The organism is Pseudomonas serbiensis, assembly GCF_030580745.1.
GTDB classification, from domain to species: Bacteria; Pseudomonadota; Gammaproteobacteria; order Pseudomonadales; family Pseudomonadaceae; genus Aquipseudomonas; species Aquipseudomonas serbiensis.
The window spans coordinates 1-57,671 of sequence record NZ_JAUQOO010000003.1 but is presented as its reverse complement, the minus strand read 5'-3'; the positions used below and the strand labels follow the sequence as shown (position 1 = coordinate 57,671).

The window sequence follows — 57,671 nt, the reverse complement described above, 5'->3', positions numbered from 1 at the left end:
CGCTTGGCGTAGTGGTGATGATAGTCGTGTTATCGGTCATGAACGGCTTCGATCACGAAATGCGTACCCGCGTGCTGGGCATGGTGCCTCACGCCACCATCGAATCGGGTGAGCCGATCGGCAACTGGCAAGGCCTGGCTGCCAGGGTCCAGGAAAACCCGCAGGTGCTGGCGGTTGCGCCATTCACCCAGATGCAGGGTTTGCTGACCAATGACGGCAAGGTCCAGAAAGTGCTGCTCAACGGTATTGACCCGGCTCAGGAGCGCAAGGTTTCGATCATCGACAACTTTGTGAAACAGGGGAAGCTCGACAGTCTGGCACCCGGCAGTTTCGGCATTGTGATCGGCGACAAGGCGGCGACCAAACTGGGTGTCGGCATCGGTGACAAGCTGACCTTCGTGGCCCCGGAAGTCACGGTCACGCCTGCCGGCATGTTCCCGCGCATGAAGCGTTTTGAAGTGGTCGGCATCTTCCATGTCGGCGCCGGAGAGCTGGACGGCTACCTGGGCCTGACCAACCTTGAGGATCTGGGGCGTCTGCATCGCTGGAAGCCTGAGCAGGTCCAGGGCTTGCGCCTGAAGTTCGATGACCTGTTTGCCGCGCCGCGCACTTCCTGGGAAATCGCCCAGAAGCTGGGCGAGAACAATTTCTACTCCCGTGACTGGACCCGCACCCACGGCAATCTGTATCAGGCGATCCGTATGGAAAAAGCCATGATCGGCCTGCTGTTGCTGCTGATCGTTGCGGTGGCGGCGTTCAACATCATTTCCACGCTGGTCATGGTGGTCAACGACAAGAAAGGCGATATCGCCATCCTGCGCACATTGGGCGCCACGCCACGGCAGATCATGGCCATCTTCATGGTGCAGGGTTCTGTGATCGGCGTGGTCGGTACCTTGATCGGCGCGGCGGTGGGTATTCTGGCGGCGCTCAATGTCAGTTCGGCGATCTCGGCGCTTGAAGGCCTGATCGGCCACAAGTTTCTCAACGCCGACGTGTACTTCATCGATTACCTGCCTTCGCAACTGATGGCCCAGGATGTGTTCCAGGTCTGCGGTGCCGCGTTGGCCCTGAGTTTCCTCGCCACCCTGTATCCAGCCTGGCGTGCGGCGCGCACCCAGCCTGCGGAGGCGTTACGTTATGAGTGAGTCGGGCATGTTAGATAAAGCTGTATTGAGTTGCCGTAACCTGGGTAAGTCCTACGAGGAAGGTCCGGAGTCTGTTGTGGTGCTGTCCGGCCTGCAGCTTGAGCTGCATCCGGGTGAGCGCGTGGCGATTGTCGGCAGCTCGGGCTCGGGGAAAAGTACCTTGCTCAACCTGCTTGGTGGCCTGGACACGCCTACCGAGGGCAGCGTCTGGCTGGCCGGGGAAGAGCTGTCGGCACTGAATGAAAAGGCCCGCGGCCTGTTGCGTAACCGGGCTCTGGGTTTCGTCTACCAGTTCCACCACCTGTTGCCCGAGTTCACCGCGCTGGAGAACGTGTGCATGCCGTTGTTGATTGGCAGCACACCGATTCCCGAAGCCCGTCAGCGAGCTACGGCACTTTTGGAGCGCGTAGGCCTGGGGCATCGGCTGGCGCACAAGCCATCGGAGTTGTCCGGTGGTGAGCGTCAGCGTGTGGCGATTGCCCGTGCGCTGGTCAACCAGCCAGGGCTGGTGATGCTCGATGAGCCGACCGGCAACCTCGACCATCACACGGCTCAGGGTATTCAGGACCTGATGCGCGAACTGAGCACTTCGTCGCGTACGGCGTTTCTGGTGGTGACCCACGACATGAACCTGGCCCGGCAGATGGATCGTGTCCTGCGCCTGGAAGACGGTCGTCTCGTCGCTGGCTGATTCACCCACCCCGACGCAAGTCATCGCGTCGGGGCCTTCACTTTTTTCTACGGTGCTCCGCGAATGTTCAGACCGTTATCCATCTTCATCGGCGCGCGCTATACCCGCGCAAAACGCCGTAAAAGCTTTATCTCGTTTATCTCGATGACCTCGATGATCGGTCTGGCGCTGGGCGTGCTGGCAATGATCGTGGTGCTGTCGGTCATGAACGGTTTCCAGCGTGAAATGAGTTCACGGATTCTCGGCATGGTGCCCCATGCGATGATCGCTGGCGTCAAGCCGGTGGACAACTGGAAGCCGCTGGCCGACGCGGCCCTGAAGAACCCTGAAGTCACGGCCGCCGTGCCGCTGACCGAGATGGAAGGCATGCTGTCCTACAAGGGCTCCATGCAGCCGATCCAGGTCAGCGGTATCGACCCTGCGCTTGAGCATCAGGTTTCCATCGTCACCAAGCACATTACTCGCGGCAACCTGCAGGACCTGAAACCCGGCGAGTTCGGCGTAGTGCTGGGCGATATCACCGCTCGCCGCTTTCGCTTGAGCGTGGGCGACAAGCTGACCCTGATCGTGCCTGAAGTCAGCAGCGCGCCGGGCGGCATCACGCCGCGCCTGCAGCGCCTGACCGTGGTGGGCGTGTTCAAGGTCGGGGCCGAGCTGGATGGCTCCATGGCGCTGATCAACATTGCCGACGCCGCCCAGATGCAACGCTGGCAGCCCGGTCAGGTGCAGGGCGTGCGTCTGGCGTTGAAGGACCTGTACAAGGCGCCGCAGGTTTCAACCGCCATCGCCTCCGGCCTGGGTGCCGATTATCGTGCCGATGACTGGACCCACACCCAGGGCAGCCTGTTCAGTGCCATGAAAATGGAAAAGACCATGATCGGCCTGTTGCTGCTGATGATCGTTGCCGTAGCGGCGTTCAATATCATCGCGACCCTGATCATGGTGGTGAACGACAAGGGTGCGGATATCGCAATCCTGCGCACCATTGGCGCTACACCACGGCAGATCATGGCGATCTTCATGGTTCAGGGCACGGTGATCGGTATCGTCGGCACCCTGATCGGCGGCGTGCTGGGTGTGATTGCCGCGCTGAACGTCAGCAGTCTGGTGGGCTGGTTCGAGCGGGTCAGCGGCCAGCACGTCTTCAGTTCCGACGTGTATTTCATCAGCAACCTGCCTTCGGAGTTGCAGGGCGGCGATGTGGTGCTGATCTGCAGCGCCGGCTTCATCCTGAGCTTTCTGGCCACCATCTACCCGGCCTGGCGTGCTGCACAGGTGCAGCCAGCGCATGCGCTACGCTACGAATAATCAATCCCCGTAGGAGCGAATTCATTCGCGAATAGCCATTTTCGCGAATGAATTCGCTCCTACAGTGTGAGAGTTAAACTCCACCCGAAAGCGTGTTATTCCCTCTGCGGATTCACACTTGATCGACCCTCCATGCGCCCGGATGATCGATTGGCTAATCGCCAACCCCAGCCCGACATGTTCGCTGCTTTCCTGACGTGCCGGGTCAGCTCGATAGAAACGGTCGAAAAGCCGGGGCAGGGCGTCGGGTTCTATACAGATGCCATTGTTTTCCACGCTCAGCGCAATGCCGGTTGGCGATTCGTGCAGGTCGATCCTGATGTAGCCGCCTGAATGAGTGAAGCGCAAGGCGTTATCCAGCAGGTTGGAAAGCACACGACGCAGCATTGTCCGATCACCGGTCACGTTCGCATGGCCTTGCCTGGACAGGTTGATGTTCTTGTCTTCCGCCAGCGCTGCAAAAAACTCCAGCACGGCATCGACCTCATCCTCCAGAGCCAGCCTCTCGCGAGCAGGAATGAGCAGGCCGTGTTCGGCCTTGGCCAGAAACAGCATGTCATTGACCATTTGCGCCATGCCTTGCAGCTCTTCGAGGTTGCCCGCCAGCGCGTCGCGATAATCTTCCAGCGAGCGCGTTCGGGTCAGGGTGACCTGAGTGTGGGTCAACAGGTTTGACAGAGGTGTGCGCAGCTCATGGGCAATATCGGCGGAAAAGGCCGACAGACGCTGAAAGCCATCGTCCAGACGGGCCAGCATCGCATTGAACGCACGAGTCAGCTCTGCCAGTTCGCGGGGCATGTTTGCTTCGGGCAGGCGAGTGGTCAATGAGCTGGCCGACACACCAGCGGCAACGGCGCTCATCCTGTGCAGCGGCTTCAGCCCGCTGCGTGTGGCCCAGGCACCCAGCAGGGCCGTGGCCAGTGCCGAAAGCCCGACGGTCAGCCAGATCAAATGCTGCATGCGTTGCAAAAAGTGCTGATGGTGAGTGATATCCAGCAGCAGCGTAACCTGTGGCGAGTGTGTCGAGCCGGGTTGTAGCTTCGCCGTAAAGCTGCGATAGGACGCCTGATCGCTGTGCAGCGTGTGCAGGCCTGAGCTCTGGGGCGGGGCCTGTGATGACGGCGGCGTATTGTCAAACCATGTCTGGCCGTCGGAGCCGCTGATGCGAACTGTCAGGTCCGGTTGATGGTTCAGGTCGGCGAGCAGGTGTTCTTTACGCTGTGTGAATGCTTCGAGGGTTTCAGCTCCGTGCAGCGTGCCGCGCAGGTTGGCCAGCCGGGCATCCAGCAACTGTTGATCCAGTTCGACAAAGTGTGTGGCGCTGGCATGGTTGAACACGATCCCGGCGGTCAGTGAAACAACTGCGGTGCAGGCGGCGAACAGCAGCGCCAGACGGCTGCGCAATGACAGTCGGTCAAAGGACAGGCGCATTGTCATGATTCGCGTTCTTCAAGCACGTAGCCCATGCCGCGTACGGTATGGATCAGCTTGTCGGGGAAATCATCATCGATTTTCAGGCGCAGTCGGCGTATGGCGACTTCGATCACATTGGTATCGCTGTCGAAGTGCATGTCCCAGACCTGTGAGGCCAGCAGCGACTTGGGCAGAATCTCGCCCTGGCGCCGCAGCAATAATTCCAGCAGGGTGAATTCCTTGGCGGTCAGGTCGATACGCTTGCCACTGCGCTCCACCTGGCGTCGCATCAGGTCCAGGCGCAGATCGGCCACTTGCAGGTGGGTTTGCGCCGGGCTGCTGGTGCCTCTGCGCAACAGGCTGCGAACCCTGGCGAGCAATTCGGAAAACGCGAAGGGCTTGACCAGATAATCATCGGCACCCAGCTCCAAACCATGAACCCGGTCTTCAATCGCATCGCGTGCGCTCAAGAACAACACGGGCGTCTCCAGCCCGGCAGCGCGTACGGCTTCAAGAATCTGCCAGCCATCGCGCCCCGGCAGCATCACGTCGAGAATCAGCAGTGCGTAGTCACCGCTCAGGGCCAATTGCTGGCCGAGGGTGCCGTCGCTTGCCAGCTCCGCCTCGAATCCGGCTTCGCTCAAACCCTGATGCAGATAGTGGCCGGTCCTGGCTTGATCTTCGACGATCAGTAATTTCATGGGGATCTCATGTGCATTGCAATGCGTGCTTTATAGCCCGTCGGCCTGTGCAGGTGTTGAAGCTGACAGCCTTGTAATCCAGCCAGCGGCGGATATTGTCGCTGAAAGCCCGGTGCAAACCCTATAAACTCGCCGGGTTAATTCATGAGATTCCAGGTATCGCCATGCATCCCGCAGCCGAACACTCACCGCTGGGCAAGTCCAGTGAGTACATCGCCACTTATACGCCATCCCTGTTGTTCCCGATTCCGCGCACTGCGAAGTGGGCCGAGCTGGGGCTGACGGCTCAGACGTTGCCTTATCAGGGTGTCGATTTCTGGAATTGCTATGAGTTGTCCTGGCTGTTGCCTTCGGGGAAACCGGTCGTGGCCATTGCCGAGTTCAGTATTCCGGCCGACTCGCCCAATATCATCGAGTCCAAGTCTTTCAAGCTCTACCTCAATTCGCTGAACCAGACCTCGTTCGAGAGTCGTGACCAGTTGCGGGCGACGCTTGAAAAGGATCTGTCGGCAGCCGCAGGCAAACCAGTGGGTGTGCGCATCAGCAGTCTGGCGGAAATCGAGAGCGAAGGTGTGGCGATGTTACCGGGTGCCTGCATCGACGATCTGGATGTGAGCATCGCCAGTTATGACCACCCGCAACCCGAGTTGCTGCGCTGCGACGATTCCCGTGTCATCGAGGAAAGCCTGCACAGCCATTTGCTCAAGTCCAACTGCCCTGTGACCAGTCAGCCGGACTGGGGCAGTGTGGTGGTGGAATATCGTGGCGCGGCGCTGGATCATGCGAGCCTGCTGGCTTACATCGTCAGTTTCCGCCAGCACTCGGACTTCCACGAGCAGTGCGTGGAGCGAATCTTTCTCGACCTGCAGCGTTTGCTCAAGCCGGAAAAACTGACGGTCTATGCGCGTTATGTGCGCCGTGGCGGGCTGGATATCAACCCCTATCGCAGCACTGAAGCATTGCAGGTCGACAACCGCCGACTGGCCCGGCAATAACCTGTACAAACCGCTGTGGGAGAGAATTCATTCGCGAACGGGCATTTTCGCGAATGAATTTACAGATCAGATCCCGATATTGCCCAGGGTCTGCACGATATTGCGCAGGGTTCCTGCAATGGCCGGGTGCTCCAGCTCGAAGCGCTCCACTGCGAGATTGACGCCATCTGCCAGGCTTGCGTCCTGAGTGACGCTTTCCAGCTGGATTTTTGTTTCAATCTGTTCCATCAGCTCATGCAGATTGACACGCTCGGCTTCGGACAGCGGCGGATTATGCTCCAGTTGCTCGCGCAGGGTATTGAGTTGTTCTTGCAGTTCGCGGGCAGGCATGGCGTGCTCCTTCGTTGATAAGTCTGTTTCATGGACTGTTATAGCGACTGAAAGGTCCATGACAGCTTAAGACTAATCCACTCCAGAGCTGCCTGCATGATGTGTATCAGGGCTTTTCGCCTTTGCTGCGGCGCAAGGCGATATCCGCAAGGCAGGACTCCAGTTCGCCCAGATGATCAATGACCGAATGCACGCCTTGGGCATAGAGCTTGAGTGTCGCGTGGGCGCGGCGTTGTTCACGTTCGATATCGCTCAAGGCCTGCCATTGCGTGGGAGACAGGCCGCACAATGGGCCGCAGGATGCCAGGCCTATGGTCCAGAGCCCGGCATTGAGGCCTGATTGCAACAGGCGCGGGTCGCCGCTTATCAAGACGCAACCGTCCAGTTGGTCCACTTTCAGTGCCATCAGGGCCAGCCAGCAGGCGTCGGGGGCAGGCCACTTGGTGGTGGGTCGGGGGGCGGGAATGATCCACTCGCTGACGGTCTCGGCCAGCGCATGGCTCAGGTTTTCGGGTAACTCATCGATCCAGGCGCAAGGCATGCCCTGGCTGCTCAGTATTTGCAGAATCTCCAGTGCGCCGGGAGTGGCGAGAGCCAGGTCCGGCTCCTGGGCTCTGATTCCTGCCTGCGCACCAAAGTCCACCAGGCAGCCGCTAAGGCCGAAAAGCAGGGCAGGGAAGGCTGGCAGGGAGTTGGCGACCGGCGCGAGCATGGTGATCTCTCTGAAATACTCATGCACGCTACTGAGGTTTTATGACATTGAGATGACTATGTGGTGACTGCGTTTAAACTGTCAGCGCACTGACAGATCTGACTTATTTGTAACGGAACGCTTTATACTGCCCGTCCTTGCGTGTGGGCTCGCAGTAGCGCGTCATAATCTTGATCAGGAGTTTCAGCTATGCCCGTGATTGGTGCAGGCTTTGCCGAGCGTCTGGCTCGGTTGTGTGTATGTGTGGGTTTGGCCACGCTTCCGGTGGTGGCACAAGCTGCCGAGGACGATCCGTGGGAGGGCGTCAACCGCGTCATTTTCCGCTTCAACGACACTGTCGACACCTACACTCTCAAGCCTATTGCGCAGGGCTATCAATACATAGCACCGCAGTTCGTCGAGGATGGCGTACACAACTTCTTCAACAACATCGGTGACGTGAGCAACCTGGCCAACAACATCCTGCAGGCCAAGCCAGCGGCTGCCGGTGTCGATACTGCGCGTCTTATCGTCAACACCACGTTCGGTCTGCTGGGCGTCATTGACGTCGGTACCCACATGGGCTTGCAGCGCAATGATGAAGATTTCGGCCAGACCTTGGGGTATTGGGGTGTAAGCAGTGGTCCTTACGTTGTGTTGCCGTTCTTCGGCCCAAGCACTGTGCGTGATGCCATCGCTAAATATCCGGATACCTACACCGAACCGTACCGTTACATCGACCATGTGCCAACCCGCAATACTCTGCGAGCAGCGGACCTGATCGATATGCGCGCCAGCCTGCTGTCGGCAGAGCGCATGGTCAGCGGTGACAAATACACCTTCATCCGCAACGCCTATTTGCAGAACCGCGAATTCAAGGTCAAGGATGGACAGGTCGAAGACGATTTTTAATCGTTACCGAATGTTGATCCCATAAATGAAGGCGACCTTGGTCGCCTTTGTCTTTTCTGGAAACGTTTTTGCAATCAATTCATCGAAATGATGGAAAGCCCCAGCTTTTGCCCGCCGCCTTCGATATCCGTCAGCCAGACAACCTCTGTCTGGGCCGACAGCCCCTTGAGTGCCGGATGATCCGAATCGATGCTGACGCTGAGCTTGTCTCCTATCTTGAAGGAGCGTGGCGCCTCGACCTGCATTCCGCTGCTGGACAGGTCGATGCACACAGCCGGAATCACCTGACCAGCGTGAAGCAGGTTGATATCTGCATCGATACGCATGCGAATGTAGTCTCGTTTCTCCTCGTAGCTGCGATCATTTTGACCCATGTCTAGCCCTTCGTTTTGGTTGCTGATTTGTAGGTTCTTATAACTCCCGGCGATTTGCGATGTAAAGACGCAAAGTGAGCAGGGTAGTACGCTTGAAACGCCCGTCGGATGGGAGTACCGTCTGCGCCTTGAAGGGCACCTCTGAAACTTGATCGCCGGTCCGACTGCGGACCTGCCGTTGCAGAGAGGCTAGAAGCGAATCCAGTAAGCAGGTTCCGGCACGGCCGGGCCGCCTACACAACCTGATCTGGCGCCGTTTGCCCACATGCCAAAAACCAGTGCCACGCTGCTGATTATCGATGACGACGACGTAGTGCGTGCGAGTCTTGCCGCCTATCTTGAAGATAGTGGCTTCAGCGTCCTCCAGGCGAGTAATGGCCTGCAGGGAATACAGATATTCGAGCAGCAAAAGCCTGATCTGGTCATTTGCGATCTACGCATGCCCCAGATGGGAGGGCTTGAGCTGATTCGTCAGGTGACAGGCCTTTCTCCTCAGACGCCGGTCATTGTCGTTTCTGGCGCGGGTGTCATGAGCGATGCCGTCGAGGCCTTGCGCCTTGGCGCTGCCGATTATCTGATCAAGCCGCTGGAAGACCTGGCCGTTCTCGAACATTCCGTGCATCGCGCACTGGATCGTGCCCGCCTGCTCCAGGAAAACCAGAACTATCGCGAAAAGCTCGAAACGGCCAATCGCGAGCTGGAAGCGAGCCTTCATCTGTTGCAGGAAGACCAGGATGCCGGTCGTCAGGTGCAGATGAACATGCTGCCGATCAGCCCTTGGGCGATTGATGAGTTCCAGTTCGCCCACCAGATCATCCCGTCACTGTATCTGTCCGGCGACTTTGTGGACTACTTCCGTGTCGATGAGCGGCGCGTGGCGTTCTATCTGGCCGATGTATCGGGCCATGGCGCGTCTTCTGCATTCATTACGGTGTTGTTGAAGTTCATGACCACCCGTTTGCTGTTCGAGTCCAAGCGCGGCGGCACATTGCCTGAATTCAAGCCGTCGGATGTGCTGGGGCATATCAACCGTGGCCTGATCAGTTGCAAGCTGGGCAAGCATGTGACCATGGTCGGTGGGGTCATCGACGAAGACACGGGCATCCTGACCTATGCAGTCGGTGGCCATTTACCGCTGCCTGTGCTGTTTACGGACGGGGAGGCGCGCTATCTGCAAGGTCGTGGCCTTCCTGTCGGATTGTTCAATGAGGCGACCTACCAGGACCATGAACTGGAACTGCCAGCGTCCTTCAGTCTGACGATGTTGTCTGATGGCATACTGGATCTTCTGCCCGGTGATACACTCAAGGAAAAAGAAGCGGTCCTGCCTGAAATGGTGAAGACTGCTGGTGGCAGCCTGGAAGGACTGCAGGAGGTTTTTGAATTGGCTACGCTAGGGGAGATGCCGGATGATATCGCCTTGTTAGTGTTACGCAGGAATCTTGAATGAGTACCGGTAGAATCCAGTTCGCCGAGCAGGAAGGCACCTTCGTTCTGAAGTTCGTGGGCGAAGTGCGTTTGACGCTGTGTTCGGCCTTGGATGCGACGATCGAGAGAATCTTCACCGCGCTGAATTTTTCGGCCGTGGTGATCGATTTGACCGAAACCCGCAGCATCGACAGCACGACACTGGGCCTCCTGGCCAAGCTGTCGATCCTGTCGCGTCAAAAGGTAGGGTTGCTGCCAACCCTCGTGACGACCCATGAAGACATCACGCGGCTGTTGCAGTCGATGGGCTTCGATCAGGTGTTCAACATCGTCGATCGTCCCATCCCGCGCCCTGAATGCCTGACCGACCTGCCGTCGCAGGATCAGTGCGAAGAGGTGGTCAAGGCCAAGGTGCTGGAAGCGCACAAGATCCTGATGGGGTTGAACGACTCCAATCGTGAAGCTTTCCATGACCTGGTCAATGCCCTCGAAGGGCAGCGATAAGCCGAGCTGCAACCTTGCCGCGCTGAATGGCGGGCAATAAAAAGGGCGACCCCCGCGAGGAGGTCGCCCTTTAATGCATTCAGGCCTTGGCGGCGAGCAATGCTTCGAGCTTTTCCTGGTCGCGAGCAAACTGACGAATGCCTTCGGCCAGTTTTTCCGTGGCCATTGCATCTTCGTTGGAAGCCCAGCGGAATTCCTTCTCGGACAGGCTCTGACGGGCTTCGCCTGCGTTGCCCGGTGCCAGTTTCTGCTCCAGGCTGCCGTTGTCTTCTGCCAGTTGCTTGAGCAGGTCCGGGCTGATGGTCAGGCGGTCGCAGCCAGCCAGTTGCTCGATCTGGCTCAGGTTACGGAAGCTGGCACCCATGACCACGGTCTTGAAGTCATTGGCCTTGTAGTAGTTGTAGATGCGGGTCACGGACTGCACGCCCGGATCTTCTGCACCTGTGTACTCCTGGCCCGACGACTTCTTGTACCAGTCGTAGATACGGCCCACGAACGGCGAAATCAGAAACACGCCAGCTTCGGCACAGGCCACAGCCTGGGCGAAAGAGAACAGAAGGGTCAGGTTGGTCTGGATGCCGTCCTTTTCCAGCTTCTCGGCGGCCCTGATGCCTTCCCAGGTAGAAGCCAGCTTGATCAGGATCCGGTCACGACCAATGCCGGCAGCATCGTACAGACTGGCCAGACGCTCGCCGCGCTCGATCATCGCATGGGTATCGAAGGACAGACGGGCATCCACCTCGGTGGAAACACGGCCCGGCACGACATCGAGAATCTTGCGGCCAATGGCGACCGCAAAGCGATCCGAAGCCAGACCGATATCGCCCTTGCTGCCACTGAACGCCTCAGCCAGCAGCTCAGCGTTGCTTTCGCTGGAAGCTGCCTTGAGCAGAAGAGAAGGGTTGGTTGTGGCGTCCACCGGCTTGAGGCGGGCAATGGCATCGAAATCGCCGGTATCGGCAACAACAGTTGTGAATTTCTTGAGTTGATCCAGCTTGGAAGTCATGAGCGTGCTCTGTCCTGTGCGGTTGGATGACATTACCCGAGCGTTGCCTGCCACTCAAGGTCGCAGACCATGATGTCTGCGTTTGAAGGCGTGCTTTCCTCATTCGCAGGCAATAGATGACGCTCGGAGGTATGGAAGCTTGGTTCAGACTAATTACCGATCAGTTAAGGCGTACATGTCACTGTGGGAGGGGCCTTGGCCGCGACGACCTGCTTACAGGCAACACATTTTCAGCGCTTGCATTGAAGCTGTCGCGGCCAACGCCCCTCCCACGGATTGTGGCGCACCCGTTTTTCAAGATTAGCCTCTTAACTGACTGGCATTACTCGGTTCAGACTGGGTTGGAGCGTGGTTGGGGCTGGTTGTTCCCTTGGCACGCTGAACTCACATCAAGATAGCCAAGGCTGAACGTACTAGGCTGACGGTTGTGCTATCTGGAGGTATTCATGAGCGCTCTACTTTCCCCATCGTTTCCGAGTTCGAGACTCAGGAACAGGCCGACGCCTACGAGTGTTGGTTTCACGCCAAGATTGAAGCCTCACTGACCAGTCCGGGTCGCGGTGTTCCTCACAATGAGGTCATGGCGAGAATGGACGCACTTATCGATGCAGCAGAGGCCAGAAAAAGGGCTGCTAAGTGATGCTGCCAGTCGTTTGGCCGAAAAAATATTTCCAGATTTAGCCAAAAGCCTGACCTCTACCGTCGGCCTGATGGTGCGGAAATCTTTAAGCAGATTTCAGGAGAGTACGCAGTCGCACTCTCCTGGCACGTTTAGCGCGCTGGCATATCTTTCAGCAACTGATCCAGTACCGGAGCCATTTTGGTTTCCGTCCCTTGCCATTTGGCCATGGACAACCCGCCTTTCCCGCGCAAGTGATAATGCGCGGCTCCTACCCGACGTTTCTCGCGATCCCAAATCTCTAAATCGGCACTGGAGAGATACGGTACAAAATCCCATGTCCGATAAGCGACGTACGTCATCCGGTACTCGCAACTGGCCGGTACGTGCATGTACACATCAGATTTGATGCCCCGACTTGCAAGCCCGCTCTGCACCACCGATACAAAGTCCGTTACCAGTACTTTGGGGTTTTGTTCTATGCAAATATTTACCGGGCGCACGGCGAGCGGTTCTACTTGAATCGAAGTACAGCCGCTCAACACGCTGAGCCCAATCAAAACCAGACAACTTCCCGTTGCTTTCATGTAAGCCACTCCTTCCTGGACTCCTGCCGAAAGCGGTATGGAGTTATTCAGATATCAGGTTGAGAGCATTCAACCCACTTAGAGGCATAATGCCATGTATGTAGGTGGTCTGTTCTCTAATGCGAGGTAAATTAAGCCCCATGGAGACGGTGTGGTGGTTATAGGATTGATCCAGAGTTGAGCAACCTGCCAGGGTCGAAGGTCCTGAGGGCATGCTCTTGTGAGCAACGAGCAGGTAGCAGCTTCAGATACACCTCGCGACAAGCTGTCGGTTGCCGATGATGTTTGACGGTGTAACATACCCAACCATTACCCAATACCGAGGTTGCCATGGCCGGGATATCCCTGAACCTTCCGGAAGACCTTTCCAACTGCCTGACTGACCTCGCTAAAGCGAATGGTCAGAGTGCGAGCTATCTGGCCATGGACGTGCTTCGTGATTACATAGAGCACGAAAAGACGCTGATCGCGCAGATCGAGCAGGCCGTCAGGGAAGCCGACGAAGGTAAATTTGCAAGCGATGAGCAAGTTGCGGCAATGCGTGCCAAGCGCTGGAGCCGGGATGCGGGTTGAGTGGCTGGAAAAAGCCCTCAAGAATCTGGAAGATGAAGCCAACTACATTGCGCTGGAGAACCCGAAGGCCGCTGACGATTTTTCTGACGCGATCTTCGCGAGCGTCGATAACCTCGCAAAATTTCCTGCCATGGGGCGTGAGGGCCGGGTTAAAAACACACGAGAGTGGGCAGTGCCGAATTGGTCCTATCTGATCCCGTATCGAGTCCGGGGTGATCGTCTGCAAATACTCGGGATTTTTCATACAAGACAACGCCCGCGTTCTCAATGGTGACGTTAAAGTCCCAACACCTGGTTTCCCTGCGTTTGATCCAGAGTCGAACAACCTGCTTGCAGTCGAATGTCTGGCTTTCCTGATAAACTCTCCGGCCATTTTGATTGATCCGTATCCGCGCACAGAAAGCAGTTGAGTTGTCTTTATTGCGCCTGCGTGCTGTGATCGTACACATTTTGACTTGCTACATCGTACCAAGCACTTTCAAAAAATAAGCCAAAACGGGTAAAAAATCTGTATATAAAACCAGCAAAAATGACCGTCGAAAAAACCGAACCCCCCGTAAATTCTGGACAATCAGCGCCTGCGCTGTCTCGCTGCTTCTCCGTTGCGCCGATGATGGATTGGATCACCAACCCCCGTTTTCATTGATCATTCCTGTATTCGTGTTCAGTTTTTGTGCGGAGATCAGTACCGCTTTCGTAACCAGCCTGCGATTTATTGGACAGACGGATTGGACTCTACGCTGAGCGCCAGTGCCTCCAATCCTGGCACTACCGACTGACACTTTCTCACCTACCACGCACTCAGGGTCGTGGCCACCACAGTGATATGAGATAAGCTGAACCCACTAAATATCGCGGGGGGGTCTAAGCACGTGTCAGATAAGGAAATAGAAGAAAAACAACCGCTGATGGATGTAGCAACGCTGGCTGACTTTGTGCACATTGACCCGTCAGCGATCTTGGCCCTGAGCAACTCCCTGCATTTTCACACGTTACAGAGTACCTTTCAGGAAGCATCTCAGGCTGCCAAGGCAAGCGGTGATGAGGCATCCGTTCGTGCATATAACGTACTTGCAGTGATCTGCAGCTACCATTTCAACCCTGACAGAGCAGATGCCTTCACACCGCAGATGATTATGGATGGGCAGAGAACGCTGATACCGAGCGATTTCGTAGAACAACAATTCAAGATCCTCGTGCAAGTCGTCGCAAAATTCGACCATCCTCTGCTGCGGGCGAGGATTGCCGACATTTGCTGGTATATGAACAGGAAGCTGCATGAGGTCGCGATGCTTGCTGCCGAATCCTATCTCCTGGCAGTGCAGGATTTTTTCAGTAAAAAGCTACTTCATCAGTATGAGTCCGATTTCAAAGTGCCCTCAAAAATCACTGAACTTATTGAAAGGACATTTTTGATCTACGCCTCAATCGGCAAGCGCAACGACATACCTCAAATAGCCAAAGATACGCTATTGCTAGCTCATGAAACAGCAAAAGAAAACAGCAACCTTGTCGCATTCAATGATCTCTCCCTTCTGTCTCAAAACTATAAATTGGGTGACTGGAACTTAATCGCAAGTGAAGCCGAATCGCTGGCATCACAGAATAGCAACACACAGTATGCGGAAGCTGTAAAGAAAATATGGGGGCTTGCCGCTTACGCGTACACCAAGCTGGGTGATAAAGAATCAGCGAAACGTTGTAAAGTTTCGGCTGTTGATCAAACGCTTCGAATGAGAGAAAGCGTTAGCCAGTCTTCTGCGAAAGCATACTGGACTAAGCTCGCAATCGGAGAGTACAGATCTATCAAGGGCATGACTGAAGAAGTTCAACAGTTGAAGGCCGAGCTTCTGACACTTGAAGAGGAATCACTTGATGATCTCGCCGAGTTCAGCATGCCCCTTGATCTTTCAGATATACGAAGCCTGACACGAGAGGAATTTGAAGAGTTAGAAGTCCATGAAATGCTTTTTAAACTGGCGCTAATTGACAGCGTCCCGCAGAAGATAGCACTGCACAAAACATGCTTGTCTAGAAGAAATCGATATTTCTTTTCCTCAATGGCAGGAAGAGCTTTCACTGACTCTCAGGGAAAAGTCATAGCTAACTCCCCTTCAGCTCCGCAGGGATCGCTGCCATCAGAAGTATGGTTTGATCATGAAAGTTTGACAGATATTAGTATGCACTGCCATGTAGCTTCAGAAGGAAAAATTAGAGCAGCTTGCCATGCAATGGTTCGGCACCAGCAAATAGATGAGCGGCACCTGATGCCTATTGTGACCAAAAGCGCTTTCGTACCTTACGGCCACGAACATGTATTTGCCCTTGGATTCGCACGCATGATCCAAGGGGATATGGCATCAGCTGCCCACCTTCTTATACCTCAACTTGAAAACTCATTACGGTTTATATTAACCAATGACGGGGCAAACACGGCAAAGCTCAATCCCGACCTTACTCAAGAAGACCAGTCGCTAAGCCAACTCTATACCAATCAGCGGGAAGCGCTTGAGACTAGACTGGGGGCCGACATCACATACATGTTGCATTTACTTTTCAATCTTAAAGGCGGGCCAATGTTGAGGCACGAAATGGCACATGGAAAATTATCAGCAAATGATTGCTTCCATCCAACGTGTGTCTACGCGTGCTGGCTGATTTATCACATTACCTGCCTTCCACTATTGAAGTGCTGGGAAACGCATATTGCAAGCGCAGCCCTAGAGTTGGCTCTTTGATCAACTAGTGTTCCTGATGATTTTTTTGCAATCGTGAGGTTGTAAGTCTTTTCTTGAGTTCGGAGGGGCAAATAGGTAGGTAATTGAGCAAATTACTAGAGGCGGTGATCTTAGTAGAGCGTATGTATCTGCTTGCTTTCGGGAGGGCGCTTGTTAGGATGTTGCAATCACCAATAATAAATTTGATCGCTGTGTTCATGTTATGTGCTTTGGACGCTGTGAGTTGCTCATGACTTTTCGATAAAGACGACAGCGTTGTGCACGTTTCTTATCAAGAGTTTAGCGCGGTGGAGTGTGCCAGTTTTAGTCAGCTAGGTATGATTTTTTCCAGGCTGTTAGATTGGATTTCTAGTTGAGATTAAAATTTAGACTGAACCTTGGGATAGGCACATATGTGGGAGCTCCTAGGTGGTGATTCACTGACTAAGTGGAGCTCCACAGAATGAAGTGATAATCGATGGATGGTGTATTAATAAATTCGGAGTTCTTTCTCGTCCAGTTGAAACTCATCTTCGATGCCGAGTTTTTTCAGTATGGCTGGCAATACTTGATGTATAACTCGCATGCCTACCAAAAGCTCGTTCATATAAATGTCAGGGTGTATACGTGATGCGTTAAAGCCAAGGCTTTCAGCCTCGGCTGCGTGTCCAAGGCCGCCGTGGCCATTATATACAAGATCAAGAAGCTCAGCTTTTAAAGGGGTTCCGGTTTTAAATGCTCTATCTTTTACCAAGCCAATCCAATATTCGTAATCTCTTTCGGTTTTATACTTGAAATTTCTAAAGTTTTTTGCGAGTTCCGGATTTATATCGATTTTTGAGGCGGCAAGAGATATGAGGTTTGGCTCAATTTCTTCAGCGGGTGAATCAAAAAGGTCCATGTCGTCATTGATCAAATATTCTACATACGCGGTGTAGAAACCATGCACGTCAGTAAAAGCTTTAAAAATTTTGTGTATAAGAGATGAGTGTGGATTGTGGATTACTGCCTCCCAATACTCTTCATCATCTTCTTCATTGTTTTTTGCGCTGATTTCTAGCTCAGCAGGAAATACCTCGGGAATTTCAACACCCATTTCTCGGAGAGTGTGGAAGGTGTTCCAGCACAGCCGGTCATTGTCTTCAACTAATGGGGGGCAGTCGTATCCCGTCTCCTCACTCGATTGAGCCATTTCTGCAAGGTAATGAATGAGGCGCTCCCATTTCAGAGCATTCTCACGCGAGCCGCTCCAGATAATAAATTCCGGGTCTTTATCGCCAATCCCCGAAAGCCCCCTCAGCTTTTCTTCCATCTCAAAGGAAAGGTGCTCTCCTTTTTTCCATTTGCTGATCTGGGTCGCAGAAACGCCAAGCCGTGTGGCTAGCTCTTTTTGTGTGCAACCCAAAGCCTCCAGTGACAATTGAACAAGTGCTTCGCTGTGCATGGCATGCTCAAATTTAGTAAATTACCTATCATGATAAACTAGATTTTATGAAGAATTAAGTTTATTAAGTTATAAGTTTACTAAAAAATTTCTGCCGATTCGGATGTCGTGAGACACTAAGTCCGCTCTGGTAGAATTGGCCCCTTCATGCATGTGTTCAGCGGCCGCTAACACGGTCCAGAATTGGTACAAATACGTTGAAAAAAATGTTGCTCGAAACGCTCTGCAGTCCACGTGAATCAAGGCCTACGCCATCCCGCCGCTTCTCCGTCGCGCCGATGATGGACTGGACTGACCGCCATTGCCGGTATTTCCTGCGCCTCCTGTCGAAGAATGCCTTGCTGTACACCGAGATGGTCACCACCGGCGCATTGATCCACGGTGATCGTGAGCGTTTTCTGCGTTACGACGAGGCCGAGCATCCTCTGGCCTTGCAGCTTGGCGGGAGTAATCCTGCTGATCTGGCGACCTGTGCGCGGATGGCTGAGGAAGTAGGGTACGACGAGGTCAATCTGAATGTGGGCTGCCCGAGTGATCGGGTGCAGAACAATATGATTGGCGCATGTCTGATGGCGCATCCCGAGCTGGTGGCCGATTGTGTGAAGTCCATGCAGGACGCCGTTGCTATTCCGGTGACGGTCAAGCACCGGATCGGGATCAATGGCCGTGACAGTTACGCCGAGTTGTGTGATTTCGTCGGCAAGGTTCATGAGGCTGGCTGCAACAGCTTTACGGTGCATGCCCGTATTGCGATTCTGGAAGGGCTCTCGCCCAAGGAAAACCGTGATATTCCGCCGTTGCGCTATGACGTGGCTGCGCAGTTGAAGAGGGATTTTCCTGGTCTGGAGATCATTCTCAATGGCGGGATCAAGACCCTTGAGCAGTGCCAGGAGCATTTGCAGACCTTCGATGGTGTGATGCTCGGGCGTGAGGCTTATCACAACCCCTATCTGCTGGCTGAGGTGGATCGCGAACTGTTCGGTAGCACCGCGCCGGTCATCAGTCGTTCAGACGCTCTGCAAGCGCTACGGCCCTATATCGCCGCGCATATCGAGAGCGGTGGCACCATGCACCATGTCACGCGGCATATCCTGGGGATGGCCCATGGCTTCCCGGGTGCGCGACGCTTTCGTCAGTTGCTGTCGGTCGACATCCACAAGGCAGAAAACCCCTTGTTGTTGCTGGATCAGGCGGCGGAGTTTCTGGCTGGGCGTTAGAAATCTGGTTTATTCGCGAATGAATTCGCTCCCACAGGTGTAGGAGTGAATTCATTCGCGAAGGGCTGCCAAAAATAATCGCGCCTGATTTGCTCTGGATCAATCAAAGCCGCCTTTGCGGTGGTTGCTGGCCTTGGAGGGGACTATGTTGAATACATACCCATTCAAGGAGAGATGTCATGCATAAAGTTCTGATTCCTTACGACGGATCGGTTCCTTCAAAACATGCTCTGGAGTACGTCATTGGCTTTTCAGGCAGCCTTGCACGACCACTGCAAGTGCATTTGCTCAACGTGCAGGCCAGCCCGGTCGTTTATAGCGACTATCTGGCGCCGGACATGATCGAAGGCGTCAAGGCAGGGCTGTATAACGAAGCCAACCGAGTCCTTGCAGAGGCCGTGGTGTTGCTAAAAGCGGCGGATGTTGCCCATCAGACTCATGTGGATCTGGGCAATGTGGCCGAGCAGGTCGGTTCGGCTGTCAAGCAACTGGGCTGCGACACCGTAGTGATGGGCACTCGCGGATTGAGCAGCTTCGGTGGCTTTCTGCTGGGTTCGGTCGCCAATCGCGTGATTCATGAAGTGTCGGTGCCGGTCATTCTCATCAAGTAATGCCCGACACCTGTTGAGCTCAAGGCTGCGCCGGTGCCCGATACTGGCGCAGCAGTTCAATGTTTTCCGGTGGCAGCAGCTGGCGCAAGGTCTTGTACAGCGCGCGGGTTTCCAGCAGGTTCCAGATCCGCAACATGGTTTCCAGAGCATCCAGCGGCTTGCTGATGAAGTCCCTTGCGCCTAGCGCCAGAGCTCGCAGGCGGGTGTCGCGAGTGGCATCGGCGGTCAGCACCATGATGGGCAAATAATCATTGCTCGGGATGCGTCGGTTCAGTTGCTCCAGCACTGCAAAACCATCGAATTCCGGCATGTGCAGGTCGAGAATTACCAGGTCCGGCTCAAAGCTGTTGAACAGGTCGAGTGTTCGCAGCGGTTCGGTGCTGCTCAACACATTGGTCAGGCCTTCCCGGGCGAGCAATTGCTCCATCAGCTCAAGGTTGGGCCGCTGGTCATCAATAATCAGGATGCGGAAGTCGCCGCTCATTCAGGCTCCGGTAGATATTGGTCCAGATGGGCGAGAAACGCCGGGACCTGGATAGGTTTGGTCAGGATTGCCGTAGCCCCGGCTTGCCGCAGCTCGCGGTGGGTTCCGTCACTGGCGTCGGCAGTTATCATCAGTACAGGGGTGTTTGCAGTGCTGGGTGATTGTCGCAGGCGCTGTAATACATCGCGACCTGTTATGTCCGGCAGGTTTACATCCAGCAGAATCAATTGCGGCGCATGCTGCCGGGCCAGGTCCAGCCCCAGTTGCCCCTGCATGCTGGACAGCAGTTGAATGCCGGGCCTGCGTTGCAGCAGGGTTTCGATCAGGGCCATGCTCGACAGGTTGTCTTCAATACACAGCACTTTGCCGTAGTGCTCGGCACGGGCAGGGTGCGGTTCGGCAGGTATCGCACTGATCCGGCGCAGCGGTGCCTCTTCTGCTTTCTGCACCTGAATATAAGGCAGTTCCAAGGTAAACCGGCAGCCCTGTCCTGGCGTGCTGTGTACGGTCATGCTGCCATGCATGGTTTCCAGCAGGCTTTTGCTCAATGCCAGACCCAGGCCTGTGCCTTCTACACTGGCGTCGGCCTCGAGACGTTCAAAAGGCTTGAACAATTGATCGAGTCGATCCAGCGCAATCCCTTTGCCTGTGTCGATGACGCTTATGGCGACCCGATCGTCCTGCTGCTGGACCTCGATCTTCACCAGCCCTTTCGGGCGGTTGTACTTGATGGCGTTGGACAGCAGATTCAGCAGCACCTGAATCAAGCGCTGGCGGTCGGCAATGACACCGCTGTCGTTTGCCAGCGCTGGCAGTTCTGCCAACTGGATATCGCCATCCGCCGCCATGGGCCACACAAGGCTCAACGCTTCTTGCAGGACCTCGGGCAAGAGAACGGGCTCCAGATTGATCGACAGATGGCCTGCCTCGATACGGGCAATATCCAGAACCTCGTTGATCAGGGTCAGCAGGTGCTGTCCGGCCCGCAGGATATGACCCACCTGGGGTTTCTGGTGATTGGTGGAGTCCATGTCCAGCAACTGGGCGAAACCCAGAATGGAGTTCAGGGGCGTGCGCAGTTCGTGGCTCATGCGTGACAGAAACTCGCTCTTGGCACGGCTGGCGCGTTCTGCTTCTTCCCGCGCATTACCAAGGGCGATTTCGGCAGCGCGGCGGTCGGTGATGTCGCGGGTGATCTTGGAAAAACCCCGCAGGGCATTGTTGCTGTCGTACTGCGCGGTGATGACCACGCTGGCCCAGAAGCGGCTGCCGTCCTTGCGGCAGCGCCAGCCTTCTTCCATATAGCGCCCGTGAAGAGTGGCCTCGCGCAGAGCCATGTCCGGGTGTTGCGGGCATTCTTCCGGCAGATAGAACAAAGAGAAATGCTGCCCGAGTATTTCCTGCTCGGTATAGCCTTTGATACGTTCGGCACCGGCGTTCCAGGTAGTGACATAACCCTGGGCGTCGAGAGCGAAGATACCGTAGTCCTTCACGCCTTCGATGATCAGCCGCAGGCGCTCCTCGTTTTCGCGCAAGGCCCGCTCGCGTTCGGCCAGCAACTGGCCGGCTTCCACCAGACGAGTGCCCAGTTGGCCGACCTCATCGTTTTCCGGCGGCTGCGGTAGCAGCGGATGGCCCAGCGCCAGGCGCTGGGCATTGCCTTGCACTTGCTGAACTCTGGTCACGATGCCTCTGGACAGCATCAAGACCGCAAGAATGGCACCAAACAGGCCTGAGCCCGCAGCCAGCAGCGTTGCCCACAATAGACGGGCACGAGTCTCGGAGGCGGCAGCCGTGCGTTCCGCCAGCAAGGTGTCTTCACGTTCGCGCATGGTGCGGATGCGATCACGCAGCTCATCGAGAATGTACTTGTTCTCGATCAGGATGGTCGCAATCGACTCTCTGCTTTCCAGGCTCATGCTGCGCAGGGTTTCCAGGCCATCGACCTTGTCTTCGATCAGCGGTGCAATGGCCTTGAGGTGTTCGCGCATCTGCTGGTCGCGCACATTGGTGTTGAGTCGATCCAGTGCGGCGTCGATCTGCGCATGGGCGTTCAGATACCCCGGCAGAAAGTCCTCTCGCCGGGTCAGCAGGTAACCGCGTACGCTGGCTGCCGCTTCGGCGAGTTGAGTGTGAACGCTCTGTATATCGCCCTGAACCAGCAGCACTCTGCGCACATCTTCTTCGGCTTGGGTGGTCTGGCGCTCGGCAATGTAGATGAGCGTCAGGGAGAGCATCAGAATGACCATTGGCAAGGAAATGGCGACCAGCGCCTTGCCGCGTAACGGGAGGTCTTCCCAGCGCATGACGTTGAACAAGGTCACCTCCAGTCGCCGGATGTCTGATTGACCAGGCCCAGCGCCAGGCCACGAACGGCAGCCTGGGTCCGGTCGGCGGCACCGAGCTTGGCGATGACTTTCTCGACATGAGACTTGGCGGTGCCAGTGGTGATGCCGAGTTTTTCGCCGATTTCCCGGTTGCTACAACCGCTGGCCACCAGCCCGAGCACCTGGCACTCACGAGGCGTCAGGGTTTCGGTCAGGATTGTGCGGCTGTTGTTGTGTTCGGTCACACGCCGTTGCGGGGCGTTGTTGAGGACTTTTTCGTCATGGGCCACATGTTGCAGCCCCGCGATCGCTTCGTCGCGGCTGGCGTCCTTGAGCAGATGACCGACTGCACCGGCACTGATCTGCTCGGCACTGTCGTCCATGGTGAAGACCATCACTTTCATGCGTGAAAGAAACTCGTTCCTGGCAAGGCTGGCGCGTTCTACTTCTTCGCGGGCGGTGCCAAGGGCGATCTCGGCAGTGCGGCGGTCGGTGAGGTCACGGGTGATCTTGGAAAAGCCTCGCAAGGCATTGTTGCTGTCGTACTGCGCCGTGATGACCACGCTGGCCCAGAAACGGCTGCCATCCCTGCGGCAGCGCCAGCCTTCTTCCATATAGCGCCCGGTGCGTGAGGCCTCGTGCAGGGCCATGTCAGGGTGTTGCGGACATTCTTCGGGAGGGTAGAACAAAGAGAAATGCTGCCCGAGAACTTCCTGCTCGGTATAGCCTTTGATGTGCTCGGCACCAGCGTTCCAGGTAATGACATGGCCCTTGGTATCGAGGGCAAAGATGCCATAGTCCCTGGCGCCCTCGATGAGCAGTCGCAGACGTTCCTCGTTTTCGCGCAAGGCCCGCTCGCGTTCGGCGAGCAGTTGACTGGCTTCCACCAGACGAGTGCCCAACTGGCCGACTTCATCGTTTTCCGAGGGTTGTGGTAGCAGCGGATGGCCCAGCACCAGACGCTGTGCATTGCCTTGTACCCGTTGCACTCTGCTCACTATGCTTGTGGACAGCACCCATACCGCAAGGATGGCGCCAATCAGGCCTGAGCCAGCTGCCAGCAGTGTCGCCCAGAACAGGCGTTCGCGACTGTCGGCGGCGGCAGCCGTGCGTTCCGCCAGCAGGATGTCTTCGCGTTCGCGCATGGTGCGGATCTGGTCACGCAACTCGTCGAGAATGTATTTGTTCTCGATCAGGATGGTCGCAATCGTGTCTTTTCCTTCCTTGTTCAGGCTGTGCAGTGTTTCCAGGCCATCGATCTTGTTTTCGATCTGCAGCGTAATGGCCTTGAGGTGTTCGCGCATCTTTTCGTCACGCACATTGGTATTGAGGCGATCCAGTGCCGCTCCGATCTGCGCCTGTGCGTTCAGATACGCCGGCAGAAAGTCCTCATGCCGGGTCTGCAGGTAGCCGCGTACGCTGGCTGCCGCTTCGACGAGCTGGGTGTGAACGTTCTGGATATCGCCGCGAACCAGCAGCACTCTGCGCACATCTTCTTCGGCTTGCGTAGTCTGGCGCTCGGCAACGTAGATGAGCATCAGGGACAGCATCAGAATCACCAACGGCAGTGAAATAGCCACCAGTGCCTTGCCGCGTAGCGGGAGGTCTTCCCAGCGCATGACGTTGAGCAAGGTCACCTCCAGTCGCCGGATGCCTGACTTACCAGGCCCAGTGCCAGGCCGCGAACGGCAGCCTGGGTTCGGTCAGCCGCACCGAGCTTGGCGATGACTTTCTCTACGTGAGCCTTGGCGGTGCCGGTGGTGATACCGAGCTTTTCGCCGATTTCCCGGTTGCTGAAGCCGCTGGCCACCAGCCCGAGTACCTGACGTTCACGGGGCGTCAGGGCCTCGGTCGCGATGGTGCGGCTGTTGTTGCGTTCGGTCATGCGCCGCAGCAGGCGTGCGCTGACGGCACTGTTGAGGGCTTCTTCGCCACGCGCGACCTGTTGCAGGGCAGCGATCACTTCATCGCGGCTGGCGTCCTTGAGCAGATAACCGACCGCACCGGCACTGATGGCGGCCTCCAGGTGGTCGGTGCTGTCATCCATGGTAAACATCACGACTTTGAGTTTCGGCATGCGTTGCTGGAGGATTCGTGCGGCCCCCAGGCCGTTGAGCACCGGCATGCGGATATCCAGGATCGCGATATCCGGCTGCATCTGCTCGCACAGTTCGATGGCCTGCTGACCATCGGCGGCCTGGCCGACCACCTCGAATTCCGGATGTCCGGCCAGAAGCGAGACGAATCCGGTCCGGGTCACTTCATGATCGTCTGCCAGGACCAGTCGCAAGGTGTTCGTCATGGTGCTGCCTTATCTATGTTGAAGGGTACGGTAGCGCGTATTCGAGTGCCGCATTCCGGGCTGCTGACGCAAGTCAGTCGGCCGCCCAAGAGGCTGGCTCGTTCCTGCATCGCCACCAGTCCCAGCTTCTGAACGCCGTTGCTCCTGGATTGCTGGTCAATGATGAAACCACAACCGTTGTCCTCGATCATTAACGAGGCATTGGTTTCATGCAGCTCGAGCGCCAGCTGCACGTTGGCGGCATTGGCGTGCTTGAGAATATTGTTGATGCCTTCCTGGGCAATGCGAAACAGGGCGATTTCCAGGTGGCTGGGTAGGCGGGTCATGGAGCGTGAGCGCCAGTGTACGTTAATACCGGCTTCGCGTAGACGGTCGGCGTCCTTGTCGACGGCCTGAAGCAGACCGAAATCGTCAAGTACGCTGGGACGCAGGCCACTGATCAATTGCCGACCTTCGCCGACGCAGTGCTGGGCAAGGGTCAGGATCGCCCGCAGGTCGTTATCCAGCGGTTCAGGCAGCTCCGGGCAGCGACCGGCAAAGCCTTGCAGGCGCTGATGCAGGCCGGCAAGGGTTTGCGCCAGTCCGTCATGCAGGTCGTAGGCCATGCGCTTGCGTTCATCTTCCTGTGCGGTGAACAGCTGATTGACCAGTTCGGACATGGTGCGCTCCCGTGCGACCAGTGCTTCGAGCAGGCGGTTGTTCTCCAGATGTGCAGCCAGCAGGGTGGCGAGCAGTTGCAGAGATTCGATGTCTTCGCTGTCGGGAGCGCTGATATTCACGCTGTTGGCCAGCACCAGCGTGCCAAAGGAACCGTCATCGGCCCCGCGCAGCGGCAGCATCAGGACGTTGGGCAGAGTGGCGTTTTCACGCTCCAGCCATTGCGGCCCGATGGCCAGGGCGTCGGCCACGATTTCCAGGCTGCGCAGACGTTCTTCACTGCCATGCAGGGCAGTGGTGCGCACGACATTATCGTTGTCCCACTCCAGCAGCAGGCCATGATCCATGGCGACGAAAGCGCAGGCTCTCTGCAGTACACGCTGGCGCATGGCCTCGGGAGGCAGTTGAGTCAGTTCCTGTCCGGTATCCACCAGCAGACGAAGGCGTGCGGCACGGCTTTGGGACTGTCGATACTGCGTACGGATGGCCAGGGCACTTGCCGGGTCATGGGGAGGGCTTTGCATCTGCGGCGTGCTCCTGCGTGGGTTCATGCCCGCGCGGGCACAACATGATGTCATTAAAACCTGTCATGGCTCGGGGTGCCTATCTGCCGAATGGCATAGATAAATAACCCCGTTTGGCCGATGGAGGACATTACCCGAAACGGCAAAGTAGCACTCACTGAATCCCTGAACAGATCCTTGTAGGAGTGTTGCGATGAAACTGAAAAAAACTGCCCTGGTCATGCTTTTTGCTCTGAGTGCTCCACTGGTCCACGCAGCAGATACAGCACCTTATACCTATCGCATGGTGGCTGAGCAGCCATCCAATGTGAAAGACCAGGAAATTTCAGGTTTGTTTGATCGCTGGAACAACGCACTGAAAACCGGCAACCCGCAAACTGTTGTCAGCCTGTATGCGCCAAATGCCGTATTGCAGCCAACGGTTTCCAACAAGGTGCGAGCCACTCCGGCAGAGATCAAGGACTACTTCGATCACTTCCTGGCACTCAAGCCGGTAGGTGAGATCAACTACCGCGAAATCCGTCGCCTTGGCCCGGATGCGGCACTGGACAGCGGTGTCTACACCTTCACCCTGACCGCTGCCGATGGCAAGAAGAGCAAAGTGCAGGCGCGTTACACCTTCCTGTACGAGCGTGTAGGCGGTCAGTGGAAGATCCTCAACCACCACTCCTCGGCCATGCCGGAAGTGCAGCCTGAGTATCAGGTCAGCCGTTGATTCGATAAGTCTGACGTTTGAAGCACATCCGGGGCTCTGGCTCCGGATGTGCTTTTTGCGTTCTCGAAACCGGATTCAGTTTCTGACGCCGCTGACCTTGCGGCAGTGAATCAGGGCATCGCGGATCATGAAGTTCACCAGGGTAGGGGAGACGCCCAGCTCCTTGGCGATGTCCTTTTGCGGGACGCCGTGCAGGCGATACATCTCGAAGGCGTATCGAGTGCGATCCGGCAGCTCCGACAGGGCGTCGGCGATTTTCTCCAGGCTGGAGAAATTGATATGCGAGGTTTCCGGCGAAGCACCCTGGACTACAACGTTCAAGCCTTCATCCTCGGGGCCTGTGTACTTGAGCTCCAGCGCCTGCTTGCGATAGTGATCGATGGCCAGGTTGCGCACGATCTGGAACAGGTAGCTGAGCTGAGCCTTGAATGAAAGGGTGATCTGAGGAGCGGAACGCAGCCTGAAAAATGCGTCCTGCACCACATCTTCGGCGCGGGAACGGCAGCCAACGATGCGGGCGGCGATTTTGACCAACAGCAAATAGTTGTCGATAAAAACCTGGAGTAAGGGTGAGTCACACTTACTTGTGAGCACTTGTTCCGTCATGGAATTCACCTTGCTGCGAGTCTTTGGGGAAGGAGCGTCCCGGTATTGGGTGGCACCAACTTATCGACGGGTAAACTAGGCTTAATGATAATAATTGTCAAATGCGAAATTGAATCAGTGCACCTATAGAGAGCAATTCGTCCCCCTGCGCACTTTTGAAGCGCATCGCTCAGATGCGACTAATTATTTCCAGATGCCATCCGTTCTCATTGATGACAGGCCCGTCCACGACAGCGGCCATGGACCAAATCAGGAGGACACAATGGGTTTCGAGCGCGCGCATCGCAGCTTTTTCATCGGCGTTACCGGATGGCAGGGCCTGATATGAGCACTCCTGCGAGCCTGACGCTGTTCTGTCTGCCTTTTTCCGGGGCCAGTGCGATGTTCTACAGCCCGTGGCGGCGCAAGTTGCCGGAGTGGCTGAACGTTCGTCCTCTTGAGCTGCCGGGTCGTGGCATGCGCATGAACGAACCCCTGCAGACCGATATCGTACAGCTGGCCAATCGTCTTGCCGATGAGATCAGTGTCGAACTGGACAAACCCTACGCGATTTTCGGACATAGCCTCGGAGCCTTGCTTTCCTTCGAGTTGGCCCATGTCCTGCGGGCGCGTGGTCTGCCTGCGCCAATCGCAATGTTCGTCTCGGCGTCGGCGGGGCCGGTGCGTCGCGATGTGAGCGAATACGCCATCGCCAAGACAGACGAGCAACTGATTGCCCGGCTGCGCAAACTCAAGGGCACCAGCGAAAACATCATTGCCAACGATGAACTGATGCAGTTGATGCTGCCCATTCTGCGCGCCGATTTCCTGGCCTGCGGCAGTTTCAAATATGGCGAGCGCGAGCCGTTGAGCGTGCCGATCCATGTCTTTGGCGGCAAGCAGGACAGCGTCACGGTCGAGGAACTGCTCGACTGGCAGGAAGAAACCTGCACCGGCTTTTCCCTGGACATGTTCGAGGGCCATCACTTCTATCTGGTCGACGAGCAGGCGCAATTGTTTCGTCACCTGCGGCGTTACGCCGAGCAACACCTGACCCGCTGGCGCAACAGCGCAGCGCGGCATCTGGCCCGGGCGGCCGGTTGATCCCCCATTGCCTCACGCGCGTCTGTGCCTGAGAACGCGCGTTTTTTCTTGAAATCCAGACCTCATTTGGCAAGCCGAATACAGCAGGAACCTCATCATGGATGCGTTTGAACTCCCCGATACCCTGGCACAAGCCCTTCAGCGTCGCGCCGAGCAGACGCCGGACCGACTGGCCCTGCGTTTTCTCACTGACGAAAAAGACCAGGGCATCGTGCTGACCTACCATGATCTTGACCTGCGTGCGCGGACCATCGCCGCCGCGCTGAAAGCCCGGGCCGAGCCTGGTGATCGTGCGATTCTGTTGTTCCACAGCGGGCCGGATTACGTGGCAGCATTCTTTGGCTGCCTGTATGCCGGTGTGATTGCGGTGCCGGCTTATCCGCCGGAATCCAATCGTCGTCATCACCAGGAGCGTCTGCTGTCGATCATCGCCGATGCCGAGCCGCGCCTGTTGTTGACCGGCTCGGACCTGCGCACGGCCTTGCTGCAAATGGATGAGCTGGCGGCTGCCAATGCCCCGCAACTGTTGTGTGTCGACACCCTCGACAGCGCAATCGCCGAAGGCTGGCAGGGACCTGCCCTGAACAGCGACGATATCGCTTTCCTGCAATACACCTCCGGTTCCACCGCCTTGCCCAAAGGCGTTCAGGTCAGCCATGGCAATCTGGTCGCCAACGAACTGCTGATCCGTCACGGCTTCGGTATCGATCTCAATCCTGATGATGTGATCGTCAGCTGGCTGCCGCTGTACCACGACATGGGGCTGATCGGCGGCTTGCTGCAACCGATTTTCAGCGGTGTGCCTTGCGTGTTGATGGCGCCTGCCTATTTCCTGACTCGGCCATTGCGCTGGCTGGAAGCGATCAGCGAATACGGCGGCACCATCAGCGGCGGCCCGGATTTCGCCTATCAGTTGTGCAGTTCGCGGGTCAGTGATTCGGCGCTGGCACGTCTGGATCTCAGCCGCTGGCGTGTGGCCTATTCGGGCTCGGAGCCGATTCGCCAGGACAGCCTGGACAGTTTCGCTGAAAAGTTTGCCGTCTGCGGTTTTACGCCAGACAGCTTCTTCGCCTCTTATGGCCTGGCCGAAGCCACCCTGTTCGTGGCTGGTGGTCAACGCGGCAAGGGCATTCCATCCCTGCGTCTGGATGAGCGAGCACTGGCGCGCAATATTGCCGAGCCGGGGGATGGCAACCCGGTCATGAGTTGCGGGACCAGCCAGCCTGAACACGGCGTGCTGATTGCCGACCCGCAGACCCTTGCCGTGCTGGGTGAAAACAGCGTCGGTGAAATCTGGGCCTGTGGTCCGAGCATCGCCCATGGCTATTGGCGCAACCCCGAAGCCACTGCCAAGACCTTTGTCGAGCATGAAGGCCTTACCTGGCTGCGTACTGGCGACCTGGGTTTCCTGCGCCATGGCGAGCTGTATATCACCGGTCGCTTGAAAGACATGCTGATCGTGCGCGGCCACAACCTGTATCCCCAGGACATCGAAAAGGCTGTCGAGCGTGACGTGGATGTGGTGCGCAAAGGCCGGATTGCCGCGTTCGCCGTGACCCAGCAAGGCAGTGAAGGCATCGGCATCGCGGCGGAAGTCGGTCGCAGCGTGCAGAAAACCCTGGCTCCCGAGACGCTGATCAAGATGATTCGTCAGGCTGTTGCCGAGGCCTTCCAGGAAGCACCGAGTGTGGTGGTGCTGCTCAATCCGGGTGCCTTGCCCAAGACCTCCAGCGGCAAACTGCAACGTTCCGCCTGCCGCACCCGACTGGCCGACGGCAGCCTGGACAGTTATGCGGTCTTCCCTGAAAGCATAGTGGCTGCCAGGGAAGCGGCTTCGGCTTCCAGCTCCAATCTACAGGCGCAGGTGGTGAAAATCTGGTGTGAACACCTGCAACTGGAAGAGGTGGCCGCCGATGATCACTTCTTCCTGCTGGGCGGTAACTCGATTGTCGCGACCCAGGTGGTCGCCAGTCTGCGTGAAGCGCTGGGTATCGAACTGAACCTGCGCCTGTTGTTTGAAGCTCCGACCCTGGCGGCGCTGGTTGCACAGATCGAAGTGCTGCAACGCGATGGCCAGACACAAGACAGCATTGCCCGCTTGCCGGGTAACGAGGCGCTGCCGCAATCCCTGGCCCAGAACCGCTTGTGGTTCCTATGGCAAATGGACCCGCAAGGCAGTGCCTACAACATTCCCGGTGGCCTGCACCTGCGTGGCGAACTGGACACCACCGCGCTGCGTAGCAGTTTCCAGCGCCTGATCGAGCGTCATGAATCCCTGCGCACCCGTTTTTACGAGCAGGACGGCGTGGCCTTGCAGCGTATCGATCCGGTCAGCGAGTTTTCGTTGCAGGTGATCGATATCAGCGACCTGTCCGGCGAAGAGCGTCAGGCCCGTGCCCTGGCTATCCGCGAAGAACAGGCACGCCTGCCTTTCGATCTGCAAACTGGCCCGTTGCTGCGCGTCACGCTGGTGAAGCTGGACGATGAGGAGCATCAGTTACTGGTCACGCTGCACCATATCGTGGCCGACGGCTGGTCGCTGAATGTGCTGATCGACGAATTCTCGCGCCTGTACGCTGCTGCCATTCAGGGGCAGCCGCTGGAGTTGGCGCCGCTGTCGTTGCGTTATGCCGATTACGGCCACTGGCAGCGTGAATGGCTGGCCCGTGGCGAGGCTCAGCGTCAGCTCGATTACTGGAAAGCGCAACTGGGTGACGAGCAACCGACCCTGGCTCTGGCCACCGATCATCCGCGTTCGGCCCGCAAGCAACACAGCGCTTCGCGTTACAGCCTGCGCTTGAACAACGAGTTGAGCGCCGCAGTAAAGCAGGCCGCTCAGGCTTATCAGTCGACCCCGTTCATGCTGCTGCTCGCCGGTTTCCAGAGCCTGCTGCATCGCTACAGCGGGCAGAGCGATATTCGTATCGGTGTGCCAGGTGCCAACCGGCCGCGTCATGAAACCCAGGGCCTGATCGGTTTCTTCATCAACACTCTGGTGCTGCGTGCGCAACTGGATTCGCGCCTGCCATTTTCCTCGCTGCTGGCGCAAACCCGTCAGGCGGCGCTGGAAGCCCAGGCCAATCAGGACCTGCCGTTCGATCAACTGGTGGAAGCGTTCCCTCAGGCCCGAGAGCACGGTCTGTTCCAGGTTCTGTTCAACCATCAGCAGCGGGACCTGAGCGCCTTGCGTCGTCTGCCGGGTCTGCTGGCCGAAGAACTGCCATGGCACAGCCGTGAAGCCAAGTTCGACCTGCAACTGCACAGTGAAGAGGACCGCAACGGTCGGCTGAACCTGTCCTTCGACTATGCCGACGAGCTGTTCGAGCGTGAAACCATTGTGCGCATGGCCGCGCAGTTCGTGCGTCTGTTGACTCAAGTCTGCGAGCAGACCGATATCGTTCTGGGCGATGTGCAGTTGCTCAGCACCGAGGATCTGGCCGAGCAGGCCCGTTGGGGCGCTGCGCCTTGCGCACCTGCCGGACAATGGTTGCCGGAGCTTCTGAACCTTCAGGCCCGCCAGACCCCGGAGCGCATTGCCCTGATGTGGGACGGCGGCAGCCTCGACTTTGCCAGCCTGCATGCCCAGGCCAACCGTCTGGCCCACTACCTGCGCGACAAGGGCGTCGGCCCGGACGTCAAGGTGGCGATTGCAGCCGAGCGTTCGCCGCAACTGCTGATCGGCCTGCTGGCGATCATCAAGGCTGGCGGCGCCTATGTGCCGCTGGACCCGGATTATCCGACCGAGCGACTGGCCTACATGCTCGCCGACAGCGGCGTTGCGCTGCTGCTGACCCAAAGCCATTTGCTGGGCGATCTGCCGAGCGCCGAAGGCGTCAGCACCATCGTCATGGACACCCTGCATCTGGAAAACTGGCCTGTCAGCGCGCCGGGCCTGCACCTGCATGGCGATAACCTGGCGTACGTGATCTACACCTCCGGCTCCACCGGCCAACCCAAGGGTGTGGGCAATACCCATGCCGCACTGGCCGAGCGCCTGCAATGGATGCAGGCCACTTACGCACTGGACGAAACCGATGTGCTGATGCAGAAGGCACCGATCAGTTTCGACGTTTCGGTGTGGGAATGCTTCTGGCCACTGATCACCGGCTGCCGCCTGTTGCTGGCCGATCCCGGCGAGCATCGCGACCCGCATCGCATTGCCCAACGCATCAAGGAATACGGCGTCACCACGCTGCATTTCGTGCCGCCGCTGCTGCAACTGTTCATCGATGAGCCGCTGGCACAGCAGTGCAGCAGCTTGCGTCGCCTGTTCTCTGGTGGCGAAGCGCTGCCTGCCGAACTGCGCAACCGGGTGCTGGAGCAACTGCCGAATGTGCAACTGCACAATCGTTATGGCCCGACTGAAACCGCGATCAACGTCACTCACTGGCACTGTCAGTTGGCGGATGGCGAGCGCTCGCCGATTGGCCGACCGCTGGGCAACGTGCTGTGCCGGGTTCTGGACAGCGATCTGAATCCGCTGCCCCGTGGCGTGGCGGGTGAATTGTGCATCGGCGGTATCGGTCTGGCCCGTGGCTACCTGGGGCGTCCGGGGTTGACGGCCGAACGTTTCATCGTCGATCCGGCGAGTGAAGAGGGCGCGTGCCTGTACCGTACCGGTGACCTGGTGCGCTGGGCGGCGGACGGCTCGCTGGAGTATCTGGGGCGTCTGGACCAGCAGGTCAAACTGCGCGGCTTCCGTGTCGAGCCTCAGGAAATCGAAGCCCGTTTGCTGGCTCAGGAAGGTGTTGGCCAGGCCGCGGTACTGGTGCGTGAAACCGCCTCCGGCCCGCAATTGATCGGTTACTACACGGCAGCGCTGGAACAGGAAGCCGAGGCCGAGCAGATCGAGCGTATCAAGTCTTCGCTGGCCCTTGAGCTGCCTGAGTACATGGTCCCTGCGCAACTGGTGCGTCTGGACAGCATGCCGCTGAGCCCCAGCGGCAAGCTGGATCGTCGTGCCTTGCCCGAGCCGGTCTGGCAGAGCCGTGAACATGTCGAGCCCGAAACGGCCTTGCAGAAACAGGTCGCCAGTATCTGGCGCGAAGTCCTGGGCGTGCCGCGCATTGGTCTGCGCGACGACTTCTTTTCCTTGGGCGGCCACTCCTTGCTGGCTACCCAGATCATCTCCAGAGTTCGTCAGGTCTGCGATATCGAACTGCCGCTTCGTGCGCTGTTCGAGGCCAGTGAGCTGGGGGCGTTTGTCGAACAGGTCCAGGCCATTCAGGCGTCCGGTGCCCGTAACAGCCAGCAGCCGATTGCCCGGATCGACCGCAACCAGCCAGTGCCGCTGTCCTATTCCCAGCAGCGCATGTGGTTCCTGTGGCAGATGGAGCCGGACAGCCCGGCGTATAACGTGGGCGGCATGGCGCGCTTGAACGGCGTGCTGAACATCGAGTGTTTCGAGGCCGCATTGCAGGCCCTGATCCTGCGCCACGAAACCCTGCGCACTACTTTCCCGAGCGTCAATGGCGTGGCGTGCCAGAAAGTCTCCGAGGAAACCGGCCTGCGCATGCAATGGCAGGACTTCTCGGCGTTGCAAGGCGAATCCCGTCAGCGTCGCTTGCAAGAATTCGCCGACAGCGAAGCGCACAAGCCTTTCGATCTGGAAACCGGCCCGCTGCTGCGTGCCTGCATGGTTCGGGCTGGCGAACTGGAACACTACTTCGTCCTGACTTTGCACCACATCGTCACCGAAGGCTGGGCGATGGATATCTTCGCCCGTGAGCTGGGCTTGCTCTACGAAGCTTTCCTTGAAGGTCGATCTTCGCCGCTGGAGCCTCTGGCGGTGCAATACCTGGATTACAGCGTCTGGCAGCGTCAGTGGATGGAAGCGGGTGAGCGTCAGCGCCAACTGGATTACTGGACGACGCAACTGGGCAACGAGCATCCGCTGCTGGAATTGCCGAGCGACCGTCCGCGTCCGCCGGTGCAGAGCCACAAGGGCGAGCTGTATCGCTTTGATCTGAGCGATGAACTGGCCGCTCGCGTGCGGGCTTTCAACGCCAATAATGGCCTGACCCTGTTCATGACCATGACCGCTACTCTGGCGGTGCTGCTCTACCGTTACAGCGGCCAGAACGATCTGCGCATCGGCGCTCCTGTTGCCAACCGGATTCGCCCGGAAAGCGAAGGGCTGATAGGTGCATTCCTCAACACCCAGGTGCTGCGCGTCCAGCTCGACGGGCAGATGTGTGTCGAGCAACTGTTCGAGCAGGTTCGTCACACGGTCATCGAAGGTCAGTCCCATCAGGACTTGCCGTTCGACCATCTTGTGGAAGCCCTGCAACCACCGCGCAGCGCGGCTTATAACCCGCTGTTCCAGGTGATGTGCAACGTGCAACGCTGGGAATTCCAGCAGAGCCGCGAACTGGCAGGCATGACTGTCGAATATCTGGTCAACGATGCCCGGGCCACCAAGTTCGACCTGAACCTGGAAGTCACCGAACTGGATCATCGTCTGGGTTGCTGCCTGACCTACAGCACCGATCTGTTCGACGAGCCGCGTATCGCGCAAATGGCCGGGCACTTGCTAAACCTGCTGCAAGCCTTGCTGGCCGATCCGGCGCAGCGCTTGAGCGAACTGCCGCTGTTGCAGGACGCCGAGCGTCAGCAGTTGCTCGACAGCCTGGGTGTCGAAGCGGGTGAACAGCGTCTGGATCAGTGCATCCACAGCCTGTTTGCCGAACAGGCCAAAGCACGCCCGAGCGCACCGGCCTTGACCTTCGCCGGTGAAACCCTGAGCTATGCCGAACTGGAGGGCCGCGCCAATCGTCTGGCCTGGATGCTGCGCGAGCGTGGTGTTGGCCCGCAAGTGCGTGTCGGCTTGGCGCTGGAGCGCTCGCTGGATATGGTGGTCGGCCTGCTGGCGATCCTCAAGGCCGGTGGCGCCTATGTGCCGCTGGACCCGGAGTACCCGCTGGAGCGCCTGCAATACATGATCGAAGACAGCGGCGTCGGCCTGCTGTTGAGCAATGCCGCCTTGTTCGAGGCCTTGGGCGAACTGCCTGCGGGCGTCGGTCGCTGGTGCCTGGAAGATGACTTGCCCGCGCTGGCTGCTTACCCGGCGAGCGAGTTGCCGTTCATCAGCCTGCCGCAGCATCAGGCGTACTTGATTTACACCTCTGGCTCCACCGGCAAGCCCAAGGGCGTGGTGGTGTCACACGGTGAAATCGCCATGCATTGTCAGGCGGTGATTCGCCGCTTCGAGATGCGTCCCGATGACTGTGAGCTGCATTTCTATTCGATCAACTTCGACGCAGCCACCGAGCGTCTGCTGGTGCCACTGCTCAGCGGGGCGCGGGTGGTATTGCGTGCCCAGGGGCAATGGGACGCCGAAGAAATCTGCGAACTGATCCGCAGTCAGCACGTGAACATTCTCGGTTTCACCCCAAGCTATGGCAGCCAGTTGGCGCAATGGCTTTCGACTCAGGGCCAGACGTTGCCGGTGCGCATGTGCATCACCGGTGGCGAGGCGCTGACCGGTGAGCATTTGCAGCGTATTCGTGCGGTGTTCAAGCCTGAACTGTTCTTCAACGCCTATGGTCCGACTGAAACCGTGGTCATGCCGCTGGCCAGTCTGGCACCGGCCTGGCTGGAAGAAGGCGAAGCCAGCGTGCCGATCGGCAGCGTGGTGGGCGCTCGGGTGGCTTACATCCTCGATGCCGATCTGGCGCTGGTGCCCCAGGGTGCGACCGGTGAGCTGTATGTCGGCGGCGCCGGTCTTGCTCAGGGCTACCACGAGCGGGCGGCGATGACCGCCGAGCGCTTTGTCGCCGATCCGTTCAGTGGCAATGGCGGGCGTCTGTATCGCACCGGCGATCTGGTGCGCCAGCGTGCCGATGGTCTGGTGGAGTATCTGGGCCGGATCGACCATCAGGTGAAGATCCGCGGTTTCCGTATCGAACTGGGCGAAATCGAAACCCGTCTGCTGGAACACGAAGCCATCCGCGAAGCCGTGGTGCTGGCTCTGGATACGCCAGCGGGCAAGCAACTGGCCGGTTATCTGGTCACGGATGTGGCCGGGCAGGGTGAGGAGCAACAGGCGCAACTGCGCGAGTCGCTCAAGGCGCACTTGAAGGCGCAACTGCCGGATTACATGGTGCCCACGCATCTGATCCTGCTGGGCAGCATGCCGCTGACCGCCAATGGCAAGCTTGACCGCCGTGCCTTGCCAGCACCGGACCCGGAACTCAATCGTCAGAGTTATGTGGCACCCACCAGTGAACTGGAGCAGACCCTGGCGGGTATCTGGTGTGCTGTGCTGAACGTGGAAAAAGTCGGCCTCAACGACAACTTCTTCGAGCTGGGCGGCGACTCGATCCTGTCGATCCAGGTGGTCAGCCGTGCGCGTCAGGCCGGGATTCATTTCAGCCCTCGCGACCTGTTCCAGCACCAGACCGTCCAGACCCTGGCTGCTGTTGCGACGACCAGCGAACTGGTTCAGGCCGAGCAAGGTCTGTTGACCGGCGAGTCGGCCCTGACACCGATTCAGCACTGGTTCTTCGAGACGCCGATCCCTGAGCGTCAGCACTGGAATCAGGCGCTGGTGCTGGAGCCGACCACGGCTCTGGAACCTCGTCATCTCGAACAGGCTCTGCGGGCGATTCTTGAACAACATGATGCCTTGCGCCTGAGCTTCCGGGACAACGCCGGAAAATGGCAGGCCGAGCACCGTGCTGTCACCGGTGAAAGCCTGCTGCTGCAAGCGCGTGTTTCCGATATGAGCGAATGCGCCGCACTGTTTGCGGACACCCAGCGCAGCCTGGATCTGCAAAGCGGCCCGCTGTTGCGTGCCTTGCTGGTGGATGGGCCGCAGGGCCAGCAGCGCCTGCTGATGGTCATTCACCACTTGGTTGTCGATGGCGTTTCATGGCGCGTGCTGCTGGACGATCTGCAAGTTGCCTATCGCCAGCTTGTCGATGCCGCAACCGTCAAACTGCCAGCCAAGACCAGCGCCTTCCGTGACTGGGCCGGGCGTCTACAGGCTTACGCCGGCAGCGAATCCTTGCGCGAGGAGCTGGCCTGGTGGCAGCGTCAGCTCAGCGGGCCGGGTGCTGAATTGCCTTGCAATAATCCGCAGGGTGGTCAGCAGAATATTCATGCACAGACCGTCAGTGTGCGTCTGGATGCGCAAAGTACCCGACAGCTTTTGCAGCAGGCACCGAGCGCTTATCGGACTCAGGTCAACGACCTGCTGCTGACCGCGCTGGCACAGGTGGTCTGCCGCTGGAGCGGGCAGGCGTCGGCGTTGATTCAGCTCGAAGGCCATGGCCGCGAAACCCTGTTCGACGAAATCGACCTGACCCGTACCGTGGGCTGGTTCACCAGTGCCTATCCACTGCGCCTGACGCCTGGATTGGCCGAAGAGGCTGGGCCGGGCGCATCGATCAAGGCGATCAAGGAGCAATTGCGTCAGGTTCCTCACAAGGGCCTGGGTTATGGCGTGCTGCGTTATCTGGCTGATGGCAACAGCCGCGCTGCAATGCAAGCCTTGCCGGTCGCGCCGATCACCTTCAACTACCTGGGGCAATTCGACCAGAGCTTTGGCAGCGATGCCTTGTTCCGTCCGCAGGAAGAGTCGGCGGGTGCAGCCCATGACGTTCATGCGCCACTGCCTAACGAGTTGAGCATCGACAGTCAGGTGTACGGCGGCGAACTGGTGCTGCGCTGGACCTTCAGTGGCGAGCGTTACCAGACCCAGGCCATTACTGAACTGGCACAGGCTTATCTGGCGCAGTTGCAGGCGCTGATTGCCCATTGTCTGGCAGATGGCAGCGGCGGCCTGACACCTTCGGACTTCCCGCTGGCTGCTCTGGATCAGGCGCATCTGGATGCGCTGCCGGTTCCGGCGAGCCATATCGAAGATGTCTATCCGCTGACCCCGATGCAGGAAGGCATGCTGCTGCATACCTTGCTGGAACCGGGCACCGGTCTGTATTACATGCAGGATCGCTATCGCATCAACAGCGAGCTGGACCCGCAACGTTTCGCCCAGGCCTGGCAGGCAGTCATTGCCCGTCACGAAGCCCTGCGTGCCTCGTTCTGCTGGGATATCGGCGAAACCATGCTGCAAGTCATTCACAAACCCGGCAACACGCCCATCGACTATCTGGACTGGCGCGATGTGGCTCAGGACCAGCAGGAGCCGCGTCTGCAAGCCCTGCTCAAGTCCGAACGCGAGGCCGGTTTCGATCTGCTCAACCAGCCGCCGTTCCACCTGCGTCTGATTCGTGTAGACGAGGCGCGCTACTGGTTCATGATGAGCAACCACCACATCCTGATCGATGCCTGGTGCCGCTCGTTGCTGATGAACGACTTCTTCGACATCTACACCGCGCTGGGCGAAGGCCGCGAGGCGCAACTGGCCGCGCCGCCGCGCTATCGCGATTACATCGGCTGGTTGCAGCGTCGTGGTCTGGTTCAGGCCCGTGACTGGTGGCGGCAGAACCTCAAGGGCTTCGAGCGTCCGACGCCGATCCCGAGCGATCGTCCGTTCCTGCGCGAACATGCCGGTGACAGTGGCGGCATGGTGGTGGGCGACTGCTACACCCGTCTGGATGTGGCCGATGGTGTGCGACTGCGCGAACTGGCTCAGCAGCATCAACTGACCATCAACACCTTTGCCCAGGCGGCCTGGGCCTTGACCCTGCGGCGCATGAGCGGTGACCGGGACGTAGTGTTCGGTGTGACCGTGGCCGGGCGTCCGGTGGAAATGCCACAGATGCAGCGCACGGTGGGCCTGTTCATCAACACCATCGCCCTGCGCGTGGGCTTGCCGCAGGATGACCAGCGTTGCAGTGTTCGCCAGTGGCTGAACCGTTTGCTGGAAAGCAACATGGAGCTGCGCGAGTACGAGTATCTGCCGCTGGTGACCATCCAGGAAAACAGCGAGCTGCCCAAGGGCCAGCCGTTGTTCGACAGCCTGTTCGTGTTCGAGAACGCGCCGGTTGAAGTCTCGGTGCTGGACCGTGCGCAAAGCCTCAATGCCACTTCGGATTCAGGCCGTACCCACACCAACTATCCGCTCACGGCAGTGTGTTACCCCGGCGATGACCTGGGGCTGCATCTGTCCTATGACCAGCGCTACTTCGACGAAACCACGGTGCAAGGCATGCTCGGCGAGTTCAAGCGCCTGCTGCTGGCCTTGATCGAAGGCTTCCATGGCGATATGTCCGAGCTGGCGCTGCTCAGTGAAACGGAACGCGAATTCCTGCTCGATGGCTGCAACAGGAGCGACCATGACTATCCGCTGGAGCGCAGCTATGCCGAGCTGTTCGAGGTGCAGGTCGCGGCCCATCCACAGCGTACCGTCGTCAGTTGCCTGGATCGCCAATACAGCTATGCCGAGCTGAACGCACTCAGCAACCGTCTTGGCCATGCCTTGATCGAGGCCGGAGCCGGTTTCGATCAGCCGATTGCGCTGCTGGCCGAGCGTGGCCCGGAACTGCTGTGCATGATTATCGGTAGCTTCAAGGCCGGTGCCGGTTATCTGCCGCTGGACCCGGCGCTGCCGAACCAGCGTCTGAGTGGCATCATTCAGCAAAGCCGCACGCCGGTGCTGGTGTGCAGTGCCGAGTGTCGTGACCAGGCCGAGGCCTTGCTGGCCGATATCGCTGAAGCGAGTCGTCCACGTTTACTGGTCTGGGAAACGGTGCAGCAGAGTGAGCTGTCGCAGGACAATCCTGGTCGATACAGCGCGCCGGACAATCTGGCCTACGTGATCTTCACCTCGGGTTCCACCGGATTGCCCAAAGGCGTGATGGTCGAGCAACGCGGCATGCTCAATAACCAGTTGAGCAAGGTGCCTTACCTGAACCTGAGCGATGCTGACGTGATCGCCCAGACTGCTTCGCAGAGCTTTGATATTTCGGTCTGGCAGTTCCTGGCAGCGCCATTGTTCGGTGCGCGGGTGGACATCGTTCCAAACGATATCGCCCGTGATCCGCAGGCCTTGCTGAGTCATGTGCAGGCCCAGCGCATCAGCGTGCTGGAAAGCGTGCCGTCCCTGATTCAAGGGCTGCTGGCCGAGGAGCGCGCAAGCCTCGATGGCCTGCGCTGGATGCTGCCGACCGGCGAGGCAATGCCGCCGGAACTGGCTAATCAATGGCTGCAACGCTACCCGGATATCGGGCTGGTCAACGCCTATGGGCCTGCCGAATGTTCCGACGACGTGGCGTTCTTCCGCGTCGATCCGGAGTCGACTCGCAGCACCTACCTGCCCATCGGCACGCCAACGGACAACAACCGTCTGTACTTGCTCGACGAGGCTCTGGATCTGGTGCCGCTGGGTGCGGTTGGTGAGCTGTGTGTGGCCGGGACCGGTGTCGGTCGCGGTTATGTCAGCGACCCGCTGCGCACCGTGCCGGTGTTTGTGCCCAACCCGTTCGGTGCAACCGGCGAGCGCTTGTATCGCACCGGCGACCTGGCGCGCAGACGTGCAGATGGCGTGCTGGAGTACGTGGGCCGGGTCGACCATCAGGTGAAGATCCGTGGCTACCGCATCGAGCTGGGCGAGATCGAAACCCGCCTGCAGGAGCACGAAGCGATTCGTGAATCGGTGGTGCTGGATATCGACGGACCGTTGGGCAAGGTGCTGGCGGCGTATCTGGTGCCGCGTGGCAATGCTCAGGACCCGGACTTGCTGCGCGACGAACTGAAAAGCCACCTCAAGACCAGCCTGCCGGACTACATGGTGCCAAGCCATCTGGTGATGCTGGAGGCCATGCCGCTGACCCCGAACGGCAAGCTGGACCGCAAGGCTCTGCCCAAGCCGGATGTCAGCCAGGTGCAGAACGACTACGTGGCACCGCAGAGCGAAATGGAGCAGCAACTGGCGACGATCTGGGCCGATGTGTTGAAAGTCGAGCGTGTCGGGATCACCGACAACTTCTTCGAGTTGGGTGGGCATTCGCTGCTGGCAACTCAGGTGGTGACCCGTGCGCAGAAGCTGTTGCAACGCAATGTACCGCTGCGTGCCATGTTCGAGTTCAACACCATTCAAGGGTTGGCCGGGCATCTGGAAGGTCTTGGCGGGCAGAAGGTCGATGAACAGAAATTCGACCGGCTTGCGGACCTGATGGCTGAACTGGAAGGGTTGTGATTCGCCTCTCGTCGGGCTGAAGGCTCTGCGGATAAAAAAGCTGTTACGGGGTGTAAATCCGCAGGCCTCTGGCGCGTTTTCAATGAAGGAATAAATGCCTGATGCACGTGTGTATCAGGCCACTTACGGATTTCGCTTATCGACAGCGTATTGAGGGTTGCACAGATGTCAGTCGCTACCAGGTTTATTGAAGATCAGCCGGCACCGGTCGCCCCGCAGCCTGCCGAGAAGCTTTACCAGTTCGACGAATCGCCATTGTTGGCCCGCCAGAACCGCCAGGAGTCCAACGCTCGCAGCTATCCGCGACGTATTCCCCTGGCACTCAAACGCGCCAAGGGTATTCATGTCGAGGACGTCGAAGGGCGTCGCTTCATCGATTGCCTGGCGGGTGCTGGCACCCTGGCTTTGGGTCATAACCATCAGGTCGTGATCGAGGCTATCCAGCAAGTCATCAGCGACGAATTGCCGTTGCATACCCTGGACCTCACCACGCCGGTCAAGGACCAGTTCGTCCAGGACCTGTTCGGTCTTCTGCCGCAGGAACTGGCGCAGGAAGCGAAAATCCAGTTCTGCGGCCCTACCGGCACCGATGCTGTGGAAGCCGCCCTGAAACTGGTGCGTACCGCAACCGGGCGCAGCACGGTGTTGTCGTTCCAGGGCGGTTATCACGGCATGAGTCAGGGAGCCTTGAGCCTGATGGGCAGCCTGGGACCGAAAAAACCCTTGGGTGCCTTGCTGAGCTCCGGCGTGCAGTTCATGCCATACCCTTACGATTACCGTTGCCCGTTCGGTCTGGGTGGCGCGCAAGGGGTCAAGGCCAACCTGCATTACCTGGAAAACCTGCTCAACGATCCCGAAGCCGGGGTGCAGCTACCGGCTGCGGTGATTGTCGAGGTGGTGCAGGGCGAGGGCGGTGTGATTCCGGCGGATCTGGACTGGTTGCGCGGCCTGCGCCGCATCACCGAGAAGGCTGGCATTGCCCTGATCGTCGATGAAATCCAGAGCGGTTTCGCCCGCACCGGCAAGATGTTTGCCTTCGAGCATGCCGGGATCATCCCGGATGTGGTGGTGCTGTCCAAAGCCATCGGCGGCAGCCTGCCGCTGGCGGTGGTGGTTTATCGCCAATGGCTGGATGCCTGGCAGCCGGGCGCTCACGCCGGTACATTCCGGGGTAATCAGATGGCCATGGCCGCTGGTTCGGCGGTGATGCGTTATCTGAAGGAACACAACGTCTGTGAACACGTGAACACTGTGGGCGCACGTTTGACCCGGCACCTGCGCGACCTGCAACGCGACTTCCCGCAACTGGGGGATATTCGCGGTCGCGGGCTGATGCTCGGTGTCGAGTTGGTGGACCCGAACGGCGCACCCGATGCACTTGGGCATCCACCGGTATTTGCCCGCCTGGCACCGCTGGTACAGCGTGAATGCCTCAAGCGTGGGCTGATTCTGGAACTGGGCGGTCGCCATGGCAGCGTCGTGCGCTTCCTGCCGCCGCTGGTGATTACGGCCGAGCAGATCGACGAAGTGGCCGGTATATTCGGCCGGGCGCTTTCGGCGGCGGTGGCCAGTCTTTAATTTTTCGACGTAGCGATACGTTCACTTTACATAGCCGCTGTGAATTGGCGCATCGGCACTGAATAACCATGGAGAGCAGCAATGACTTCAGTTTTCGACCGCGACGACATCGTCTTTCAGGTCGTGGTCAACCACGAAGAGCAATATTCCATCTGGCCGGATTACAAGGCAATCCCCAACGGCTGGCGCACCGTGGGCAAGAGCGGTTTCAAGAAGGAATGCCTGGCCTACATCGAAGAAGTGTGGACCGACATGCGTCCACTGAGCCTGCGCCAGAAGATGGAAGCACAGGCTGCTACTGCACACTGATTGCGTAGCGCCCTAAAACAAACGCCCCGATCAATGTCGGGGCGTTTTTGTTTCTATGCTGCCCACAAATCCGTAGGACCGAATTTATTCGGGAAGAGGCCGGCACACTCACTGCATCTTCATCGTCAGCACTTCATACCTCTTTCGCGGATAAATCCGCTCCCACACAGACCTCTATGGGCGTTTATTTCTTGCCTGCCAACTCCGCAATAACCTGCTCGATATTGCCCTGCAGTTCGGCTACCGGGTCTTCTCCATCGACTCCCAGCACCAGCAGTTTACTGCCTGCCGCAGTGACGGCCGCTTTCACGGGCTCCGGTGGCTGGCGATGGTCCAGCACCAACGCCACATCATTATCCTTGAGCGTAGCCGTCAGCTTTTGCAGGGCCTCGGGTGTCCACTGTTCGTCGGTGAGCGCCTGGGTGTCGATCAGCTCCAGATTGAGGCCGCTGATCAGGTAGCCGAAACGGTCGGACAGGCTGACCACGCTCAGGTTATCCGCACTGGCCAGACGGGCTTCACTGGCTGCGCTGAGCTTGAGCAACTGCTGCTTGAGGGCCGCCAGATTGGCTTCGATTTTCGGTTTGGCGGCCGGAGCCAGACGTACCAGATCCGCTGCCATCACATCGGCCATGCGGCCCATGTTATTGCTGGCCAGCCAGGGCTGACTGTTCAAGCCATCGACGTTCTGGCCGGGTTGCAAGGCGATGCCCGGCAGGCTGCCATCCACGGGGCGGGCGGCATCGATTTCGACGATGCGGATATTGCTGCGTCGGGCATTGGGGTAAAGCGGGTCATCGGCCCAGATCGAACGCAGCCCGATCACCGCATCGGCTTCCACGCTGAGTTTACGCAGCGCTTCGGCACCGCGCCCGGTGAAGTAGGCAGTCTGGCGTGAGCCGGGCAGGTTGGCGGCTGCCGCGCGTTCCAGCACCACGCCGCTGTCCTTGAGCAGAATCTGCCCCAGGCCGTAGGTGATGGGCAGGCTGGCCAGAACCCGGACCGGTTCCGGGCTGGCGCTTTTGCTTTCGGCCGCGTACAGGCTATTGCTGAACAGGCCGCTGAGAGCCAGGGCGAGGGTCAATGTGCGCAGAGTAGGCATTTATCCGATATTCCCTTTGAGGCTGGGGACCGTGCCGCGGGCGATGGCGGCCAAGGCGAAGCCGACGCCCGCCACCAGAATGATCGCCGCGCCTGAAGGCACGGGCAGGTCGAAGACGATAGGCAGCAGGATGCCGCACAAGGTACTGACGGTGGCAATGGCGACCGAAATCCAGAAGAAGCCTTTGAGTGACTGGCTCAGCAAGCGTGCAGCGGCAGCCGGTATCACCAGCAGGGCACCCACCAGAATGGCGCCGATGACTTTCACGGCAGCCACGGTAATCAGTGTCACCAGAATCACGAACAGGTAATCCAGCGCCTTGACCGCAACGCCTCGTACGGCTGCCAGTTGCGGGTTGAAGCTGGCCAGCATGATGCGGTTGTACAGCGGCAGGCTCAGGCCCATGACCAGCGAGCCGACAATCAGCAGCACCAGCAGGTCACTGCCGTTGACGGTCAGCACCGAGCCGAACAGGACGTTTTCCAGAATATGCACGTTGATCTTGCCCGCCAGCACCAGCAACAGGCTGGCGCCCAATGCCAGGGACACCGAAAGGAATACGCCGATCAAGGTGTCCGGTGCCAGACCGGTGCGGTTGCGCAGGTAGTTGAGCACGATACCGAACAGCAGGCAGTAGCCGAAAAGGCTGCCATAAGGGCCGGTGTAGGGTTCGCCCAGCAGAATGCCGATGGCCACCCCGGTCAGGGCCGCATGGCCCACGGCTTCCGAGAAGAACGCGAAACGCTTGACCACCACCAGCGTGCCCAGGCCGCCCAGCACCGGGCCGATCAACAGACCGGCGAGCAGGGCGTTGACCACAAAGCCGTAGGCCAATGCTTCTGGCAGGTAGCCAGACGAAGCCAGGCCTTGAATGAACAGACGGAAGCTTTCGTAATCCATCACGCGGCGCTCCCTTGGCTGTCCGCTGCACGCGGATGGGCGGAGAACAGCGTCAGCAGCCGCTCGGGTGTCAGGGCGGTGTGCGCCGGTTCATCGAACAGGACGCGGCGATTGAGGCCGGTGACGTTATCGGCCAGGCGTTTGACGGCCTCCAGATCATGTTCGATCCACAGCACCGTAATGCCTGCCTGACGCCAGTCGCCGAGCAGGCGCTCGAATACCTGGATACCGGCTTCATCAAGGGCTGACATCGGTTCATCGAGCACCAGCAGTTGCGGGGCCGGAATCAAACCCTGGGCCAGCAGCACGCGCTGGCGCTCGCCACCGGACAGGGCGCCCATGCGGCGCTTGCGTTTGTCCTGCATGCCGACTCGCTCCAGAGCTTCGCCGATGGCTTTCGCGTAGTGGCGGGACAAGCCGAGAAATGCCGGACGCCGCTGGCACATGGCAGCCATGAAGTCATCGACTGTCATGGGCAGGCCGCGGTCGAACTCCAGCGCCTGAGGTACATAGCCGATCAGGCCGGGTGAGCCGGGCCATTGCAGGCTGAGCTGGCCCTGATGGGGCATCTGCCCGAGCAGGGTCTTGATCAGCGAGCTTTTGCCGCCGCCGTTCGGCCCGACCAGCGCATGCACGCTGCCGGCCCGCACATTGAAGTTGATGCGGTCCAGAATGGTGGTGCGTCCCAGAGTCAGGCTGACATCGGCGAAGGTGACGCCAGGCCCGCGGCTGGCGAGGGAAATCGGTTCGGCAGCGGTCATGCGCCAGCCTCCTGAATGGCCCGGACCACGGTGTCCAGATTGCCTTTCATTTCCTTCTCGTACTTGTCGGCGCTGTATTCGCCATAGGAAATGTGCGACAGCGGGTAGAGCTTGACGCCGGATTCACGCTGGATGGTTTCGACGTAAGTGGACGGGAAATCCATCTCCGAGAAGATCACTTTCACGTCCAGTTCGCGCAACTGGTCGATGGTCTTTTTCAACTGGCTCGGGCTCGGCTCGATACCGTGAGCCGGTTCGACCACTGCCGTGACTTCCAGACCGAATTCACGCAGCAGGTAGTCATAGGCCGCATGCACCGTGGCGACTCGCAGGTCGGCATTGGGGGCCTTGGTGAGTTTGGCCAGGGCGTCGGCGCGCATCTGCCGCAGGCGTTTGCCATAGGCGCGGGCATTGGCGGTGTAGGTCTTGGCGTTGTCGGGGTCAAGTTTACCCAGTTCGCGGGCAATGTTGTTGACCTGGGCGATAGAGGCGCTGATCGACAGGAAAGTATGCGGGTTGACCACCTTGCCCGCGCCACGAGCCGCGATCCCGGTGGCTGCCAGCAGCGGCACATCAGCGTTGGCTTCGATGGTGGCGATATCCGGTTTTTCACTGGCGGCGATCATGCGGTCGGCAAAGTCGTCATGGCCCACGCCATTGAGCACGACCACGTCCAGCGAGCCGATACGCTTGATGTCTTCAGCGCGGGGTTCATAGGCGTGCGGGTTGAAACCGGCGGGAATCAGCGGTACCACCTCGGCCTTGTCGCCGACGATATTGCTGACATAGCTGTAGTAAGGATGCAGTGTGATGCCGATCCGCAGGCGCTTGGCCGGGTCGGCGCTGACCAGTGGTGCGAGCAGGGTTGCGAACAGGCCAACCAGTACGACGCGCAGCAATGGACGGCGTTTCAATGAAATAGGCATGGGTAAACAGTCTTCTTTTCAGTGAATGCGTGGGTTCAGTGTCGATGCTGGCGGGTAACCCCGGCATCGAATTGCGCGACGACTTGCTGCCAGCCAGCGCTGATCAGAGCCTGGTCGCCAAGATCGGTCGGTGCGGCCAGCGAGCCTTTGCGGTTGATCCAGATATCGGCTTCGGCCTTGTCGTCGGCCTCGATGCGCAGCAGGAAGGAGCCGGCGACTGTCGGTGTAGGGCTCAGGCCCAGATAGGAGTGTTCGACCATTTGCCAGGCATGATTGCCCCGGCTGACAGAGCTGGCGTCACGGGCAAAGGGCGCAAAGCCTTCATCCGCCAGCTGCTGCGGGGTGACCGGTTCCTGTTGTTCCTGCGTCAGCAGGCGTACTTCGTCCAGTGTCACGCGCAGGTCAGCGTAGATGCCTTGCTCGGCGGCACTCAGATCGCGACGTGCATCCAGTTGATGGCTGGCGACAGTGTCCGCCTCATGCTTCTCGCCACGCAGGCCTACTACAGTCGCGGCGACACCCAGAATCAGCAGGCACAACAGCAGCACGTAAAGGGTTTCATGACCGGCTCCAGCCGGGCGAACGATCTGTCGGGTTGGCGTACTCATGGGGCCTCGATATCGGCTTGGTCGATTTCCACGACATGGCCGGGGCCTGCATCGAACAGCACATAGAACTCGGCGGAAGGGCGCTTGAAGGTCAGGGTTGAATCCGCGCCCAGCTTGCCGGGCACCAGAATGGTTTCGTCATAGCCGATGACGTCCAGCGTCACCCCCGGCGCGCCGCTGCCATCGGAAAAACCGCCGGTGCAGCGGATCTGCTCGGCGTCGATCTGTTTGCACTCGCACATCGGGTTGTGGGCCAGGGCATTGCCGGCAAAGCCGACGCTCAGCAGGAAGAGGGCGCTGACACCCAACTGGCGTAGCGGGAAGCGTACGATCATTTTTTGGCTCCTTGTTTTTTCAGCCAGGCTACGGTCGTAGGGGAGGCCTGTTGCAGCGCAATTGAGGTCTGATGCACGGATCCGTCCCAGCCCTCCATGGTGATCCACAGGTCCTGATCGGGATCGGTGTTTTCCGGGATCTGCATGAACGCAGTCATGCGATAGGCCACGCCGAAGAAGATCACCCCGGCAGTCCGCAGGCTGCGGGGTTTACCGATGCGCAGGTAAGTCGCCTTGACCTGATCGGCGCAGCTTTCGCACAGCGAGGCATTGAAGTTTTTCATGTAGCCCGAGGCGCCGGAAAAGATCGGCGCTTCATTGCGTTCTTCGGCCAGTTTCATGCTCCATGGCCCGACCTGGATGGTGCCCAGATCCCGCTGCCCGAGACCCTTGTCGCCCCGGAGCAGGGCGTCATCGGCGAAGTACTTGGGCATGAAACCCAAGGGAATCAGCACCAGCAAGATATTGATATGGAAACGCCATTTGTGCCAGACGCGGCTCAGGGTCGAAACAGGTTGTGCAGTTGCGGCCTTGCTCACAGGTTGTTCTCCGGAATTTCGGTGGCCAGCGACGGTCGTGCTGTTTGTTGTTTCCTGACGGTGGCCTGTTCGGCCTTGGCATCGCGTTTCAGGGCATTGAGGGTGGCCAGTGCCGTGCGTTTACTCCAGATCAGCAGGCCGCTGAGGACCATCATGCTCAGCAGCAGGCCAAAGAAGGCCCAGATCAGCTTGATCCAGATGCCGCCGAAGTCGCCGGTATGCAGTGGGCGCATGGACTCGGTGACGAACTCCAGATTGTTGCGGTCCGACAACAGGTGCGAGGTGGCGATTTCACCGCTGTACGGGTTGATTTCGGCGGTCTGGTACATCAGCGGATACCAGCTGCGGCCACCGACCTCCATATTGGCGTATGCATTGCTGGGCGGGCTGATGAAGCTGGCTTCCAGGCCGGGAATCCGTTGCTTGGCAATTTCGATGGCCTTGTCCAGGCTGATGGTCGGCGCAGGGCTGCCGTCAGCGGTGAGGGGCACGCTGCTATGGGGAATGATGGACGCCGTCTGGGACTTGCTGGAGATGCTGATCTGGTTATCCCAGAGCAGCGCCTGGATCAGAAACCAGGTGCCGGTGATTGAAATGACGGCAATGAACCAGATCGACCAGATGCCGCTCAGACGATGAAAGTCGCCCCAGAAGATTCGCGCGCCATGGTTGAAGCGCAACGTGGGTTTCAGGAAGCCTTTCCAGAACTTCTTGTAGACCACCAGCCCGGTGATCAGCGACACCAGCATCGGCAGGCCCAGTATCGACACCAGATACCAGCCCCAGGAATAGCCGTTGGTGAAAGGCACCAGCCACCAGCCATGCAGGGCGCGGGTGAATCGGCGGAAGTCGAAGGCCGGCGTGACGCCCTGGATAAGGCCGGTGTAAGGGTTCACATAGGCAGGTACCGAACGCCCGTCGGGGTAGGTGACATTGACGCTCAGGGCGAAATATTCACCGTCCGGCTGCATCATCGTGCCGATGATCAGGTTCGGTTCGTTACGCTCTATGGTGGCCCTGATCTGCTCGAAGCTGAGCCGTGGCGCATCATCCGATGGCTTGACGGCACGCATTTCCGGGTTGGCCAGCCACATGATTTCCTTGCTGACCACCGCCAGCGTGCCGGTGACGCACACGATCAGCACAAAGAACCAGATCGGCAGCGCCAGCCAGCTATGGACGAGAAACCAGATTTTTGAGCGGGACTTCTTTGACATGGGGGAACGGTCTCGATTCACGGTGTCAGAGCGGCCATTTTTTGAAGGGCACAGACTCCTTTTGTAAAAATACGGTCATGGCTTTTGGCCGATGCTGCCGCTGCATCTAATAAAGACGAATGAGAATGCAAATGATGTAATTATTTCTTTCGTCCAAATGAAAGTAAATGTTTCAAAAGGCGGATGTGAGCTGTCTTTCTGCGGGAAAGGCCTAATTTTCAGGTAGCCGGGTACGTTAAATCAGGACGTCGGTGTTGCGTCAGGCCGTTGGGGCTCGCACGCTTTGCCATCAAGGGAGAGTCATCATGAGTCATGCGTTGAGTTTGAATATCCGGCCATTACGGGCCGGGGCCGGTACCTTGCCCATGCTGGTGGAGGCGCCCGAGCCGGGCCTGGACTTGATGGAAGCTCTGGGCGAGTTCAAACCACTGGTTGCCGAACATCTTTACCGCAGCGGCGGGATCCTGTTCCGCGGCTTCAATGTCGGCGGTGCGGAAGCCTTTCGTGAATTTGCCGCCGGGTTTGGCGACCCGCTGCTCAACTATGAGTTCGGTTCAACGCCGCGCAGCAACGTGACCAAAGGAGTCTACACCTCCACCGAATACCCGGCCCACCAGAGCATCCCCTTGCACAACGAGCAGGCTTACACCCTGGAATGGCCGATGCGTATCTGGTTCTACAGCATGATCGCTGCCGAAACCGGCGGTGAAACCCCGATTGCCGACAGCCGTGAAATCTATCGCCGGATTCCTGCGCGCATTCGTGATCGCTTCGTCGAAAAGAAACTCATGTACGTGCGCAATTTCGGCAATGGCCTTGATGTGGACTGGAGTCAGGTGTTCAACACCGAAGACGAAAGTGTTGTCGAAGCCTACTGCCGCGCCCACAACATTCAATGCGAGTGGAAAGACGACGGCGAACTGCGCACCCGGCAGATCTGCCAGGCAGTGGCGCGTCATCCGGTAACTCAGGACATGGTCTGGTTCAACCAGGCGCATCTGTTCCACATCTCCAACCTGCAGCCGGAAGTGCGTGAAACCCTGCTCGATGTGGTGGACGAAGAAGACCTGCCGCGCAACGTTTACTACGGCGACGGCTCACCCATCGAAGAAAGCCTGCTGGACGAAGTCCGTGGCGTGCTCGATGAGTGCACCGTCAGCTTCCCCTGGCTGGAAAACGACGTCCTGATGCTGGACAACATGCTCTCGGCCCATGCGCGCTCACCGTTTACCGGCAAGCGCAAGGTGGTGGTGGCCATGGCTCAGGGGCATACCGAACTGGCCAGATGATTCTGGCCTTCACTTAGCCGTTCTCAAAGTCAGGCGGCGACACAAAGTCCTCGGCCTTGGGCGTTGCCTGAATGCCCTTGGCTTCCTGAGCGCGGTACCAGGCTTCGATGGTGAGCTCTTCACTCAGGCGGGCTTTGATCACGCAGGGCTGTTGCTGCCAGGGATAGCGTTGTAATTTCTCGTTGAGTTTCTTTGCTCCCGAGGTTTTCCAGCCTGTCAGACCTTGATCCTGCCAGCGACGAGGATTGCGTTTGATTTGAGTGTCATGAGCAACTGTGACCATGTCCAGATGGCGGCTTTGTTCTAGCGCCGGGAGGTCGGGCAGGGGTTGGGTCACGTCCATATAGCGCTGCAGAGAATCCCAGAACGCCAGGGTGTTGGCTTTATCCAGTCCTAATGAGTGCATCTTGTCTGCCAGACAGACTTTGTTGTTGGTATAGCGGTGATGGAGCATGATCGTATAACCGCGTATGCCGTAATTCCAGGGCAGTAAGGTCAACACTGGATCAAACTCCTCGAAAGGTGCTACGAACAAGCTTTGAAAGAGTGGCTTGAAACGCACCACCCCCTCTGTTCGATTGAACTCACTGCCGTCATGACGACTAAACGTGTCATATAGCCAGATCAGACAGTCGAGGCCGATGGCGGCCATGAAATACAGAAAGGTGCCTAGCCATAGGGAAAAGTGTATCTGGCTATATCCCCATATATTACCTGTTGCCCAGATGACAAGGCTGGAACTGATAACGAATGCGCTGATTTGAATGTAGTGAGTTATTCTCTTTCTGTCCATGTGGGCGGCAGCGGAAACAATTATTAGCGGCGTCAGTATTATCGCTATTAGATAGGCTGTTTCGGTGGGATATTCAATGAGTCCAAGTTCCTCCAGAGAGAAGTAGACAGCTCCCACTCCCCAGTTTATCAGTGAGAAGGCAATACTCATTGTTTTGAAAAAGCCCAGCAGATTGGCGACTGTTCTGGATTTCTGAAAGCGCCAGCGTTTTGCATCGCAATATACGTCCTCCTTCTTGGCGATTTTTTTCTGTTTCTGAAGCTGATGTTTTTCACATTCCAGTTGTAGAGTGATTTCTGTAGCCGAGTCCAGTTCAGCGTAATTGCCAAAAGCAAGGTGGGTACTGGACTGACCGCCGCGATTGAGATGGCCACGCCATCTTGGTCGTGGTAGAGGTTCATTGCTGTCGCCTCGGTAGGCGCTATTAGCGTAGGTGTTCATATCTTTCACTCTTTGTAATCAGCGTGTCGTGCAAAGTCTTCAGTCCTGGGCGTCGCCTGAATGCCCTTGGCTTCTTGAGCGCGGTACCAGGCCTCGATGGTGAGTTCTTCACTCAGTCGGGCTTTGATCACGCAGGGTTGTTGTTGCCAGGGATAGCGTTGCAATTGCTCGTTGAGTTTCTTTTCTCCTGAAGACTTCCAGCCGCGTGTCGCCTGATCGCGCCAGCGACGTGGATTGCGGCCGATGTTGATGTCGTGAGCGGCGGTGACGGGGTCCAGATGGCGGCTTTGTTCCAGCACCGGAAGGTCGGGCAGGGGGTGGGTGACGTCCATATAGCGTTGCAGGCAATCCCAGAAGGCCAGGGTATTCGCCTGATCCAGCCCCAGTGAATGCATCTTGGTCGCCAGAGATATCTTCTTGTTGGTGTAGCGGTGATACAGCGTGATGGTGTAGTCATGAGAGCCGTAGCCGCTGGGCAGTAATGTCAGCACCGGGTCGAACTCCTCGAAAGGCGCGACAAACAAACGCCGAAAACGCCGCTTGAAACGCACCATGCCGTCTACCCGATTGAACTCGCTGCCGTCATGGCGGCTGACCATACTGTGTAGCCAGAGCAGACAGTCGAAGCCGATGGCGCCCATGAAGTAGAGGAGGGTGCCTAACCAGAAGAAAATATGCATTTCGCTACTGCCGAAGAGAGAGCCTTTTAGCCAGAAGACAAGGCCAGTGCAGATAAGGAGTCCGACAATTTGAATGTAATGAACAGATTTTTTTTCGGTCATGTACAGGGCGAGAGACGTAACCATCAAGCCTACTGATAGCGCGGCTATTAAAACAGCGATTTCAGTCGTTACGTTTCCATATACCAGTTCAAGAATTACTGAATAGAAAGTCCCCATACCCCAAAGAGCCCATATAAAGAAAAAGCTCATTAGCTTAAGCGTAAATAAAATATGCGGTATCTTGCTGGAGTTCTGAAATCGCCAGCGTTTTGCATCACAGTACACTTCCTGTTTTTCACCACCCACTTTCTGCTTCTGATAAATCAGATGTTCTTCGCACTCCAGTTGCAGAGTGATTTCCGTAGCTGAATCCAGCCCGGCGTAATGACCAAAGGCAAGATGCGTGTTGAACAGGCCATTGCGGTTGAGATGGACGTACCATCTTGGTGGCGGCAGTGATCCTTTGTTGTCGCTGCGATAGGCGCTATTGGCGTAGGTAGTATCAATATTTGCGTTCATATACGGTTCTCGATGGTTTCGATTTGCCAATACAGAGGAGGGTTGCTCTCCGGGTTGCCATTGGGTGCTCGGCGGTGGGCAGGCGTAAAAGGCGTCCACTTTTTGGGGTGGGGTTGCGGAAGTAGCAAAGGCGGGCTGCCCGGTTCTGCATGCAATTCGATCTGGGTACTGATTCTCAGCCCTTCGGTTCTGACGGTGCGGCTGATGGGAAAGGTGGTTTCAATGAAAGAGGGCAATACATACAGAACGGTGGTCGCATCCAGTGGCACCGCCGCCAGTTTTGGGTTACCCGCCCTTTGCCAGTGATAGTGCTGGCCAGCGAAGGCCATGCCGGTTTCCATGTGTGATTGAAATTCATGGGCCAGCAGTTGAAAGTGTTGGGCGCTATTGCTGAGCATCCCCAGCAGGGGGGTGCTTAAAGTCACCACCCAATCCTGATCGTCCAGAGCTTGAGCGTTGGGTGTGATGGTTTGTATATGTGTGTTTGTCGGACGCTTGCGTTGCTGGTCGGCGTTTAACAGTGCCTCAAGATGATGTGCTGGGGCTTTTCTGCGCCAGTCGCCGAGTCGCATTGCATTGATCTCGGGTTTGCACAGAAGCCCCGTTAATTGCTGATAGGCAATGAACGGATCTTTTAAATGTAGAAAGTCTTCAGGCGAATCTTCAGCGGCAGAGTCTGTGCCGAGGGGGCCATAACGCACGGCAAGTTCGATTGCATCGTCATCAAATATATTGGCAAGCACTGCTCCGCCAATCACCAGTGCTGCCCCGATCAAAAGCGCAAAGGGGTTGATGGTAAGGCCTATGGTATAGGCTAGCCATATTAAATTTCCCGCTGTAATGGTTGCATAACTTGCTGATAGCTCGTAATTACCATCGTTATAGTTTCGATAGCTGTCCCAAGCGCTTATTGCTGCGCTAAATAGTGTGGCTGAACCGCCAATGGCTCGAAGAAGAGGCAGCTTGGGGCTGCCTGTCTGCTTCTCGAGGTTTTTTGCCCAGCGCGACAAAACGTTTGCTACGTTGATGCGCGGCCTAGTTAGTGCGTTTTCGGTGGCTTTACCGAAAAGAAGTTTGCTATGTCCTCCTAGCGCTACAACAAGATCAGCTAAAGCGCTACCCACCCCAAAGGCCCCCCGAAACTTTTCTTCACTAGCATTGAACTCTTCAACCGCATCCACCTGCACCACCAAGTTAAAAACCGCAAACCCCACCATCAACGTAGGCACCACCCTGGTCTTCTCCAGTCCCTGAGTCAGCGCCCCAAAATTCACCCGGAAGTTGCTGTAGTGCGCCAGTTCGGGGTGGCTCTCAGGGATGGCAAGCACCATGACATTACGCAGCATCGGGGCGTTCTTGCCTTGGCCTTTGGCGCTGGTGCTGCCCAGGGTTTCGCCGGACTGGCTGTGCAGGGTGGCGTAGCGGTAGTTCTTGCGGGTCAGTTCGCTGCGTTCGCTGTCGGTCAGGCCTCTGCGCAAGCCTGCGCCCTGAACGCCGATGACCACATAGTTCCCGGCCAGTGCTTCGCCCATGGGCATCAGGCGGATTTCAGCCATCTTTTTCGAGAGAGCCGAGAGGGTGTTAAAGGTCGGCATGAAGAGCCGGTCGAGTTTGATCTTGAGACTGCTGTTGGACAGCCGACTGAGTTGCGCCACGACGCTGGCACCGAAAATATCCAGCAGGTCGCCCATGAAGTACGCGAAGGTCTTGCCCAGGCCGGGCCAATCCACTTTGTCGACAAAGGAGGCGCTGAGCATCAGGGTGCTCAGGCCCATGGCTTGTGGCTCGGCTGGTTGATCAAGGTCGCGCAGGGCAATCAGGCGCTTGAGCAGTTCGGGAGGTTGCCCGGCGTCTGTGGCCAGCAGCATGGCGCCCAGTGGGTGCTCGGCCTGCAGGATGTTCTTGACCAGGGTTCTGATGGAGGTTTCCAGCTCTGTAACGTCCATGCCGGTCAGCAAGGCATCCGCCTGAGCAGGCGTGTACTCAAGCGCGCCCAGAGCATTTGCCATCAGGCTGTAAGGTTCCAGCAACGCTTCGTCGTGGCGATGGGTCCAGTCCATCAGGACGGCGGGCAGTTTTTTGTCGAGCACGTCGACCAGTCGCGCAAGATGTGCGGCCAGCGATTTGCGTCCGAACTTGCGCTCCTGCTCGAACACCGTTTCATAAAACCTCGGCAGGTCAATCCGGCCTTTCAGGTAAGCGTAATTTCCACCCACAGCGCTATACAGCACCTGCGCATAACGGCCGTGTGGCTGGAAGGCAATCAGGGCGTTCAAGGTTTGCAGATAGGAAACGCAGTCGCGTATCTGGGCGGTCGCGTGGCGAACGGTAAACAGCGGGTCTTCAAGAATGAGGGCGACCAGATGGGTGTTGTCACGCAACTGGTAGCTGTCCAGCAGATCGACGCCCGATTCCACGTCGGGCAGTGGCGCAGGCGGTTGCTGTTTGAGGTGTTGCGCCAATTGCTCCTGGCGGCTCTGCAAACGTTTGAGCAATGTCTCATCGCTGAACGTCGCAAACTCCGGGGTGAAATCCAGAGGGTCCTGCAGGGCGCTTTCAATATTGAAATCCCTGGCTCGCAAGCCTTTGCGGATACGGCTGACCGGTAGGCTCGGGTTGTCCTGTGTGGTTTTCCAGTGCTCCGAACCCACTACAGCGGTGTCCCAGATCCGCGCAATATGCTGACAGCGAACCTTGATCCGGTTGGCATCGCTTTCAAGCCATTCGATGTGCTCCCAGCTCCAGGGCAGTTCGCTGTAAGCCATGCGCAACTGATCGGCGACAAAGCGACCCTGCAACAACATAGGCAGCAGAATTACCTGCTGCTGGACGGCCACCGGGTCACGCTGGTCGGCATTGCCGAGTTGTTGCGCGACACTGCGCCAGTGAGCGACATCCACCTCGAACAACTGGCCCTGGCCATCGGTTTCCAGCTCTCGCCATAAAACGTTGCGCCAGAACACATAAATGCGGCCTCGCCGAGGCAGGCCGCCCCGAGGGGATTCATCGGGCTTGTCATAGCCCGGAAGGCGAGCCAGGGGCAGGACGGAGAGCAGCGTATTGCGCTGAATGGTTTCCTCTTCCCGGGTGCTTTGAGCATCGGGGAGCAGGGGGATTTGCAGCATGCCGCCGTCGGTGCGGGGAATCTGCAGAGCCAGCCGCGCATTCTGGTCATTGAGGTACTCGGTTTTCTTGCGGGTGCCCTGGGTGATGGGCTTGTCGTTGAACGTGCTCATGGCTGCTCCTCCGGCCCCGTCAGGATCAACTGGCTGCCATGATCGGGATCGCCCCAGACATCGACGATAAGTGCCTCGGGGCCCTGGCTGGAGGTAGGTGTTTCAGGTTTGGGGGTGGACGGCACTGTCACAGGTTTCCTGCCGGCAGCGGATGTATCTGCCGCCTTTGGAGCGACGGGCAGCACGGGCGGCGCCTCGGTCCCGATGCCCGGATAGCCGCCTTGATTGGTCCTGACCAGCGGCCCGTTCATCATCACGCCACTGTGATCGATCTTGATAAAGCTGCCGCCGACCTTGAGGGTCAGCTCCATCCCGGCATCGATCACCAGCTTGTCGCCGGACTTGATGTGGATTTCCTGTCCGGCTTCTACGAGCTGCGCCACTCCCACCTTGATGTGCTGAACCTGAGCGATGCTCAAATGATCGTTCGCCCTGATTTCCACCTTGCGGTCGGCGTTGACGGTGCGGTGTTCCTCGGCCTGGAATTCGCTGTAGCTATTGGCCTCGACCCGGTCGTGACGCTCATGGCCGACATGGACCTTCTGGTCGTGGCCGATGCTCTGGTCCCAGTTGCGCTGGGCGTGGATGAAGATCTGTTCCTGATCCTTGCGGTCCTCGATGCGCAGCTCGTTAGAGCCACCGCCACCGGGGCTGCTTAACGTCTTGAAGACGCTGCGGGTGCGGTGTTCGGGCAGGCTGTAGGGCGGAGTGTTTTCGGCGTGGTAGAGGCAGCCGGTGACCAGTGGTTGATCGGGATCGCCTTCCAGAAAAGTCACCAGCACCTCCATGCCGACCCGTGGCAGGACGACAGCGCCATAGCGATTGCCCGCCCAACCGGACGACACCCGCAGCCAGCAACTGCTTTTGGCATCCTGCTGGCCCTCGCGGTCCCAGTGAAACTGCACCTTGATCCGGCCATGTTTGTCGCAATGGATTTCCTGGCCCCGAGGCCCGGTGACCATGGCGGTCTGGCTGCCCTGAATGCGTGGCTTGGGATGGCGCAGAGGCGGGCGATAGAAAGCGTCCCACGGCGTACCGCGAAAGGTATTGCGATAGCCCTGCCAGTCAGAAGGACGAGCGGACTCTTCCAGCACCTGCGGTTGGCGGCCTTCGTGACGAACCTCGGTCAGCAGCCAGAGCTGGTTCCAGCTTTTCTGCGGGTGACTGGCCAGTTCCAGAAAGTGGCCGCTGACCAGCTGAGGCTGATCGCTATGGCCTTCGGCGAGGCGGTAATCATGGCGGTGGCGTTCCAGTGCCCGTCGGGCCAGAAGGTTGCCACGCTCACGGTTGGTGAAACGGCCGGGGTAATCGTAGTCCTCAAGGTCGG

General features: G+C 58.2%; 44 protein-coding genes and 4 pseudogenes (1 of these 48 running past the window's edge). 19 read left to right on the top strand and 29 right to left on the bottom strand.

The window, feature by feature from the left end; all coding sequences use genetic code 11:
• The 3 genes from Q6A51_RS05180 to Q6A51_RS05170 form a co-directional block, all read left to right on the top strand.
• On the top strand, window positions 1-1,148 hold the 3' portion of the coding sequence (locus Q6A51_RS05180) for a lipoprotein-releasing ABC transporter permease subunit (RefSeq protein WP_201002693.1). 103 nt of this gene lie to the left of the window's left edge; 1,148 of the gene's 1,251 nt are visible here — the last part of the coding sequence; its start codon lies off the left edge, out of view; the stop codon is at window positions 1,146-1,148.
• A 7-nt stretch (window positions 1,149-1,155) separates the two neighbouring features.
• Complete coding sequence (gene lolD, locus Q6A51_RS05175; protein ID WP_201018574.1) at window positions 1,156-1,839, top strand: lipoprotein-releasing ABC transporter ATP-binding protein LolD; 684 nt, start codon at window positions 1,156-1,158, stop codon at window positions 1,837-1,839.
• A gap of 63 nt (window positions 1,840-1,902) precedes the next feature.
• Window positions 1,903-3,147 carry a lipoprotein-releasing ABC transporter permease subunit gene (locus Q6A51_RS05170; protein ID WP_304574261.1) on the top strand — a complete coding sequence of 415 codons (1,245 nt, stop codon included), beginning with the start codon at window positions 1,903-1,905 and terminating at the stop codon, window positions 3,145-3,147.
• A 21-nt stretch (window positions 3,148-3,168) separates the two neighbouring features.
• Here Q6A51_RS05170 and Q6A51_RS05165 read toward each other — a convergent pair whose 3' ends face one another.
• Window positions 3,169-4,584, bottom strand: a complete 1,416-nt coding sequence (locus Q6A51_RS05165; protein WP_304574260.1) for a heavy metal sensor histidine kinase — start codon at window positions 4,582-4,584, stop codon at window positions 3,169-3,171.
• Entirely contained in the window at window positions 4,581-5,261 is a 681-nt protein-coding gene (locus tag Q6A51_RS05160; RefSeq protein WP_201018577.1) for a heavy metal response regulator transcription factor, read from the bottom strand. Before Q6A51_RS05160 ends, Q6A51_RS05165 begins: the two co-directional genes overlap by 4 nt.
• A gap of 164 nt (window positions 5,262-5,425) precedes the next feature.
• On the opposite strand from Q6A51_RS05160, the gene queF reads away from it, so the two are divergent.
• Window positions 5,426-6,256: an NADPH-dependent 7-cyano-7-deazaguanine reductase QueF gene (queF, locus tag Q6A51_RS05155; RefSeq protein ID WP_304574259.1), complete on the top strand. Its 831-nt coding sequence runs from the start codon at window positions 5,426-5,428 to the stop codon at window positions 6,254-6,256.
• A gap of 66 nt (window positions 6,257-6,322) precedes the next feature.
• Here queF and Q6A51_RS05150 read toward each other — a convergent pair whose 3' ends face one another.
• Window positions 6,323-6,586, bottom strand: coding sequence for a DUF4404 family protein (locus tag Q6A51_RS05150; RefSeq protein ID WP_201002681.1), 264 nt, complete (start codon window positions 6,584-6,586; stop codon window positions 6,323-6,325).
• 106 nt (window positions 6,587-6,692) lie between these two features.
• Window positions 6,693-7,298 (bottom strand): HAD family phosphatase, encoded by a 606-nt coding sequence (locus tag Q6A51_RS05145; RefSeq protein WP_304574258.1) that lies wholly within the window; start codon window positions 7,296-7,298, stop codon window positions 6,693-6,695.
• 189 nt (window positions 7,299-7,487) lie between these two features.
• On the opposite strand from Q6A51_RS05145, the gene Q6A51_RS05140 reads away from it, so the two are divergent.
• A complete protein-coding gene (locus Q6A51_RS05140; protein ID WP_201002677.1) occupies window positions 7,488-8,189 on the top strand; it encodes an MlaA family lipoprotein in 702 nt (233 codons plus the stop codon).
• Between the two features lie 74 nt (window positions 8,190-8,263).
• Here the strand turns inward: Q6A51_RS05140 and Q6A51_RS05135 are convergent, their stop codons facing one another.
• Window positions 8,264-8,563 (bottom strand): PilZ domain-containing protein, encoded by a 300-nt coding sequence (locus tag Q6A51_RS05135; protein WP_201002675.1) that lies wholly within the window; start codon window positions 8,561-8,563, stop codon window positions 8,264-8,266.
• 265 nt (window positions 8,564-8,828) lie between these two features.
• Here Q6A51_RS05135 and rssB point away from each other — a divergent pair, with 265 nt between their 5' ends.
• Window positions 8,829-10,013: a two-component system response regulator RssB gene (gene rssB / locus Q6A51_RS05130; protein WP_201002673.1), complete on the top strand. Its 1,185-nt coding sequence runs from the start codon at window positions 8,829-8,831 to the stop codon at window positions 10,011-10,013.
• Complete coding sequence (gene rssC / locus Q6A51_RS05125; RefSeq protein ID WP_004881040.1) at window positions 10,010-10,495, top strand: anti-sigma factor antagonist RssC; 486 nt, start codon at window positions 10,010-10,012, stop codon at window positions 10,493-10,495. The genes rssB and rssC overlap by 4 nt, the downstream gene beginning before the upstream one ends.
• A 79-nt stretch (window positions 10,496-10,574) precedes the next feature.
• On the opposite strand, the gene tal is transcribed toward rssC, so the two are convergent.
• Window positions 10,575-11,501: a transaldolase gene (gene tal, locus Q6A51_RS05120; RefSeq protein WP_201018580.1), complete on the bottom strand. Its 927-nt coding sequence runs from the start codon at window positions 11,499-11,501 to the stop codon at window positions 10,575-10,577.
• Window positions 11,502-11,943: 442 nt separating this feature from the next.
• Between tal and relB the strand changes: the two genes are divergently transcribed.
• Window positions 11,944-12,141: a type II toxin-antitoxin system RelB family antitoxin gene (gene relB, locus Q6A51_RS05115; RefSeq protein WP_304574387.1), complete on the top strand. Its 198-nt coding sequence runs from the start codon at window positions 11,944-11,946 to the stop codon at window positions 12,139-12,141.
• Between the two features lie 131 nt (window positions 12,142-12,272).
• On the opposite strand, the gene Q6A51_RS05110 is transcribed toward relB, so the two are convergent.
• Window positions 12,273-12,707 (bottom strand): Sbal_3080 family lipoprotein, encoded by a 435-nt coding sequence (locus tag Q6A51_RS05110; protein ID WP_304574257.1) that lies wholly within the window; start codon window positions 12,705-12,707, stop codon window positions 12,273-12,275.
• Between the two features lie 330 nt (window positions 12,708-13,037).
• On the opposite strand from Q6A51_RS05110, the gene Q6A51_RS05105 reads away from it, so the two are divergent.
• Together Q6A51_RS05105 and Q6A51_RS05100 are read left to right on the top strand one after the other, a co-directional pair.
• A complete protein-coding gene (locus Q6A51_RS05105; RefSeq protein WP_304574256.1) occupies window positions 13,038-13,280 on the top strand; it encodes a CopG family ribbon-helix-helix protein in 243 nt (80 codons plus the stop codon).
• Complete coding sequence (locus Q6A51_RS05100) at window positions 13,270-13,554, top strand: type II toxin-antitoxin system RelE/ParE family toxin (RefSeq protein ID WP_304574255.1); 285 nt, start codon at window positions 13,270-13,272, stop codon at window positions 13,552-13,554. Before Q6A51_RS05105 ends, Q6A51_RS05100 begins: the two co-directional genes overlap by 11 nt.
• A 143-nt stretch (window positions 13,555-13,697) precedes the next feature.
• Here the strand turns inward: Q6A51_RS05100 and Q6A51_RS05095 are convergent, their stop codons facing one another.
• Entirely contained in the window at window positions 13,698-13,907 is a 210-nt protein-coding gene (locus Q6A51_RS05095; protein ID WP_304574254.1) for a hypothetical protein, read from the bottom strand.
• 245 nt (window positions 13,908-14,152) lie between these two features.
• On the opposite strand from Q6A51_RS05095, the gene Q6A51_RS05090 reads away from it, so the two are divergent.
• Window positions 14,153-16,018 carry a DUF7380 domain-containing protein gene (locus Q6A51_RS05090; protein WP_304574253.1) on the top strand — a complete coding sequence of 622 codons (1,866 nt, stop codon included), beginning with the start codon at window positions 14,153-14,155 and terminating at the stop codon, window positions 16,016-16,018.
• 469 nt (window positions 16,019-16,487) lie between these two features.
• Here the strand turns inward: Q6A51_RS05090 and Q6A51_RS05085 are convergent, their stop codons facing one another.
• Entirely contained in the window at window positions 16,488-17,441 is a 954-nt protein-coding gene (locus Q6A51_RS05085; RefSeq protein ID WP_304574252.1) for a helix-turn-helix domain-containing protein, read from the bottom strand.
• Window positions 17,442-17,647: 206 nt separating this feature from the next.
• Between Q6A51_RS05085 and dusA the strand changes: the two genes are divergently transcribed.
• Window positions 17,648-18,658: a tRNA dihydrouridine(20/20a) synthase DusA gene (gene dusA / locus Q6A51_RS05080; protein ID WP_304574251.1), complete on the top strand. Its 1,011-nt coding sequence runs from the start codon at window positions 17,648-17,650 to the stop codon at window positions 18,656-18,658.
• Window positions 18,659-18,837: 179 nt separating this feature from the next.
• Window positions 18,838-19,269: a universal stress protein gene (locus Q6A51_RS05075; protein WP_304574250.1), complete on the top strand. Its 432-nt coding sequence runs from the start codon at window positions 18,838-18,840 to the stop codon at window positions 19,267-19,269.
• A gap of 19 nt (window positions 19,270-19,288) precedes the next feature.
• Here Q6A51_RS05075 and Q6A51_RS05070 read toward each other — a convergent pair whose 3' ends face one another.
• The 7 genes and pseudogenes from Q6A51_RS05070 to Q6A51_RS05045 form a co-directional block, all read right to left on the bottom strand.
• Complete coding sequence (locus Q6A51_RS05070) at window positions 19,289-19,753, bottom strand: response regulator (RefSeq protein ID WP_201002667.1); 465 nt, start codon at window positions 19,751-19,753, stop codon at window positions 19,289-19,291.
• Window positions 19,750-20,121, bottom strand: a pseudogene (locus Q6A51_RS27430) (response regulator); the annotation flags it as partial. The pseudogene Q6A51_RS27430 and the gene Q6A51_RS05070, both read right to left, overlap by 4 nt.
• A gap of 83 nt (window positions 20,122-20,204) precedes the next feature.
• Window positions 20,205-22,059 (bottom strand): annotated as a pseudogene (locus Q6A51_RS05065) (ATP-binding protein); the annotation flags it as partial.
• Between the two features lie 14 nt (window positions 22,060-22,073).
• A pseudogene (locus Q6A51_RS05060) lies at window positions 22,074-22,484 on the bottom strand (LuxR C-terminal-related transcriptional regulator); the annotation flags it as partial.
• Window positions 22,482-23,699: pseudogene (locus Q6A51_RS05055) on the bottom strand (PAS domain S-box protein); the annotation flags it as partial. The pseudogenes Q6A51_RS05055 and Q6A51_RS05060, both read right to left, overlap by 3 nt.
• 14 nt (window positions 23,700-23,713) lie before the next feature.
• Window positions 23,714-24,382, bottom strand: a complete 669-nt coding sequence (locus Q6A51_RS05050; RefSeq protein ID WP_201002665.1) for a response regulator — start codon at window positions 24,380-24,382, stop codon at window positions 23,714-23,716.
• Window positions 24,379-25,563 carry a sensor histidine kinase gene (locus Q6A51_RS05045; RefSeq protein ID WP_201018582.1) on the bottom strand — a complete coding sequence of 395 codons (1,185 nt, stop codon included), beginning with the start codon at window positions 25,561-25,563 and terminating at the stop codon, window positions 24,379-24,381. The genes Q6A51_RS05050 and Q6A51_RS05045 overlap by 4 nt, the downstream gene beginning before the upstream one ends.
• A 193-nt stretch (window positions 25,564-25,756) precedes the next feature.
• Here Q6A51_RS05045 and Q6A51_RS05040 point away from each other — a divergent pair, with 193 nt between their 5' ends.
• Window positions 25,757-26,278 (top strand): SgcJ/EcaC family oxidoreductase, encoded by a 522-nt coding sequence (locus tag Q6A51_RS05040; RefSeq protein WP_201002661.1) that lies wholly within the window; start codon window positions 25,757-25,759, stop codon window positions 26,276-26,278.
• 75 nt (window positions 26,279-26,353) lie between these two features.
• Here Q6A51_RS05040 and Q6A51_RS05035 read toward each other — a convergent pair whose 3' ends face one another.
• Window positions 26,354-26,884 carry an RNA polymerase factor sigma-70 gene (locus tag Q6A51_RS05035; protein ID WP_201002659.1) on the bottom strand — a complete coding sequence of 177 codons (531 nt, stop codon included), beginning with the start codon at window positions 26,882-26,884 and terminating at the stop codon, window positions 26,354-26,356.
• A 324-nt stretch (window positions 26,885-27,208) separates the two neighbouring features.
• Here Q6A51_RS05035 and Q6A51_RS05030 point away from each other — a divergent pair, with 324 nt between their 5' ends.
• From Q6A51_RS05030 to Q6A51_RS05015, 4 genes are all read left to right on the top strand, one after another.
• Window positions 27,209-27,967 carry a thioesterase II family protein gene (locus Q6A51_RS05030; protein WP_201018583.1) on the top strand — a complete coding sequence of 253 codons (759 nt, stop codon included), beginning with the start codon at window positions 27,209-27,211 and terminating at the stop codon, window positions 27,965-27,967.
• A 97-nt stretch (window positions 27,968-28,064) separates the two neighbouring features.
• Window positions 28,065-41,069: a non-ribosomal peptide synthetase gene (locus Q6A51_RS05025; protein ID WP_304574249.1), complete on the top strand. Its 13,005-nt coding sequence runs from the start codon at window positions 28,065-28,067 to the stop codon at window positions 41,067-41,069.
• Window positions 41,070-41,234: 165 nt separating this feature from the next.
• Window positions 41,235-42,647, top strand: a complete 1,413-nt coding sequence (locus Q6A51_RS05020) for an aspartate aminotransferase family protein (protein ID WP_201018584.1) — start codon at window positions 41,235-41,237, stop codon at window positions 42,645-42,647.
• 81 nt (window positions 42,648-42,728) lie between these two features.
• Entirely contained in the window at window positions 42,729-42,956 is a 228-nt protein-coding gene (locus Q6A51_RS05015; RefSeq protein WP_025260698.1) for an MbtH family protein, read from the top strand.
• 184 nt (window positions 42,957-43,140) lie between these two features.
• Here the strand turns inward: Q6A51_RS05015 and Q6A51_RS05010 are convergent, their stop codons facing one another.
• From Q6A51_RS05010 to Q6A51_RS04975, 8 genes are read right to left on the bottom strand one after another with little or no spacing between them, the layout of a single operon-like run.
• Window positions 43,141-44,058 carry a metal ABC transporter substrate-binding protein gene (locus tag Q6A51_RS05010; RefSeq protein ID WP_201018585.1) on the bottom strand — a complete coding sequence of 306 codons (918 nt, stop codon included), beginning with the start codon at window positions 44,056-44,058 and terminating at the stop codon, window positions 43,141-43,143.
• Window positions 44,059-44,958 (bottom strand): metal ABC transporter permease, encoded by a 900-nt coding sequence (locus tag Q6A51_RS05005; protein WP_304574386.1) that lies wholly within the window; start codon window positions 44,956-44,958, stop codon window positions 44,059-44,061.
• Entirely contained in the window at window positions 44,958-45,719 is a 762-nt protein-coding gene (locus Q6A51_RS05000) for a metal ABC transporter ATP-binding protein (RefSeq protein WP_304574248.1), read from the bottom strand. Before Q6A51_RS05000 ends, Q6A51_RS05005 begins: the two co-directional genes overlap by 1 nt.
• A complete protein-coding gene (locus tag Q6A51_RS04995) occupies window positions 45,716-46,645 on the bottom strand; it encodes a metal ABC transporter substrate-binding protein (RefSeq protein ID WP_201018587.1) in 930 nt (309 codons plus the stop codon). Before Q6A51_RS04995 ends, Q6A51_RS05000 begins: the two co-directional genes overlap by 4 nt.
• A 35-nt stretch (window positions 46,646-46,680) precedes the next feature.
• Window positions 46,681-47,253: a DUF6162 family protein gene (locus tag Q6A51_RS04990; RefSeq protein WP_201018588.1), complete on the bottom strand. Its 573-nt coding sequence runs from the start codon at window positions 47,251-47,253 to the stop codon at window positions 46,681-46,683.
• Window positions 47,250-47,588: a hypothetical protein gene (locus tag Q6A51_RS04985; protein ID WP_025260692.1), complete on the bottom strand. Its 339-nt coding sequence runs from the start codon at window positions 47,586-47,588 to the stop codon at window positions 47,250-47,252. The genes Q6A51_RS04990 and Q6A51_RS04985 overlap by 4 nt, the downstream gene beginning before the upstream one ends.
• Complete coding sequence (locus Q6A51_RS04980; protein ID WP_025260691.1) at window positions 47,585-48,127, bottom strand: hypothetical protein; 543 nt, start codon at window positions 48,125-48,127, stop codon at window positions 47,585-47,587. Before Q6A51_RS04980 ends, Q6A51_RS04985 begins: the two co-directional genes overlap by 4 nt.
• Entirely contained in the window at window positions 48,124-49,344 is a 1,221-nt protein-coding gene (locus Q6A51_RS04975) for a PepSY-associated TM helix domain-containing protein (protein WP_201018589.1), read from the bottom strand. Before Q6A51_RS04975 ends, Q6A51_RS04980 begins: the two co-directional genes overlap by 4 nt.
• A gap of 305 nt (window positions 49,345-49,649) precedes the next feature.
• On the opposite strand from Q6A51_RS04975, the gene Q6A51_RS04970 reads away from it, so the two are divergent.
• Window positions 49,650-50,633: a TauD/TfdA family dioxygenase gene (locus Q6A51_RS04970; protein WP_304574247.1), complete on the top strand. Its 984-nt coding sequence runs from the start codon at window positions 49,650-49,652 to the stop codon at window positions 50,631-50,633.
• A 13-nt stretch (window positions 50,634-50,646) separates the two neighbouring features.
• Here Q6A51_RS04970 and Q6A51_RS04965 read toward each other — a convergent pair whose 3' ends face one another.
• From Q6A51_RS04965 to tssI, 4 genes are all read right to left on the bottom strand, one after another.
• On the bottom strand, window positions 50,647-51,867 hold the full coding sequence (locus Q6A51_RS04965) for a hypothetical protein (protein WP_304574246.1): 1,221 nt from the start codon (window positions 51,865-51,867) through the stop codon (window positions 50,647-50,649).
• A gap of 5 nt (window positions 51,868-51,872) precedes the next feature.
• Window positions 51,873-53,108 carry an MFS transporter gene (locus tag Q6A51_RS04960; RefSeq protein ID WP_304574245.1) on the bottom strand — a complete coding sequence of 412 codons (1,236 nt, stop codon included), beginning with the start codon at window positions 53,106-53,108 and terminating at the stop codon, window positions 51,873-51,875.
• Window positions 53,105-56,344 (bottom strand): hypothetical protein, encoded by a 3,240-nt coding sequence (locus tag Q6A51_RS04955; RefSeq protein ID WP_304574244.1) that lies wholly within the window; start codon window positions 56,342-56,344, stop codon window positions 53,105-53,107. Before Q6A51_RS04955 ends, Q6A51_RS04960 begins: the two co-directional genes overlap by 4 nt.
• Window positions 56,341-57,671: type VI secretion system tip protein TssI/VgrG (gene tssI, locus Q6A51_RS04950; protein WP_304574243.1), on the bottom strand; the 1,331-nt coding region annotated here is incomplete at its 5' end. The genes Q6A51_RS04955 and tssI, both read right to left, overlap by 4 nt.

What these genes read in the sequence shown, in the direction of transcription:
- Q6A51_RS05110 (WP_304574257.1), bottom strand. Translation starts at nt 12,707, where the DNA reads ATGAAAGCAACGGGAAGTTGTCTGGTTTTGATTGGGCTCAGCGTGTTG.
- Q6A51_RS04965 (WP_304574246.1), bottom strand. Translation starts at nt 51,867, where the DNA reads ATGAACACCTACGCTAATAGCGCCTACCGAGGCGACAGCAATGAACCT.
- Q6A51_RS04995 (WP_201018587.1), bottom strand. Translation starts at nt 46,645, where the DNA reads ATGCCTATTTCATTGAAACGCCGTCCATTGCTGCGCGTCGTACTGGTT.
- Q6A51_RS05050 (WP_201002665.1), bottom strand. Translation starts at nt 24,382, where the DNA reads ATGACGAACACCTTGCGACTGGTCCTGGCAGACGATCATGAAGTGACC.
- Q6A51_RS05085 (WP_304574252.1), bottom strand. Translation starts at nt 17,441, where the DNA reads ATGCACAGCGAAGCACTTGTTCAATTGTCACTGGAGGCTTTGGGTTGC.
- Q6A51_RS05040 (WP_201002661.1), top strand. Translation starts at nt 25,757, where the DNA reads ATGAAACTGAAAAAAACTGCCCTGGTCATGCTTTTTGCTCTGAGTGCT.
- tal (WP_201018580.1), bottom strand. Translation starts at nt 11,501, where the DNA reads ATGACTTCCAAGCTGGATCAACTCAAGAAATTCACAACTGTTGTTGCC.
- Q6A51_RS05160 (WP_201018577.1), bottom strand. Translation starts at nt 5,261, where the DNA reads ATGAAATTACTGATCGTCGAAGATCAAGCCAGGACCGGCCACTATCTG.
- Q6A51_RS05010 (WP_201018585.1), bottom strand. Translation starts at nt 44,058, where the DNA reads ATGCCTACTCTGCGCACATTGACCCTCGCCCTGGCTCTCAGCGGCCTG.
- Q6A51_RS05020 (WP_201018584.1), top strand. Translation starts at nt 41,235, where the DNA reads ATGTCAGTCGCTACCAGGTTTATTGAAGATCAGCCGGCACCGGTCGCC.
- Q6A51_RS05075 (WP_304574250.1), top strand. Translation starts at nt 18,838, where the DNA reads ATGCATAAAGTTCTGATTCCTTACGACGGATCGGTTCCTTCAAAACAT.
- Q6A51_RS05105 (WP_304574256.1), top strand. Translation starts at nt 13,038, where the DNA reads ATGGCCGGGATATCCCTGAACCTTCCGGAAGACCTTTCCAACTGCCTG.
- Q6A51_RS05030 (WP_201018583.1), top strand. Translation starts at nt 27,209, where the DNA reads ATGAGCACTCCTGCGAGCCTGACGCTGTTCTGTCTGCCTTTTTCCGGG.
- Q6A51_RS05000 (WP_304574248.1), bottom strand. Translation starts at nt 45,719, where the DNA reads ATGACCGCTGCCGAACCGATTTCCCTCGCCAGCCGCGGGCCTGGCGTC.
- Q6A51_RS05150 (WP_201002681.1), bottom strand. Translation starts at nt 6,586, where the DNA reads ATGCCTGCCCGCGAACTGCAAGAACAACTCAATACCCTGCGCGAGCAA.
- Q6A51_RS04960 (WP_304574245.1), bottom strand. Translation starts at nt 53,108, where the DNA reads ATGAACGCAAATATTGATACTACCTACGCCAATAGCGCCTATCGCAGC.
- Q6A51_RS04955 (WP_304574244.1), bottom strand. Translation starts at nt 56,344, where the DNA reads ATGAGCACGTTCAACGACAAGCCCATCACCCAGGGCACCCGCAAGAAA.
- Q6A51_RS05070 (WP_201002667.1), bottom strand. Translation starts at nt 19,753, where the DNA reads ATGAGCGGCGACTTCCGCATCCTGATTATTGATGACCAGCGGCCCAAC.
- Q6A51_RS05140 (WP_201002677.1), top strand. Translation starts at nt 7,488, where the DNA reads ATGCCCGTGATTGGTGCAGGCTTTGCCGAGCGTCTGGCTCGGTTGTGT.
- Q6A51_RS04985 (WP_025260692.1), bottom strand. Translation starts at nt 47,588, where the DNA reads ATGATCGTACGCTTCCCGCTACGCCAGTTGGGTGTCAGCGCCCTCTTC.
- Q6A51_RS05035 (WP_201002659.1), bottom strand. Translation starts at nt 26,884, where the DNA reads ATGACGGAACAAGTGCTCACAAGTAAGTGTGACTCACCCTTACTCCAG.
- Q6A51_RS05165 (WP_304574260.1), bottom strand. Translation starts at nt 4,584, where the DNA reads ATGACAATGCGCCTGTCCTTTGACCGACTGTCATTGCGCAGCCGTCTG.
- rssB (WP_201002673.1), top strand. Translation starts at nt 8,829, where the DNA reads ATGCCAAAAACCAGTGCCACGCTGCTGATTATCGATGACGACGACGTA.
- Q6A51_RS04970 (WP_304574247.1), top strand. Translation starts at nt 49,650, where the DNA reads ATGAGTCATGCGTTGAGTTTGAATATCCGGCCATTACGGGCCGGGGCC.
- Q6A51_RS05045 (WP_201018582.1), bottom strand. Translation starts at nt 25,563, where the DNA reads ATGCAAAGCCCTCCCCATGACCCGGCAAGTGCCCTGGCCATCCGTACG.
- Q6A51_RS05100 (WP_304574255.1), top strand. Translation starts at nt 13,270, where the DNA reads ATGCGGGTTGAGTGGCTGGAAAAAGCCCTCAAGAATCTGGAAGATGAA.
- rssC (WP_004881040.1), top strand. Translation starts at nt 10,010, where the DNA reads ATGAGTACCGGTAGAATCCAGTTCGCCGAGCAGGAAGGCACCTTCGTT.
- Q6A51_RS05005 (WP_304574386.1), bottom strand. Translation starts at nt 44,958, where the DNA reads ATGGATTACGAAAGCTTCCGTCTGTTCATTCAAGGCCTGGCTTCGTCT.
- Q6A51_RS05015 (WP_025260698.1), top strand. Translation starts at nt 42,729, where the DNA reads ATGACTTCAGTTTTCGACCGCGACGACATCGTCTTTCAGGTCGTGGTC.
- Q6A51_RS04990 (WP_201018588.1), bottom strand. Translation starts at nt 47,253, where the DNA reads ATGAGTACGCCAACCCGACAGATCGTTCGCCCGGCTGGAGCCGGTCAT.
- queF (WP_304574259.1), top strand. Translation starts at nt 5,426, where the DNA reads ATGCATCCCGCAGCCGAACACTCACCGCTGGGCAAGTCCAGTGAGTAC.
- Q6A51_RS05025 (WP_304574249.1), top strand. Translation starts at nt 28,065, where the DNA reads ATGGATGCGTTTGAACTCCCCGATACCCTGGCACAAGCCCTTCAGCGT.
- dusA (WP_304574251.1), top strand. Translation starts at nt 17,648, where the DNA reads ATGTTGCTCGAAACGCTCTGCAGTCCACGTGAATCAAGGCCTACGCCA.
- Q6A51_RS05145 (WP_304574258.1), bottom strand. Translation starts at nt 7,298, where the DNA reads ATGCTCGCGCCGGTCGCCAACTCCCTGCCAGCCTTCCCTGCCCTGCTT.
- lolD (WP_201018574.1), top strand. Translation starts at nt 1,156, where the DNA reads ATGTTAGATAAAGCTGTATTGAGTTGCCGTAACCTGGGTAAGTCCTAC.
- Q6A51_RS04975 (WP_201018589.1), bottom strand. Translation starts at nt 49,344, where the DNA reads ATGTCAAAGAAGTCCCGCTCAAAAATCTGGTTTCTCGTCCATAGCTGG.
- Q6A51_RS05135 (WP_201002675.1), bottom strand. Translation starts at nt 8,563, where the DNA reads ATGGGTCAAAATGATCGCAGCTACGAGGAGAAACGAGACTACATTCGC.
- Q6A51_RS05170 (WP_304574261.1), top strand. Translation starts at nt 1,903, where the DNA reads ATGTTCAGACCGTTATCCATCTTCATCGGCGCGCGCTATACCCGCGCA.